At 65.7% G+C, this 55978-nt stretch carries 54 protein-coding genes and 7 pseudogenes (1 of these 61 cut by a window edge); 26 read left to right on the forward strand and 35 right to left on the reverse strand.

Annotation, left to right across the window (positions count from 1 at the left end):
• Positions 1-197, reverse strand: a 197-nt coding sequence (locus AB4Z09_RS10555; protein ID WP_442239674.1) for a hypothetical protein, incomplete at its 3' end; no start/stop codon positions are given.
• 1014 nt (positions 198-1211) lie between these two features.
• Here AB4Z09_RS10555 and AB4Z09_RS10560 point away from each other — a divergent pair.
• A complete protein-coding gene (locus AB4Z09_RS10560) occupies positions 1212-1430 on the forward strand; it encodes a hypothetical protein (RefSeq protein ID WP_442239675.1) in 219 nt (72 codons plus the stop codon).
• A 772-nt stretch (positions 1431-2202) separates the two neighbouring features.
• Here AB4Z09_RS10560 and AB4Z09_RS10565 read toward each other — a convergent pair.
• Positions 2203-2325 (reverse strand): annotated as a pseudogene (locus tag AB4Z09_RS10565) (phosphatidylserine/phosphatidylglycerophosphate/cardiolipin synthase family protein); the annotation flags it as partial.
• Positions 2326-2756: 431 nt separating this feature from the next.
• Here AB4Z09_RS10565 and AB4Z09_RS10570 point away from each other — a divergent pair.
• The gene (locus AB4Z09_RS10570; protein WP_429516235.1) at positions 2757-3647 is read left to right on the forward strand and encodes a crotonase/enoyl-CoA hydratase family protein; all 891 of its coding nucleotides are present in this window, start codon (positions 2757-2759) and stop codon (positions 3645-3647) included.
• 37 nt (positions 3648-3684) lie between these two features.
• Complete coding sequence (locus AB4Z09_RS10575; RefSeq protein ID WP_442239676.1) at positions 3685-4260, forward strand: TetR/AcrR family transcriptional regulator; 576 nt, start codon at positions 3685-3687, stop codon at positions 4258-4260.
• A 1144-nt stretch (positions 4261-5404) separates the two neighbouring features.
• Here the strand turns inward: AB4Z09_RS10575 and AB4Z09_RS10580 are convergent.
• From AB4Z09_RS10580 to AB4Z09_RS10595, 4 genes are all read right to left on the reverse strand, one after another.
• Positions 5405-7036 carry an AMP-dependent synthetase/ligase gene (locus tag AB4Z09_RS10580; RefSeq protein WP_442239677.1) on the reverse strand — a complete coding sequence of 544 codons (1632 nt, stop codon included), beginning with the start codon at positions 7034-7036 and terminating at the stop codon, positions 5405-5407.
• Positions 7037-7135: 99 nt separating this feature from the next.
• Complete coding sequence (locus tag AB4Z09_RS10585) at positions 7136-8254, reverse strand: serine hydrolase domain-containing protein (protein ID WP_442239678.1); 1119 nt, start codon at positions 8252-8254, stop codon at positions 7136-7138.
• Entirely contained in the window at positions 8251-9807 is a 1557-nt protein-coding gene (locus tag AB4Z09_RS10590) for an acyl--CoA ligase family protein (protein ID WP_429516231.1), read from the reverse strand. The genes AB4Z09_RS10585 and AB4Z09_RS10590 overlap by 4 nt, the downstream gene beginning before the upstream one ends.
• A 513-nt stretch (positions 9808-10320) precedes the next feature.
• Complete coding sequence (locus tag AB4Z09_RS10595) at positions 10321-11091, reverse strand: SDR family NAD(P)-dependent oxidoreductase (RefSeq protein ID WP_429516230.1); 771 nt, start codon at positions 11089-11091, stop codon at positions 10321-10323.
• A 371-nt stretch (positions 11092-11462) separates the two neighbouring features.
• Between AB4Z09_RS10595 and AB4Z09_RS10600 the strand changes: the two genes are divergently transcribed.
• Both AB4Z09_RS10600 and AB4Z09_RS10605 read left to right on the forward strand, forming a co-directional pair.
• Positions 11463-12770 (forward strand): IS256 family transposase, encoded by a 1308-nt coding sequence (locus AB4Z09_RS10600; protein ID WP_442239679.1) that lies wholly within the window; start codon positions 11463-11465, stop codon positions 12768-12770.
• 61 nt (positions 12771-12831) lie between these two features.
• Positions 12832-13161, forward strand: a complete 330-nt coding sequence (locus AB4Z09_RS10605) for a hypothetical protein (RefSeq protein ID WP_442239680.1) — start codon at positions 12832-12834, stop codon at positions 13159-13161.
• A gap of 121 nt (positions 13162-13282) precedes the next feature.
• Here AB4Z09_RS10605 and AB4Z09_RS10610 read toward each other — a convergent pair whose 3' ends face one another.
• A complete protein-coding gene (locus AB4Z09_RS10610; RefSeq protein ID WP_442239681.1) occupies positions 13283-13510 on the reverse strand; it encodes a hypothetical protein in 228 nt (75 codons plus the stop codon).
• Between the two features lie 87 nt (positions 13511-13597).
• On the opposite strand from AB4Z09_RS10610, the gene AB4Z09_RS10615 reads away from it, so the two are divergent.
• Positions 13598-14047, forward strand: coding sequence for an MFS transporter (locus tag AB4Z09_RS10615; RefSeq protein WP_442239737.1), 450 nt, complete (start codon positions 13598-13600; stop codon positions 14045-14047).
• 263 nt (positions 14048-14310) lie between these two features.
• A complete protein-coding gene (locus AB4Z09_RS10620) occupies positions 14311-14862 on the forward strand; it encodes a TetR/AcrR family transcriptional regulator (RefSeq protein ID WP_442239682.1) in 552 nt (183 codons plus the stop codon).
• A gap of 125 nt (positions 14863-14987) precedes the next feature.
• On the opposite strand, the gene AB4Z09_RS10625 is transcribed toward AB4Z09_RS10620, so the two are convergent.
• Both AB4Z09_RS10625 and AB4Z09_RS10630 read right to left on the reverse strand, forming a co-directional pair.
• A complete protein-coding gene (locus tag AB4Z09_RS10625) occupies positions 14988-15314 on the reverse strand; it encodes an AMP-binding enzyme (protein WP_442239683.1) in 327 nt (108 codons plus the stop codon).
• Complete coding sequence (locus AB4Z09_RS10630) at positions 15262-15453, reverse strand: AMP-binding protein (protein WP_442239738.1); 192 nt, start codon at positions 15451-15453, stop codon at positions 15262-15264. Before AB4Z09_RS10630 ends, AB4Z09_RS10625 begins: the two co-directional genes overlap by 53 nt.
• 232 nt (positions 15454-15685) lie before the next feature.
• Between AB4Z09_RS10630 and AB4Z09_RS10635 the strand changes: the two genes are divergently transcribed.
• Positions 15686-17206: a flavin-containing monooxygenase gene (locus tag AB4Z09_RS10635; protein ID WP_442239684.1), complete on the forward strand. Its 1521-nt coding sequence runs from the start codon at positions 15686-15688 to the stop codon at positions 17204-17206.
• A gap of 68 nt (positions 17207-17274) precedes the next feature.
• Here AB4Z09_RS10635 and AB4Z09_RS10640 read toward each other — a convergent pair whose 3' ends face one another.
• The 7 genes and pseudogenes from AB4Z09_RS10640 to AB4Z09_RS10670 form a co-directional block, all read right to left on the reverse strand.
• Entirely contained in the window at positions 17275-17670 is a 396-nt protein-coding gene (locus AB4Z09_RS10640) for a transposase (RefSeq protein ID WP_442239685.1), read from the reverse strand.
• A gap of 77 nt (positions 17671-17747) precedes the next feature.
• A pseudogene (locus AB4Z09_RS10645) lies at positions 17748-17888 on the reverse strand (transposase); the annotation flags it as partial.
• Positions 17833-18630, reverse strand: a complete 798-nt coding sequence (locus AB4Z09_RS10650; protein ID WP_442239686.1) for a transposase — start codon at positions 18628-18630, stop codon at positions 17833-17835. The gene AB4Z09_RS10650 and the pseudogene AB4Z09_RS10645, both read right to left, overlap by 56 nt.
• A gap of 50 nt (positions 18631-18680) precedes the next feature.
• Positions 18681-18917 (reverse strand): annotated as a pseudogene (locus AB4Z09_RS10655) (hypothetical protein); the annotation flags it as partial.
• A gap of 406 nt (positions 18918-19323) precedes the next feature.
• Entirely contained in the window at positions 19324-19515 is a 192-nt protein-coding gene (locus tag AB4Z09_RS10660; RefSeq protein WP_442239687.1) for a hypothetical protein, read from the reverse strand.
• Between the two features lie 389 nt (positions 19516-19904).
• Positions 19905-20618 (reverse strand): hemerythrin domain-containing protein, encoded by a 714-nt coding sequence (locus AB4Z09_RS10665; protein ID WP_442239688.1) that lies wholly within the window; start codon positions 20616-20618, stop codon positions 19905-19907.
• 12 nt (positions 20619-20630) lie between these two features.
• Positions 20631-21281, reverse strand: a complete 651-nt coding sequence (locus AB4Z09_RS10670) for a TetR/AcrR family transcriptional regulator (RefSeq protein WP_442239689.1) — start codon at positions 21279-21281, stop codon at positions 20631-20633.
• Between the two features lie 1300 nt (positions 21282-22581).
• On the opposite strand from AB4Z09_RS10670, the gene AB4Z09_RS10675 reads away from it, so the two are divergent.
• Entirely contained in the window at positions 22582-22791 is a 210-nt protein-coding gene (locus AB4Z09_RS10675; protein ID WP_174910373.1) for a hypothetical protein, read from the forward strand.
• A gap of 81 nt (positions 22792-22872) precedes the next feature.
• Positions 22873-23829 carry a ferritin-like domain-containing protein gene (locus AB4Z09_RS10680; RefSeq protein WP_442239690.1) on the forward strand — a complete coding sequence of 319 codons (957 nt, stop codon included), beginning with the start codon at positions 22873-22875 and terminating at the stop codon, positions 23827-23829.
• Positions 23830-23853: 24 nt separating this feature from the next.
• On the opposite strand, the gene AB4Z09_RS10685 is transcribed toward AB4Z09_RS10680, so the two are convergent.
• The 3 genes from AB4Z09_RS10685 to AB4Z09_RS10695 all read right to left on the reverse strand — a co-directional run bounded on the left by AB4Z09_RS10685 (position 23854) and on the right by AB4Z09_RS10695 (position 25870).
• Positions 23854-24093, reverse strand: a complete 240-nt coding sequence (locus tag AB4Z09_RS10685; protein WP_174910377.1) for a hypothetical protein — start codon at positions 24091-24093, stop codon at positions 23854-23856.
• A 704-nt stretch (positions 24094-24797) separates the two neighbouring features.
• A complete protein-coding gene (locus AB4Z09_RS10690; RefSeq protein ID WP_442239691.1) occupies positions 24798-25358 on the reverse strand; it encodes a TetR family transcriptional regulator in 561 nt (186 codons plus the stop codon).
• A complete protein-coding gene (locus AB4Z09_RS10695) occupies positions 25358-25870 on the reverse strand; it encodes an FBP domain-containing protein (RefSeq protein WP_442239692.1) in 513 nt (170 codons plus the stop codon). The genes AB4Z09_RS10690 and AB4Z09_RS10695 overlap by 1 nt, the downstream gene beginning before the upstream one ends.
• Positions 25871-26356: 486 nt before the next feature.
• Here AB4Z09_RS10695 and AB4Z09_RS10700 point away from each other — a divergent pair, with 486 nt between their 5' ends.
• The 3 genes from AB4Z09_RS10700 (at position 26357) to AB4Z09_RS10710 (ending at position 29000) form a co-directional block, all read left to right on the forward strand.
• Positions 26357-26734, forward strand: a complete 378-nt coding sequence (locus AB4Z09_RS10700) for a VOC family protein (RefSeq protein WP_442239693.1) — start codon at positions 26357-26359, stop codon at positions 26732-26734.
• 714 nt (positions 26735-27448) lie between these two features.
• Positions 27449-28072 (forward strand): RNA polymerase sigma factor, encoded by a 624-nt coding sequence (locus AB4Z09_RS10705; protein WP_442239694.1) that lies wholly within the window; start codon positions 27449-27451, stop codon positions 28070-28072.
• Complete coding sequence (locus AB4Z09_RS10710) at positions 28065-29000, forward strand: hypothetical protein (protein WP_442239695.1); 936 nt, start codon at positions 28065-28067, stop codon at positions 28998-29000. The genes AB4Z09_RS10705 and AB4Z09_RS10710 overlap by 8 nt, the downstream gene beginning before the upstream one ends.
• 518 nt (positions 29001-29518) lie before the next feature.
• Here AB4Z09_RS10710 and AB4Z09_RS10715 read toward each other — a convergent pair.
• The 3 genes and pseudogenes from AB4Z09_RS10715 to AB4Z09_RS10725 form a co-directional block, all read right to left on the reverse strand.
• A complete protein-coding gene (locus AB4Z09_RS10715; protein ID WP_442239696.1) occupies positions 29519-30277 on the reverse strand; it encodes a hypothetical protein in 759 nt (252 codons plus the stop codon).
• A gap of 390 nt (positions 30278-30667) precedes the next feature.
• A complete protein-coding gene (locus AB4Z09_RS10720; protein WP_174910383.1) occupies positions 30668-31288 on the reverse strand; it encodes a hypothetical protein in 621 nt (206 codons plus the stop codon).
• Positions 31289-32927: 1639 nt separating this feature from the next.
• Positions 32928-33208 (reverse strand): annotated as a pseudogene (locus AB4Z09_RS10725) (manganese catalase family protein); the annotation flags it as partial.
• Positions 33209-33392: 184 nt separating this feature from the next.
• Between AB4Z09_RS10725 and AB4Z09_RS10730 the strand changes: the two are divergent.
• Entirely contained in the window at positions 33393-34343 is a 951-nt protein-coding gene (locus AB4Z09_RS10730) for a TIGR03557 family F420-dependent LLM class oxidoreductase (RefSeq protein ID WP_442239697.1), read from the forward strand.
• Between the two features lie 36 nt (positions 34344-34379).
• Positions 34380-34844: a ChaB family protein gene (locus AB4Z09_RS10735; RefSeq protein WP_174910385.1), complete on the forward strand. Its 465-nt coding sequence runs from the start codon at positions 34380-34382 to the stop codon at positions 34842-34844.
• Between the two features lie 166 nt (positions 34845-35010).
• Here AB4Z09_RS10735 and AB4Z09_RS10740 read toward each other — a convergent pair whose 3' ends face one another.
• From AB4Z09_RS10740 to AB4Z09_RS10760, 5 genes and pseudogenes are all read right to left on the reverse strand, one after another.
• On the reverse strand, positions 35011-35742 hold the full coding sequence (locus AB4Z09_RS10740; protein ID WP_442239698.1) for a HemK2/MTQ2 family protein methyltransferase: 732 nt from the start codon (positions 35740-35742) through the stop codon (positions 35011-35013).
• Between the two features lie 4 nt (positions 35743-35746).
• Positions 35747-35992, reverse strand: coding sequence for a microaggregate-binding protein 1 (gene mbp1 / locus AB4Z09_RS10745; RefSeq protein ID WP_114723563.1), 246 nt, complete (start codon positions 35990-35992; stop codon positions 35747-35749).
• A gap of 69 nt (positions 35993-36061) precedes the next feature.
• The gene (locus AB4Z09_RS10750; protein ID WP_442239699.1) at positions 36062-36244 is read right to left on the reverse strand and encodes a hypothetical protein; all 183 of its coding nucleotides are present in this window, start codon (positions 36242-36244) and stop codon (positions 36062-36064) included.
• Positions 36241-36378 carry an NAD(P)-binding protein gene (locus tag AB4Z09_RS10755; protein WP_442239700.1) on the reverse strand — a complete coding sequence of 46 codons (138 nt, stop codon included), beginning with the start codon at positions 36376-36378 and terminating at the stop codon, positions 36241-36243. The genes AB4Z09_RS10750 and AB4Z09_RS10755 overlap by 4 nt, the downstream gene beginning before the upstream one ends.
• Before the next feature lie 4 nt (positions 36379-36382).
• A pseudogene (locus AB4Z09_RS10760) lies at positions 36383-36852 on the reverse strand (SRPBCC family protein).
• Positions 36853-37069: 217 nt separating this feature from the next.
• Between AB4Z09_RS10760 and AB4Z09_RS10765 the strand changes: the two are divergent.
• Both AB4Z09_RS10765 and AB4Z09_RS10770 read left to right on the forward strand, forming a co-directional pair.
• Complete coding sequence (locus AB4Z09_RS10765; protein WP_442239701.1) at positions 37070-37327, forward strand: DUF6098 family protein; 258 nt, start codon at positions 37070-37072, stop codon at positions 37325-37327.
• Positions 37328-37647: 320 nt separating this feature from the next.
• Positions 37648-37841, forward strand: a pseudogene (locus AB4Z09_RS10770) (transposase); the annotation flags it as partial.
• 137 nt (positions 37842-37978) lie between these two features.
• On the opposite strand, the gene AB4Z09_RS10775 reads toward AB4Z09_RS10770, so the two are convergent.
• The 3 genes from AB4Z09_RS10775 to lnt all read right to left on the reverse strand — a co-directional run bounded on the left by AB4Z09_RS10775 (position 37979) and on the right by lnt (position 42174).
• On the reverse strand, positions 37979-38359 hold the full coding sequence (locus tag AB4Z09_RS10775; RefSeq protein WP_442239702.1) for a nuclear transport factor 2 family protein: 381 nt from the start codon (positions 38357-38359) through the stop codon (positions 37979-37981).
• Positions 38360-38662: 303 nt separating this feature from the next.
• On the reverse strand, positions 38663-38818 hold the full coding sequence (locus AB4Z09_RS10780; protein WP_220181949.1) for a DUF6131 family protein: 156 nt from the start codon (positions 38816-38818) through the stop codon (positions 38663-38665).
• A gap of 1739 nt (positions 38819-40557) precedes the next feature.
• On the reverse strand, positions 40558-42174 hold the full coding sequence (lnt, locus tag AB4Z09_RS10785) for an apolipoprotein N-acyltransferase (protein WP_442239703.1): 1617 nt from the start codon (positions 42172-42174) through the stop codon (positions 40558-40560).
• A gap of 251 nt (positions 42175-42425) precedes the next feature.
• Here lnt and AB4Z09_RS10790 point away from each other — a divergent pair, with 251 nt between their 5' ends.
• Positions 42426-43211, forward strand: coding sequence for a SigB/SigF/SigG family RNA polymerase sigma factor (locus AB4Z09_RS10790; RefSeq protein ID WP_302675453.1), 786 nt, complete (start codon positions 42426-42428; stop codon positions 43209-43211).
• 9 nt (positions 43212-43220) lie between these two features.
• Here AB4Z09_RS10790 and AB4Z09_RS10795 read toward each other — a convergent pair whose 3' ends face one another.
• Positions 43221-43454, reverse strand: a complete 234-nt coding sequence (locus tag AB4Z09_RS10795; RefSeq protein ID WP_114723560.1) for a hypothetical protein — start codon at positions 43452-43454, stop codon at positions 43221-43223.
• A 254-nt stretch (positions 43455-43708) separates the two neighbouring features.
• Here AB4Z09_RS10795 and AB4Z09_RS10800 point away from each other — a divergent pair.
• Positions 43709-44639, forward strand: a pseudogene (locus AB4Z09_RS10800) (quinone oxidoreductase family protein); the annotation flags it as partial.
• A gap of 352 nt (positions 44640-44991) precedes the next feature.
• Here AB4Z09_RS10800 and AB4Z09_RS10805 read toward each other — a convergent pair.
• Positions 44992-45306 carry a DUF302 domain-containing protein gene (locus tag AB4Z09_RS10805; protein WP_442239704.1) on the reverse strand — a complete coding sequence of 105 codons (315 nt, stop codon included), beginning with the start codon at positions 45304-45306 and terminating at the stop codon, positions 44992-44994.
• 4 nt (positions 45307-45310) lie between these two features.
• Entirely contained in the window at positions 45311-45538 is a 228-nt protein-coding gene (locus AB4Z09_RS10810; protein WP_174910395.1) for a hypothetical protein, read from the reverse strand.
• Between the two features lie 431 nt (positions 45539-45969).
• Between AB4Z09_RS10810 and AB4Z09_RS10815 the strand changes: the two genes are divergently transcribed.
• The 4 genes from AB4Z09_RS10815 (at position 45970) to AB4Z09_RS10830 (ending at position 50938) form a co-directional block, all read left to right on the forward strand.
• Positions 45970-46995 carry a tyrosine-type recombinase/integrase gene (locus AB4Z09_RS10815; protein WP_254622509.1) on the forward strand — a complete coding sequence of 342 codons (1026 nt, stop codon included), beginning with the start codon at positions 45970-45972 and terminating at the stop codon, positions 46993-46995.
• A 136-nt stretch (positions 46996-47131) separates the two neighbouring features.
• On the forward strand, positions 47132-47512 hold the full coding sequence (locus tag AB4Z09_RS10820; RefSeq protein ID WP_442239705.1) for a hypothetical protein: 381 nt from the start codon (positions 47132-47134) through the stop codon (positions 47510-47512).
• A gap of 520 nt (positions 47513-48032) precedes the next feature.
• Entirely contained in the window at positions 48033-49406 is a 1374-nt protein-coding gene (locus tag AB4Z09_RS10825) for an MFS transporter (protein WP_442239706.1), read from the forward strand.
• Positions 49407-49564: 158 nt separating this feature from the next.
• Positions 49565-50938: an NAD(P)/FAD-dependent oxidoreductase gene (locus AB4Z09_RS10830; protein ID WP_429516212.1), complete on the forward strand. Its 1374-nt coding sequence runs from the start codon at positions 49565-49567 to the stop codon at positions 50936-50938.
• A 9-nt stretch (positions 50939-50947) separates the two neighbouring features.
• Here AB4Z09_RS10830 and AB4Z09_RS10835 read toward each other — a convergent pair whose 3' ends face one another.
• Together AB4Z09_RS10835 and AB4Z09_RS10840 are read right to left on the reverse strand one after the other, a co-directional pair.
• Positions 50948-51409, reverse strand: a complete 462-nt coding sequence (locus tag AB4Z09_RS10835; RefSeq protein WP_114723597.1) for a PaaI family thioesterase — start codon at positions 51407-51409, stop codon at positions 50948-50950.
• A gap of 271 nt (positions 51410-51680) precedes the next feature.
• Positions 51681-52421: a hypothetical protein gene (locus AB4Z09_RS10840; RefSeq protein WP_114723554.1), complete on the reverse strand. Its 741-nt coding sequence runs from the start codon at positions 52419-52421 to the stop codon at positions 51681-51683.
• A 184-nt stretch (positions 52422-52605) separates the two neighbouring features.
• On the opposite strand from AB4Z09_RS10840, the gene AB4Z09_RS10845 reads away from it, so the two are divergent.
• From AB4Z09_RS10845 to AB4Z09_RS10855, 3 genes are all read left to right on the forward strand, one after another.
• Positions 52606-54087 (forward strand): iron chelate uptake ABC transporter family permease subunit, encoded by a 1482-nt coding sequence (locus AB4Z09_RS10845; protein WP_442239707.1) that lies wholly within the window; start codon positions 52606-52608, stop codon positions 54085-54087.
• A gap of 104 nt (positions 54088-54191) precedes the next feature.
• Positions 54192-55190 (forward strand): FecCD family ABC transporter permease, encoded by a 999-nt coding sequence (locus AB4Z09_RS10850; protein WP_254622996.1) that lies wholly within the window; start codon positions 54192-54194, stop codon positions 55188-55190.
• Positions 55187-55978: the 5' portion of an ABC transporter ATP-binding protein gene (locus AB4Z09_RS10855; RefSeq protein WP_442239708.1), read on the forward strand. 75 nt of this gene lie beyond the right edge of the window; the window shows 792 of its 867 coding nt (coding positions 1-792); the start codon lies at positions 55187-55189; its stop codon lies beyond the right edge, outside the window. The genes AB4Z09_RS10850 and AB4Z09_RS10855 overlap by 4 nt, the downstream gene beginning before the upstream one ends.

The raw sequence follows: 55978 nt of genomic DNA on the forward strand, positions 1-55978 counted from the left end.
GTGTATGGGGAGGGGAGGTAGAGCTGGCAGCCGGCGGTGAGAACCTTCGCCATCCGTTCTGCGAGTTCGGCGTCTTCGGGGCTGATGCCCTCAGGGAGTGCCGCGCGTTGGGTACGTGACTTCGCGTTTGCAGGGAGTTCCGGGAGTTGGTCGGCGGGAACGGTGAGTGCGTATTGCTGCGAGCGCACCAGGTCCATGCCGGTCGGCGTTACTTTCCCCGGCTCGCGTTCTGGCTTCTGTACATCGACTGCTGCGGACGGTGGTGCGGGGACGACTGCCGCGATCGTGTCGCCTGGTCTTGCGGGTGACGGTGTCGCCGGAGGGGGTGTTGTGACCGTTGTGGTCTTTTCAGTCGATTGCTGTGTGGGTGTTGGTGTGTGTTGCTGTGGGCGTTGCGCCGTCGGGGACTCTGGTTGCTGGGTTGTTGTTGTCGCCGTTGTCGGCTGTGCCACGGGGGCGGCCGTCGTCGCGGTCGGGCGAGCGGAAGTGGTCGTCGCGGATTGTGTTTGGTCAGTCGTGGGTGCGGCTACAACGGTTCCTGCGCTTCCTATCGTCAAGGTTGCCGCGATTGCAAGGACTCCGATGGCGCGCCTGCTTATGGCGCGTGGACGAGTTGATGGGTGTTTCAAGTACTTTCTCCGTTCCTGAGAGTTCCCTGTGAACAAACCGATCATCCGCTTTGGGTCGGGCATTCGGCTCGTATAGGGCATCTCGTTTCAATTACGAAATACCGGGACGCGAACCTGGCGGCCGCGTCCGAGAAAGGCGCGGGCCTCGCTGCGGGGGCACTACGTCGACCCGCCGGGTGGTGACTACATCTTCGGCCGCGACGGCGAACCCTGGATCGACGAAAACGCTGCTTGACCAGCACACATGACACGTCCCACCCGAGAGAGGAGCCGACCATGACCAGCACTGTTGCCGAGATCAACGCCGCCGCGCACCCGAACGCGGCCGCCGCAGCCCGCGTGATCACCGAACAGCTCGCCAACTGCCCGTTCGGCGGCCGCCCGGGCGCGAACATCTACTTCGCGCTGCCAGGACCAGGGGCTGGGCGTCAACGCCTGGATCGACCCCGAGACCGGCGGCCTGGTCGTCGACGTCGAGTGGTTGACCTTCACCGGGGGCATCGAGATCTGTATCGACTCCGAGTCCCTGACCAGCACTGATGACACGTCCCACCCGACGCGGGTGGGGGAAGGAGCACGCCGATGAACACGAGGATGCAGACCGTGGTGATCGAGTGGACCGAGGTCTCGCACCATCGAGCGACGGTGAACGTGGCTCCCGGCCTGGGCCTGGACGGTGTGGACCTGGGGGATGCGCTCGCGGCCCTCTCGGATGTGGGGTTCACGGGTGTCGAGCGCGAGGGGATGGCGGTCCGGGCCGTCGAGCATGATGCGGCTGCCCCGAGGTTCGATCCGATCTGATGCGGGTGGGACCGGCCCGAAGTCGCCGGGCCGGTCCCGTTCGTCAGTGTCGTCGATCGCGGCGCGCCGCCCAGCTCCGCCCTACACATCCTCGCCGGGTGTGGGGGCGTTTTTGCGTGTTGACCTGCGTTGATGGCATGTCCCGTGTGGGGCCGGCTCTGCGGAGCGTCCGGGGCCGGCGTTGGTGCCGGCGCCTGGTGTGTGTGGGGGTCGGGCTTGGTGGTGTGGGTGGTTCCGGGGTGGTGTGAGGGGCGTGTGGGGGTCGCCGGAGCTTGGTTTTTGAATTGTGTTGTGGCGCAATATCTGTTGTGAATCTGGTTGGTGGGATGTGCGTTTGGGCGTGTATGCGCGTGAGGTGTTGAGTTTGGCTTGTATTTGTTTGGGGAAGTATAGATTTCGACGTTTCGAGTGCCGTGGAGGTTTTGATGAGTGGGRGTGTCGTGGGGYATGRTGGGAGCATGATTTCGGGACGGGTTGAGAGCAGCGTGACGGGTCGTGGTGCGGCGCGCGCAGCGCGTCCCCGTCTCTCGTTCCTCACGGTGGGCCCCGTAGACGCTCCGATGAATGTTGTTGTTGGAACTGCAATTTCGGTTTCGAGCGGAGCGYAGCGACGCGATCGACGGCAGCGTGACGCCACCACCATCGAGCCGCGCAGCGGCTCCCTGGCGGGGAGCGCAGCGACCCGCTCCGTCTCGGGGCGCGCAGCGCCCCGAGGAGCGCCGGGGCTCCCTGGTTGCTCGCGGCTCCGGATCTCCATCGGGCCCACGGTTGGTCATAGGTTCCAGAGCCGCAGCAGTGCGGATCGGAGACCGGGGGAGATGATTCGGTGGTCGGTGTTCAGTCGGGGGTTGGGGCGTCCGAGGTGGGCGAGTCGTGTTTCGGCTTCCGGCACCGAGCGAGTGTTTCCCCCTCGCCGGGTACCGCCCAGATCGCTCACGACCCCACCGCGCCGAAGCGTTTGGCGTTGCCCCGACCTTGCCGCCCGACCACCATCGGTGGTCGATCCCAACTGGCGGCCACTACCGAACGTACCCACGCTCGCCGAGTCCGCAACCCGGGCAAACGGCCTTACCTGCGCGTGTTCCGGTTACGGACATGGAAATACGCTTGCCGGGAAGTGGAATACACCGCGCCCCGGGTTAGGTCCGAGCGGATGGCGATGTCGTCCACGGCCGCTCTCGGTGATCTCGAACACCGAATCCGAAACCGTCCAGGCCAGCCACTCAGTCCGACGAAAGACCGAGGTCACTGGCCCTTGACAGCTAGGCTAAAGTGAATTCAGTTCAGCAGTTCAGCAGTTCAGCAGTTCGGCCTTGAGGAGGAAGAATGTTCCAGACTTTGCTCTACTCCGTTTCGGATCATGTGGCGACGATTACGTTGAATCGCCCCGAAGCGCTAAACACGATCGTTCCGCCGATGCCCGACGAGTTCCAAGCGGCTATCACCAAAGCAACACAAGATCCACAGGTGAAGGTCATCGTGCTTCGTGGATCCGGCCGATCTTTCAGTGCCGGCTACGACTTCAGCGGCGGATTTCATCACTGGGACGATCAGATCAACACCAACGGGCAGTGGGATGCGGGCAAAGACTTCGTGTTCGCGACCGCGCCGACGGAGTCGCCCACGCAGAAGTTCATGAGCATGTGGCGTTGCCCCAAGCCGGTCATCGCCCAGGTTCACGGATGGTGCGTCGGCGGCGCCAGCGAGACGGCTCTGTGCGCGGATATTGTCATCGCCTCAGAGGACGCGCGGATCGGTACGCCGTACTCGCGCATGTGGGGCTGCCACCTGTCCGGGATGTGGATCTACCGCCTCGGACTGGCCAAGGCCAAGGAGTACTCATTGCTCGGGAAGCCTGTCTCCGGCAAGGAAGCGGCCGAGATCGGATTGATCAACAAGTCCGTCCCGTTCGAGGACCTCGAGGCCGAAGTCGCGCGCACAGCAGAGAAGCTCGCCGCGATACCGGTGTCCCAGTTGTCGGCAATGAAGCTGATCGTTAACCAAGCCTACGAGAATATGGGTTTGGCGAGCACGCAGACCCTGGGGCCGATCCTCGACGGTCTGATGCGCAACACATCGGACGCGCGAGAGTTCATCGACATCGCCGAGAAGGAGGGCGTCGCCGCGGTCGTGGCGCGTCGCGACGGACCGTTCGGCGACTACAAGTCTGCTCCGCTGGATGAGCAGCCGAACCCGAACCATGTCATCGTCCCCTAGATCGCTGACGGCGCGCGGGCGAGCCACTCGGCAGCACTTGATCGACACAGCTCGTGCGGAGTTGTTGCACGGGGGCGGGACGTTGGAGGTCGCCGCGGTCGCCGAAGCTGCGGAGGTCTCCCCGGGACTGCTGTACCGCTACTTTGGCGCCAAGGACGGGCTCGTCTCGGCGGTCGTCCACGACTTCTACGACTCGTACAACGATGCGGTGCTGTCGGCCCACATGGCGCCGGAGGCGGACTGGGCGACTCGTGAGCGGATGCGTCTCGCCCGGGAGATCGACTTCCTCTGCGAGGAGCCGATGGCTCAAATCATCGTGGGGCGGCAGCTGCGGGAACCCGCAGCTGCCGCAGCGGATGCCGAGCGCCTCGCCGAGCACATCGATCTGGCGGCACGCAATGTCGCGTATGGCCAGCGCATCGGTCAGGTCCCGACGTCCATCGATGCCCGCCTGGTGGCAGCCGCCTTCATGGGTGCCTTCCGCGAGCTGATGGCCGAAGCGTTGAGCCGGGAGGTCGTCCCCAGCCGGAAGACTCTGTTGGACACGATCTGGAGCTTCGGAGGAAGTCTCGGGCTAGCGGAAGCGCCCGAGTCGCGGTCGTCTCACGAGTGATGGGCGAGGCAGGCGAGCACTCGTGGATAACACGTACGCGGCCGACCGGGCTCGACGACCGAGTCGTAATCAGGCCCGGGATTCAACGCGAATCCCGGGCCTGAAAGCATTTGAGGATTGATCCCTCCACCACAAACCCTGCGCGCTGAGCCGGTTCGCGGAGCTCAAGGCGGACCTGTGTCCGACGCCGTCCTAGCAGCACCGAACGTCACCGAACGTCACCGAAGAGTCCGATCACGGCGGCAACCTTGTGAGTATGAAGACAGTCGTCAATCCCCTGAAGCGTGCTCAACCCGCTCGTCACGATCACCGAGCTTGCCGAGTACGTCGGTGGGCCAATCGAGAAGATCTACGAGTGGCAAGCTGGCCGAGGTCCGGTGGGCGTCCGCATCGGTCGTCACGTCTGTATGAGATCTCGGTTCGCAAGGTTGACCAGTTCGTCAAGCGGCTCGCTTCGGCCAAGAGCTACAGCACGGCGAAGCAGGCACGAACAGTCCAGCCTCGCTCTCGGATTAGCTGTCAGATACGACGCGCTGCGGGAGGGTCCGGTTCGCGAAAGCGGTGCTACTGCACAAGCCGCCGTCGCAGAGAGATGGCGCTGACCTTGGCGCAGGTCCTGACGGTTCGGAGTTGGCGACGTGGGCCCGCCGGCCAGTTGGAGCACATCAATCGAGGTCATGCTCGGTACGTCCGCTCGGATTGGTGAGGTTCTGGCGATCCGACGCTCTGATGTCGACGTCACGGTCTCGCCTGCCAGGGTGCGCATCTGCGGGGCGATCGTCTCGCGGGCAGAGAAGCCGGCCCATCGGCAGCCTCACCCGAAGACACAGAAGTCGACGCGCGTGGTGTCGGTGCCTGGCTTCGTAGCCGAAGTCCCTTCGACAGCGGCTCGTAGCCGTCGACTCTATGGAGCCGGAGCATCGGGTCTTCACTCGCAAAGGCGCGCCGCTCACGACCAAAAACATTCGAAGTCGGCGTCGGGCCGTGCTCTCGGAGGCTGGGATCGAGAGGGCGACGCCGCATGCTTTCCGGCGGACGGTCACCACGGTGCTGGACCGGGCGAGCGGTCCAGCACCGTGGCCGAGTTGGGTGGCACGCCGCGAGATCGTGGAAATGAGGCGAGGGCGCTCAGCCTGCCGACAGGCTAGAGGTCGCTATACAGCGACTTGATCACGTCCGCGAACTTAGACTGGACCGTACGGCGCTTCAGCTTCAGGCTGGGAGTGAGTTCTCCGCTGTCGACGGTCCACTCCGACGGGAGTACATGGAACCGCTTGACCTGTTCGACACGCGCCAATTCCTCGTTCGCAGCGTCGACGGCTCCCTGAATTTCCTGGATCACGCGGGGATCCTGACTCAGTTCGGTGAAGGAGCTGAACTCGATGCCCGACGCCTCGGCCCACTTCTGCGCGTACTCGGGATCGAGCACTAGGAGGGCGACGATGTAGCGTTCCCGATCTCCGTAGGCCAACGCCTGACCGACCAACGGGTGCCGCGTCAACAACGCTTCGATCGCGACCGGAGCGACGTTCTTCCCGCCGGAGGTGATGATCAGCTCCTTCTTTCGGTCGATGATGTAAAGGAACCCCTCTTCGTCACACCGGCCGATGTCACCGGTGTGCATCCAGCCGTCCTCATCGGCCGCCGGTGAAACTGTGCCGTCATCCTGCAGGTATCCGGCGCAGACGATCGGTCCCCTAATCAGGACCTCGCCGTCCTCAAGCATGCGCATCTCGTTGCCCGAGATCACCTTGCCGACCGAACCGATGCGCAGTTCATCGGCCGGAGTCGTCGTGGCAATCCCGGTCGTCTCCGTCATTCCCCAGCCCTCGATAATGGATATGCCGGAATCCTTGAAGTACTGCTGAACATCGGCGACCAGCGGGGCTCCGGCACTGCAGGCCCACGTGACGCGGTCGAGTCCGACATCGGCGAGTGTGCCATTCGGGTTCGACCGCAAGCCGGCGGCAATCTTCTCCCAAACGCGAGGTACCCCAAAAAACAGCGTCGGATGCACCTGGCGAAGATGCGGGATCAGGTCGTCCAGGTTCGGGCAGAAGGTGACGTGTCCCGCCTTGACGATCGGCGTGTAGATCGAGATGATCCGCTCGGCGATGTGTGCGAGGGGGAGATAGCAGATGTTGCTGGCGTGCTGCGGAATCCCTGTTGCCTCATCGAGGCTCTCGACGTTGGAGATCACATTGCGATGGGTCAGGATGACGCCCTTGGGAACACCGGTGGTCCCTGAGGTGTAGATCAAGGTCGCCGGATCCTCGGATGTTGCAGCGCGCCACTTCGACTCGAAGGCCTCCAGATCGACGTCCTCGACGACGAGTGAATCCCAGGTCCGGAAGCGCGGTTCCTCTGCGGCCGCCGCGCCTTCGTCCAGGACCACGATGTGGCGCAGCCCCGGGAGTTGGTCGAGCAGCGGCAGCCAGCGATCGACCTGCTCCTGGCCCTCCAACACGGCCACCACGACCTTGGCGTGCTGGGCGACGAAGGCGATCTGGGACGTCGGCATCGTGCCGTAGATGGTGGTTGGAACAGCCCCGAGGTGGACAGCGGCCTGGTCGGCCAGCCATTGCTCCGGACGGTTGGACATCATCAGCGCCACGCAGTCGCCGGGGCCGACGCCCAGGTCGGTGAGGCCTTGTGAGATCTGCGCGATCCTCAGCTGGGCTTGTCGCCAGGTCAGGGTCACCCCTTCGAATGACAGCGCCGGAAGGTCGCCGAACTTCTCAACGTTGCGGTTGACATAGGCGGGAATCGTCAACATCGTTAGAGCCTTTCACTTTGCAGGGGTGGGATCGGGTCGGGTGACCATTCAAGAAGCGGACGGATTAGCGCATCCGGCGAGTACCCCGAGAGTGGGAGCTCACAGGAGCGTGTAGATCTGGGATAGGAAGAGGCGTGCCCTCTCTGAGCCGACCAGGTCGGGCGCCATCTTGTTCATTACGTAGGCCACGACCAGGTGGTTGGCAGGGTCGATGACGAGCATCGAGCCGCCCCAGCCGCCCCAGACGCCGGCTCCTTCTGGGAGGTAGTCGAAGCTTGCCTTGGTGGCGAGCGCGAGTCCGAGTCCCCACTGCAGCGGCAGCCCGAGCACGAGGTCGGGGCCGTCGGAGTGTGCCTCGAACACGCGTGTTCGTACGGCGGGCCGCACGAGGCGGTCATCGAGCAAGGCTTCTCCTACGAGGGCCACCGAGCGCGCGTTGCCGTGGCCGTTCGCGGCGCCGATGTCGGCGTCGCGCCAGGCATCGGTGAGTGTGGTTTCGGCACTCACGCGGGGAGCGGTGAACGTCTGTTTGAACAGCGGTGGTCGGTCGTGCGCCAATGGTGGTGGTGATGCGGTCGGTGGGATCAGGGTGGCGGCCCGCGAACGCAAGGCTCTCGGGAGCCCGATGTGGATGTCGGCACCGAGTGGCTGTGCGACGTAGGTGGTGACGTAGTCGCACAGTGGCATGCCCGCTGCACGACGCAGGAGTTCGGACAGGGGTGTTCCGAATGAGGTGGCGCCGTACCCGGACGCAGTACCCGGGGTCCACCTCGTTTCCTGGCTCGCGAGGCAGGATGCGGCGTAGCGGTGGTCGTAGAGGTTGTCGAGGGTGAAGGGAGGGTCCCAGGTGCAGACACCGCTGGTGTGGGAGAGGAGCTGGGCGAGGGTGACCGAGGATTTGCCGCCCGCTGCGAACTCGGGCCACGAGTTCGCCACCGGGGCGTCCAGGTCGAGCAGCCCGCGATCCACTGCGTGGAGCGCCGCCAGCGTGGAGACGACCTTCGTAATCGACCAAATGTTGACGAGTGTGTCTCGCTCCCAAGCATCGGCGGCCGCGGGCRCTCCGACGCGGCCTGCCCACAGGTCGGCCAGAACCCGTCCGGCATGCCGCACGTGGATGCTGACGCCGATCTCTTCTCCGGCGGCGAGTTGTTGGCTGAGGAGGTCTCGCAGTGGCTCGAAGGCCGGATCGGTGTGGCCGTGGACGATCTCGTTCATTGGATCCGGCGCTCGCGGCCGGCCCAGGCCTGGTCCCGCAGGACGTATTTCTGGATCTTGCCGGTCGAGGTCTTGGGAAGGTCGGTGAAGACGACGAGCTTGGGTGCCTTGTAGCGCGCGAGCCGGTCCTTGACCCACTGGGCGATCTCGTCCTCGGTCGCGGACTGCCCGGGTTTGAGGGTTACGAACGCCGCGGGCACCTCGCCCCACGTTTCGTCAGGAGTGGCGATTACCGCGACCTCCAGGACTGCGGGGTGGTCGGCGATGACTTGCTCGACCTCGACGGAGGCGATGTTCTCGCCGCCGGAGATGATGACGTCCTTGCTGCGATCGCGCAGCTCGACGTAGCCGTCAGGGTGCATGACGCCCAGGTCCCCGGTGAGGAACCAGCCGTCGCGACAGGCCTCCTCGGTGGCCTGCTCGTCTTTGAGGTAGCCGAGCATGAGGTTGTTGCCACGCAGCGCGATCTCGCCGATGGTCACGCCGTCGCGTGGCACGTCCTGGCCGTTGGGAGAGATGACGCGGGCGGTGCAGGCAATCATGTTGGCGACGCCCTGGCGTGCCTTGAGGCGGGCCTGTTCTTCGACGCTAAGGGCGTTCCATTCGGGGCGCCAGTCGCAGATCATGGCGGGTCCGTAGGTCTCGGTCAGCCCGTAGAGGTGGGTGACGTCGAAACCAAGTCGGCTCATCTCTCGCAAGATCGCGGGCGAGGGCGGGGCCCCTCCGGTGGCCATCTTGACTGAGCGGTCCAGGGCGACAGCGTCGTCGGCGTACGCGATCATCGACAGCACCGTCGGGGCTCCGCACAGGTGGGTCACGCCCTCGTCGCGAAGCAGCCGCCAGATCTCGCCCGGATCGACCTTCGGGAGACACACGTGGGTGGCTGCGGCAGCGGTGACAGCCCAGGGAAAGGTCCATCCGTTGCAGTGGAACATCGGCAGTGTCCACAGGTAGGTCGACGACGTGTTCATTCCCATGTGACCCACCATCGAGACGGCCTGCAAGAACGCGCCTCGGTGGTGGTACATGACGCCCTTGGGGCGACCGGTGGTGCCCGAGGTGTAGTTGATCGAGATGATGCTGCGCTCGTCGTGCACAGGAGTGCGGAGCGGATCGGAGCCGGTGATGAGCGCCTCGTACTGCTCGCCCGCCTCCACGAGTCGCAGTCCCGGAACGGCCGCGGACACCGTGGCAGCGAGGTCGGTGAAGGTGGGGTCGTAGATCAACACCGACGCTTCTGAGTGCTCGACGATGGTCTGCACCTCACGCGCCGAGAGCCGGGTGTTGATCGCCACGAGCGGGATCCCCGCCCACGGCACGCCGTAGTGGGCCTCCAGCAGCACGTGCGTGTTGGGAGCGATCACCGCGATCGGGCGGCCCTCTGCCAGCGGTGCAAGGCCGCCCGCTAACCGGCCGGCTCGCTCGTAGAGGTCGTCGTAGGTCCATCGCTGGTCGCCGTCGATGACGGCGATCCGGTTGCCGTGGCTGTCCTTGGCGCGCTGGAGGTAGGACAGCGGTGTCAGTGGCTCGTAGGACATGGCCGGGTCGATCATGGGTTCTCCTGCATCGTCTTGTGGTCGGATCGGAGGCTTGGCAGCCGGCGGCATAGCCTGGTCATCGCGGCGAGCCACCTGTCGCGGTCGGCGACGCGTGAGCGCCGGCGACATCGCTGGGCTCCAAGGGCTGCCCTGCAATGGCAAGGGTGTCTTCGGCGTCTTGGGTCATCTGGGTGCGGACCGTCTGGGGACACACGCAGTGCACTGCGATGCCGTCGTCGGCGTGCGTGATGGCGAGCCATTCGGCAAGGGCGCCGGTCGCCGCTCGTGAACTTCGAGCACGGCTCCTCGCACGGTGATCGGCTCGGGCAGACGCGCCATGTACCGAGAAGACCTCCTCGATGGATCGACCGGCGGCACGCCCCTGGCCACGCATCAACGCCAACGCGTCGCCGTGTCCCGCGGTGGCGACCAACCGCCGCGTGGCCCGATACCAAAGCCGATGTAGTACATGGGAGGAATGCTCCTTGCTGAGGGTTGTGCTCGGTCGTACAAAGATGCAGATGGCGCTCAGCGGAAGAGTCCGGTCAGGGCGAGCCCCGCTCCACCGTCGAGGCGAAGCGTGCGGCCCGTGACGTATCCCGCGGCGGGGGAGAGCAGGAAGAGGATTGGACCGACCACCTCGTCGAGGGTTCCGGTGCGGTGCATGGGAACGCCGGAGAGCATCCGCTCACGCGCGGTGGCCGGCATGGCGAGCACTTTCGGGGTGTCGAATAGGCCGGGTGCGACGGCGTTGACGCGGATGCCATCGCTGACCCACTCGGTCGCCAGTGTGGCCGTCAGGCCGACCAGGCCGGCCTTGGCCGCGGCGTACGACGCCTGCCCGGGCAAGCCATCGAGGCCCGCCTGGGAGGTAACGAAGGCAATGGCTGCGTTCTCGGCCTCGCGCAGGTAGGGGTAGGCCGCCTGAGCCACTCGGAACTGGCCGGTGAGGTTCACCTCGACGTCGGCCTGGAACGCTTCCCCGGGGAAAGCCGCCGCTCGGTGAATCGTGTCCACTACCCCGGCAGCGCCGACAAACGCGTCAATGCCGCCCAATCGTTCGGCGGCATCAGCGACCGCCTTGCCGACCTCATCGCCTTTAGTCAGATCGGCCTCGATGATGACCTGACCCTCCGCTGTCGTCTCAGACACGCGGTCGACGCCGACGACGTGAGCTCCAACCTCGATCAGCGCGGCGCTCAGAGCCTGGCCAAGCCCCCCAGCAGCGCCAGTGAGCAGAACCCGTGTGCCGGGACGAGGCAGAGGGGACCAGGTGCGCTCGGAAATGTTGTTCAGCAAGACGTCTCAGACCTCCGCATTGTCGGCCGGACCTAAGATCCAGCGTGTCGATCAGTTGATCGACATCACATCAAACCACCCCCCCGGAGTCGCGTCAAGAAGAAAATGTGACTGCCGCCACGACGTGGGTTGAGGTCTGGGATTGCCGAGTGGGGCGCTTGACGAAGTGATGCGCGCCATATGCTGTTCGCGTCACGCTGATGTCGATCATCAATCGACACACGCCCGCTGACCCGTGTGTACGGAGTCCCCATGGAGTAATGATCAGAACCTGTGGATCCCGGGAGGGCGCGCCCTCCCGGAAGATGATCTGCGAGGAATCCGGATTCTGATCAAGACCAGCGTTGGCGCGCTGGCGGGAAGGCACCGCCTTGCTCACGGTAGTGGACAACAACAACGACGAGTCTGGCAAGGCGGGTGGTGCTGGCCGTTCGTTGCTCGACGAGATCGTCCGCGATGGCGCCAGGCGAATGTTGGCTACGGCCCTGCAGGCCGAGGTCGCCGACTACATCGCCCGGCATGCCGGTGAGGTCGACGAGAACGGGCACCGCCTGGTCGTGCGCAACGGCTACCACGCCGAACGTGAGGTCGTGACTGCGGCAGGCGCGGTGGCGGTGAAGGCGCCGCGCGTGAACGACAGACGCACCGACCCCGAGACGGGTGAGCGCAGGCGGTTCTCCTCAGCGATCCTGCCAGCGTGGGCCCGCAGATCGACGCAGGTGTCCGAGGTGCTGCCGCTGCTGTACTTGCACGGCCTTTCGACCAGCGACTTCGGCCAGGCCTTGGAGCAGTTCCTCGGCACCGGAGCCGGCCTGTCGGCCGCGTCCATCACAAGGCTGACCGCGCAGTGGCAAGACGAAGCTGTCGCGTTCGGGAAGCGGGACCTCTCGCAGGTCGACTACGTCTACTTGTGGGTCGACGGCATCCACTTGAAAGTCCGGCTTGAGCAGGAGAAATTGTGCCTGCTCGTGATGCTCGGGGTCCGCACCGACGGCCGGAAGGAACTTGTCGCCCTGACCGACGGATTCCGGGAATCTTCCGAGTCGTGGGCGGACCTGCTGCGGGACTGCCGCCGGCGTGGGATGCGGGCACCGACGCTGGCCGTCGGCGACGGCGCGTTGGGGTTCTGGAAGGCACTGCGGGAGGTATTCCCCGATACCCGGGAGCAGCGGTGCTGGTTCCACAAGCAAGCGAATGTTCTTGCCGCGCTCCCGAAGTCCGCGCACCCGGGCGCGTTGGCGGCGATGAAGGACATCTACAACGCCGAGGACATCGACAAGGCGCAGCTGGCGATCATCGCGTTCGGACGCGACTATGGCGCGAAGTACCCGAAGGCGGTCGTGAAGATCACCGACGACGTCGACGTGCTGCTCGAGTATTTCAAGTATCCGGCCGAGCACTGGGTGCACCTGCGGACCACGAACCCGATCGAATCCACTTTCGCGACAGTGCGTTTGCGAACCAAGGTCACGAAGGGTCCTGGGTCGAGGGCGGCGGGGATGGCGATGGCCTACAAGCTGATCGAGGCCGCGCAGTCCCGGTGGCGGGCGGTCAACGCCCCGCACCTGGTGGCGTTAGTCCGGGCCGGCGCCCTGTTCCACAAGGGCAAGCTCCTCGAACGACCCGTCGACATAACCCCAGAACCGTCACCGGACACGCCCGTGTCCGAAGTTGCCTGATGACGGCGGCGCAGGACGTTAAGCCGGTTCACCACTTTCGGAACTCTGGTAAGGAGGAGTCATGGGGTTTCTATTGGGCATGGTCTGCATCGTCGCGTTCTGCGTGGTGCTCGATCAGGTCGCGGTGTGGGCGGAGAAGCGTGGTTGGATCCACTGGCGCCGGATGGGTGGAGGCAGCAGCGGGGCTGGAATGTTCAACGCCGCACAAGAACTGATCACGCCGTCCACCAGGCATATCGTCGAGGAGCAGCATCGACTGCAGACGACGCGACTCACCCACAGCGCCGACGGGTCACCGTTCTCACTCGACACCGATCGCGGGGTCATCTACCTGCACCACAGCGCGACCCATCCCGTGGATGACGCCGATCCGCGCCGCGAACAGGCTTGATCGAGGCCAGCGACGAACTCAGGGCCGCATGATCCTGATCGGTGAAGTCCGGGCGCCGAGGCCTCCTGACGATCCTTGATCCACAGGATTTGACTATTTCTCTCCCCATGCCCGCCGTACCTCACAACGCATCAACCCATCTGCCGCACAAGCTCATGGCCGCCGGCCTGCTGAGCAGTGCCTTGGAGTGGTATGACTCCTTCTCTAGGGCACCGCCGCAGCGCTCGTCTTCGGACCCGCGTTCTGTCCCGCCGCGTTCGTCAAAGCAGGTCCTGCTGTCCTTTGCCACCGTCTGGCGGGCTTCATCGCCCACCCGCTCGGCGGAGTCGTCCTTGCCGTTCTCGATCAACGCGGTTTCCTACACCGTGATGGCAGGCATCCTTTCCTACGGCACCACCGTGCTCGGCCTCCCACGTAACGCGTACTGCTGACGGTTCTGCTCGCGACGACACTGAGGATGGCAACGATGCACCTCGGCGCGGTGGCTTCGGACCGCTACGGCCGACGACCACTCGCCATTCTGGGCAACGTGCTGATGCAGGCCTGGGCGTTCCCGGTCTTCTGGATCATCAACACGGGGGACATGGTGCTGGTGGGTATCGCCACCTTTGTGGCCTACGGCTCAGCAGGCGTCTGCGACGGCCCAGCCGCAGCCTACATCGCCGAGCTCTTCCCGGCGGATGTCCGCTCTTCCGGAATGACTCTGCTCTACCAGAGCGCCTCGATTCTGATCAGTGGCAGCACTCCTTTCATCACCACGGCCCTGCTGGCGCGGACAGGAACCACGGTCTCCGTTTCGCTCTACCTAGCGGCGATGGCAGCGATCGCACTCGTCTCTGCGCTGCTGCTTCCCCGAGACCTACCGGAGGCCGGACTTGGCGGTTAGGGCGGTACTCTCATAGACCGTTGAGGACGGGCCGGCCATGAATCCGGCTCGGTCTGCACATCTCGGGGATGCAGGCCGATCCGGGACTTTCCGCGTGCCGCGCGACCAGAGCCGCCAGGCGGCCGATCGGCGCTGACGGCCCCGCGGGATAATCTGCCCAACATTGCCGCCAGCAATCGGCAGGCGATCGTGACGTGAGGAAAGGGGTTCGGGTGGCTCGCAAGCGTTCCCTGGACGAAGGGCCGGTGCTGCGAGGGCAGATCATGGCCGCATCCGCCAAGCTCTTCTACGAGCGCGGATATGCCGCCACCTCCATCCGCGACATCGCAGAGGCGGTCGATATCTCGTCCTCGACGCTGTACCACCATTTCAAGAACAAGCAAGAGGTTCTGCACGCCATCGTCACGCAGTTCATGACGGACTTCGTGGCGGCGACGGACGAGATCCTGCGCGACAAGAAGCTAGCGCCGACCGAGCGGATCCGGCGGACCGTGCGTAAGCACATCGAGTTCAGTGATGACCGGCGCCCGGAGCTTCTCGTCGGCAATCCCATTCGTAGTGCCCTGGACGCGGATCAGCAGCGGGAAGGCATCCGTCTCCAGTCCGCTTACCACGACGCGGTACGGGACACGATCAAGGAAGGCGTCAACTCTGGGGAGTTCGACGTCCCTGACGTCGCCGTCGCCACCATGGCCGTGCTCGACATGCTGAACGGCGTCCGCGAGTGGTTCACCCCGCGGGGCACGCTGACCAGGGACGCGCTCGTCGAAAGCTACGTCTGGCTCGTCCTACGGTTGTTGGGCGCGGACCGGTAGAGGGATTCGTCCAACACGTGAAGGACGCGTGGGACGTGGCCAGCGACAGGCATCTCGGTGTGATCCTCTTCGAGGCCGTGTCCATAGGCCCGCATTTACCTCAGAGCGCCCCGATGCGTGCCTGATCATGGTGCCACTGTGGGCGTTGTCTGGCTCAGCTGACGCTTCAAGATCTTGCCGCTGGCGTTCAACGGCATCTCGTCGAGGAACTGCCATTCCACTGGCACCTTGTAGTCGGCCAGACGCTGCGCGGCCCAGGTGCTCAGCGATCCCTCAGTGGGCTGCGAGCCCGGCTCAGGAACCAGCGCTACGCAGACGCGCTCGCCGAACAAGTCGTCAGGGCGACCGAATACCGCAACCATCGCGACGTCGGGGTGCACGGCGATGGCGCTCTCGACTTTAAGCGAAGTAGGTGACCGCGTACTCCCAGCAGTTCGGCAGCACGATAGCAACCCGGTCCCCCGCCTTCACGCCCTGGAGAGTGAAGGCCGTATCGCGCACTCGTTGATCGAACTGGTTATAGGTGAACGAGACGCCGGCGTCGAGGATTGCGGGGCGTGGCCCGTGAGCAGCGACCGTCACCGCAAGCATCGCGGACAAGAGCGCGTCCCGGAGGACTGCTCCACATCGCGTGGGTTGGCCGGGTTTCCCGGGACTCTCGTCGTCTACAACTCCTTGGTCGCGTCTCTATGCATTGTGTCGATCGATCGATCGCTGCAGAGGACTACAGCGATGTAGCCCCATCGCACAAGGGCAGTTGCGGGAAGCCGGTCCGACGCCGTAGCGTGTCGATCGATTGATCGACACGCTATGAGGAGCCTTCATGAATACCCACTCCGCGCCGTCCAGCGCAGCGCCAGCTCCCGAGGCCGCCGCCACAGGATCGGTCCTCATCATCGGGTCAGGCTTCAGCGGGCTCGCCATCGCCGCGAAGCTCGAGGACGCCGGAATCTCCGACTGGCTGATCCTGGAGCACGCCGACCGCGTAGGCGGCACCTGGCGCGACAACACCTACCCCGGCTGCGCTTGCGACATCCCCTCGCCGCTGTACTCTTACTCCTTCGACCAGAACCCCAACTGGTCCCACCTGTTCGCTCCCCAGCCAGAGATCCTCGAGTACCTGGAGACCTTCGCCCACCGTCGCGGTCTCACCGGAAGGATCCGATTCGGTCGACGGGTATCCGCTGCCGAATGGGACGAACGGCGACAGGCATGGACCGTGACAACTGCTAACGGCGAACGATACGAGTACACCCATCTCGTCTCTGCCGTCGGACTTCTGCACCGCCCCAAGACGCTGGCCATCCCCGGTCTTGAGAACTTCACCGGCACCGCCTTCCATTCGGCACAGTGGAACCACGACTACGACCTGACCGGCAAACGGATCGCGGTCATCGGCACCGGAGCGAGCGCCATCCAGTTCGTGCCAGCCATAGCCGACCAGGTCGCTTCCATGACCATCTTCCAGCGCTCTGCCCCCTGGATCATGCCCAAGGCTGACCGCCCCTTCGACGAGGACGAGAAGCGCAAGCTTCGCCGCTTTCCCTTTCTGAAGTGGTACCGGCGCGCAAGGTTGTACTGGCAGCACGAGGAACGAGCCGAAGGTTTCACCAACGTCGCGAGCGACAACGACAAGACCGTCGCTTATGCACGAAGGCACCTTGAGCGCCAGGTTCCCGACCCCGAGCTACGTGCGAAACTAACCCCCGACTACACCCTGGGCTGCAAGCGCCTGCTGATCTCCAGCGACTACTACCCAGCCCTGATGAAGCCGCACGTCAACGTTGTCACCGAAGGCATCCGGGAGATCACCGCAACTTCGGTGATCACCGACACGGGTGAGGTCATCGATGCCGACTGCATCATCTTCGGCACCGGATTCGACGCCCAAAATGCTCTCGCCGAGGTCGACATCATCGGCCGCACCGGCATGCTGCTCGACAAAGCGTGGGCCAACGGAATGAACGCCTACCTCGGCACAACCGTGAACGGGTTTCCCAACTTCTTCATTCTCTGCGGACCCAACACCGGCCTCGGGCACAACTCCCAAGTCTTCATGATCGAGCGACAGGTCCGGTACACGATCGCCGCCATCAAAGCAGCCCGGCGACGCGGGCCGATCGAGGTCACTGCACAGGCCCAAGAACGGTTCCGTGCATGGCTGAACGCCCAGATGTCGCACACCGTGTGGAACGCCGGCGGCTGCACGAGCTGGTACCTGGATCCCCGAACGGGTGAGAACACCCTGCTGTGGCCGTCATCGACCGTCGACTTCTGGAAGAAGACACTCCGAATCAAGTCCTCCGACTACACCTTCACGAAGTCCCGCGGCGTCTCTCGATAACGGGAGCCCGGAACTGGGATGGATGGGGAGTGCCAGATTTCCGGTGGATCCGGTTCTGGCGCATCGGTTTAGTTCTCACTCGGGGTGATCCGGCCCTCGAACGTGATGGCGAACGTGTTCAGTGCCAGCTTCCACCTCATCGCCCATCGTGCTCTTCCCGTCCCTGTCGGGTCCAGTGCCCGGGTCGCCAAATACAGGCATTTGAGGGCGGCCTGGTCGGTCGGGAAGTGCCCGCGGGCGCGGATCGCGCGCYGGTACCTCGCGTTGATCGACTCGATGGCGTTGGTGCTGCAGATGACGCGTCTGATCTCCGGGTCGTAGTCGAGGAAGGGAACGAATTCGCTCCAGGCGCTGCGCCACAGTCGGATGATCGCCGGATATCGTGGGCCCCATTTGGCGGCGAACTCGTCGAACCGCTCGCTGGCCGCGGCCTCGTTGACCGCGGTGGGGGTACCTCCCTGCACGTAGTGCTTGGGGGAGAGATCGGCCGTAGATCCCGGCTCATCTCATCCCAATGCTTGCGTGACGCGTAGCGGAAGGTGTTGCGCAGCAAATGGATCACGCAGGTCTGGACGATCGCCCGGTCCCAGACGGTGGTGATGGCCTCGGGCAGGCCCTTGAGTCCGTCACACACCACGATGCAGACATCGCCGGTGCCACGGTTCTTGATCTCGGTCAGCACGGCGAGCGAAGAATTTGGCTCCCTCGCCGCCGTCGCCGGCCCACAATCCGAGGATGTCGCGGTGCCCGTCGACGGTGACGCCGATGGCCACGTAGTCCCCCGCATGCGGGAGGTACCCCCAGGGCCGGTTGGTGACCTGCCCGTCGCGGATCTTGACGTGGATGGCATCGATGAACTTCCGCCGGATACACCGAATCCAGCGGCCGCCCCGCCCATTCCGCCATCTCGTCGAGCACCTTGGCGGAGGGGGCACCTTCCTGCACGAAGTGCTCGGGGGAATCTTGCTGATCGTGTCCTTCGACACCGAGGCGCCGTAGACGTCGTCGAAGTGGGCGGAGATCTCCCCGGTCGTCAGTCCTTTGGCGGACAGCGACAAGATGATCTCGTCGACCCCGGTCAGCCGTCGCTGTCGTTTCTTGACGATCTGTGGGTCGAACGACGAGTCGTGGTCCCGCGGCACCTGGATCTGCACCGGACCGATCTCGGTCAGGACTGTCTTCGCCCGCCGCCCGTTGCGGGAGTTCCCGCTGCCTCGGCCTTCGACCTGGTGTTTCTCGTAGCCGAGGTGCTCGTCCATCTCTGCTTCGAGTGCCGTTTCGAGGACGTTCGCCGTCAGCTGGTTGAGCAGCCCGTTCGGGCCGACCAGTTCGACACCGTCGGCCTTGGCCTGCGCCAACAGTTGCTGCGCCAACTTCTGGTGATCGATCTTCGACTGATCCATGGGATCGAGTGTTTCGGTCATGGTCTTGCCTCCCCGCCAAGCAGAGCTCGGCGTGTCGGCCAGATACCGGATCAACCGTTAATCAGACAGTCCGACAGGTCGGGCCACGCAGCCCGAATAGCACGAGCGGTCACGATGGTCTCGTATTTCGACAGAGTCAACTTGCCGAGCCTGACCTGACGTCGATGGCGGTGGGGTCTGTTCGGATTGCGATCGAAGGGCTCGTCGCGGGTTGCCCACGGACGCTGATCGAGGACGTTCTTCTGTAACAGCGCGAAGAACGATTCCATCGCGGCATTGTCGCCGCATCCTGTTGTGGGTCATGTCCCCGCTTCGGGCTTCCGTGACGTGCACGACGCCTCACCGGGAAGCGTTGTGTACGTCGAGCAGTGACAAGTCACGCTGTGGCGTCACGGCAGGCCGGCGCCGCCGCGCAGGGCGGGCGCGAGCACCTCGGCGCTGTGCAGCGGTGCGTTCCTGGTTCGAGATCCCGGATCTGGGTGCGGCAGCTGAAGCCGTCCGCGAGGACGAGGGTGTCCGGGACGGCCCGCCGAACCGCGGGCATCAGTTTGTTTTCCGCGCAGGCGATGGACACGTCGTAGTGCCCGGCTTCGAAACCGAGGCGATTGTGGTCAACGTAGCTGGCAATTGTTCGCTGGGACCCGCCACACGGCGGGGCGGGGGTTCAGGTCGGCCTGGGAGGAAGCTGGCGGTCTACTGCCCGAAGGTGAAGCGCAGGTTCGCGTTGATCAGCTCATTGACCCGCTTCCGCGTGCGGACGAGCGTCTCTTCGTCTGGGGCAGGGCCTACGGTCAGCATCCAGCGCAACGTGGTGCTGCCATGTGGCGGTTCGACGATGTCGAAGCGGACGCGGGCACCGGGCGTAGCGGCCACAGCGAGCTCCACACCACTAGATGTGGTTCGGCGGCTTCAATGGCGGTGGGGCGTTGTTCGTCCTGGTGCAGGATCAGCCACGGACGAGTCTGGTCCCGGTCGGGCTCGACAATGGCGTGATAGGCAACGTGAGGCGGGGCCGGCTGGGTTCGACGCCGACTCGCAATTTCGGGCACATCGCACCGTATCGCGGTCTTTCGGTAGGCGGAGGACTCCGGGAAGTGCCAACAGCATTGACGGTCCACAAAGCGAGTCCAGTTGGCCACTTCGCCAACCTGGTCGCGCGTCGCGCCACACTTCGGGATGTCCTCGACGCGGTCGGGGTGCTCGGGCCGAGCATGCAGCGGACTGACGCGCGGGCCGCCACGTCAACGAGCGCCCCCGCGCCCGTGCCAGTGGATTTACCGGGGACGGTCCTCCATCAGTGACAGGTTGAGCGACGGCACCGCAGCCGCTGGTCCGTCACGCCACAGCAGGGCGGCTTTACGACGGTAGCTCCGGGCAAAGCCGTGGAGGATGACGAAGCGCGGCACGGCCGGGACCAAGCGCAAGATCGCCTCGCGGTCATCCGGTTCGAGCCCGTCGATGACCCAGTGCCCTTCAGCGCCGAGTTCCGTGAAGCTCTTCGGTTTGACGAAGTGCTCGTGCTCGACGGCGAGGTACTCGGCGGTGGTTATGGTGGCGGCGACGACCGGCATCATCTCGAGTTCTTCACGCCGCAGGTGCGGCAGCAGGACGTCGCCCAATCCGGCCAGCGCGACGAGCAACTCTTCGCGTGCGGACCCGTTGTCACGGTAGGTGTGTGCGGCCTCCTCCAGGGCGGCGACCGCCGGGGCAATCCGTTTGTGGTCTGCGTCCATCTGGTCGAGCAGCGCACCCGCCGCCGGATTTCTGGACCGAATCAGCGGCCACAGTCCGACATCCTCGCCAGTGTGGTGAATGTGCAGAAATCGCATCATCCAGAGCACGTGCGCCGCGAGCTTACGGCGACGCCTCCCGTCCGGGTACGGCTGGGTCTCGAGTACCATCCGGGTTCGTTCCAGGTCCCGGCGCAGCGCGCTGTGGACGATCCCCATGCTTCGTATGTCGGCGGGCTCATGCAGGTTGGTCTCCATGGCCCTCTCCTTTCACTCTTCCAGAGCCAGGAGCCTGGTGATGGCTCCGGCAAGCCAATCCTCGTACTGCCCAGGGCTCCAACCGGCGCCGCCGGTCAGGAGCTCGTAGACCTCCACCGTGATCACGGCCCAGAGCCCATCGCTCTCGGTGGAGCTCAAGTCACGGCCCGTCATCAACGCCCCGGCTACCTGCACAGTCATGCGCTGGCGGCGCCGCTCGTCCTCCAGCCTCGACGCGAGTGCCGGCGCCACGGCCGACGCCTCACGCAACGCCCGCATCAGCCCCATGGTGCGTCCATTTATTCCGGTGACCAACGACGCGGCCGCCGCGGCACGTTCCCGGTGTGTCCCATGGGCGAGTGCGGCGAACTCCGGGCGGTCCATCAGGGCCACGGGCTGATCGTCGCCGACCACCGCCACGTCGAGGACCTGGTTCAGCAGTCCCGGCTTGGAACCGAAGTTGGCGTACACCGTCTCGAACGACACACCCGCCGCGCTTGCGATGTCGCGCATCCCGGCGGACCAACCGCGATCACTGAACAGAGCGGTGGCGGCATCGAGAATCCTGCGCCGAGTCTCCTCGGCCTGACGTCGTCGAAGCGTCGAGTCGTACTGTCTAGTCCTCGCGGAGACCGATGCAGCGCGGGGTCCGTCTGCGCTCATGTCCCTATTGTGTAACTCGCTTTCTTTCAATACAAGTGCTATCAAGCCAAATTATCGATCCCCGCCAGTCCACCGCGCCGAGCAGGCCGAGCAGCCGTTCGGATTCCACCGACGTAGTGGTGGGGGACTGGGCATCCGCGGATGCGGCTAGAGCGCCGGGGGTTTGGTTTGTTCTGGGGCTTCATCCCGACCTCGGTGCCCCTGCGACAGAGGTGATTTCGCTTTCATTCGCCGTACATCGGTCCGGGGGCACAGTTGATGACTGCGTTGCATCCGATTGAGGACCACCAGAAGCGCAAGGACGAGGGCATTAGGCGCCGTCCCCTTCTCGATCACCGGACCGTCCGGCAGTGAACCCGCACCGTTTCACCGTCCCGGAGAATCGGCGGGTAGCGGGAAAAACGTCGGGAATCGTGCTCCTTCGGGATGCTCCCGGAACGCGACCCTCAGCCCGGGTACGACGTGGTGCCATCCATGAACCCACGCGAATGACCACTGACCGCTGTCCAACGCAAGGATCGTCATCCTACGAGCTGCCGGGTCCCATGCGCTCGTTGTGTCGAGTAGAGGGCGCAGAGCGACTACGGTGCCTGTTTCTCGACGGGTCACGATGCGTGGCCTGGTGGGCTGAGGGCCGACAATTCTCACCTAGCATCCACTCCATGTGGCGGGCCATTTTCGGTAGGTCGACCCTCACGCTGGCGGCGAGCGAACGCGACGGTAGAAGTACCCGCATAGGTACCTGCATCCGATTCCGCCTCGACGGCTGCTCACGGTCGGCTGTGGCCGTGCCCCGCGACAAGAGCAGGCCGACCGCAGTCGCGCCAGCACACGCCTGGACTCGTACCACGGCAGCGAAGCGCTGCTCACCGAACGCGGTGACAGGTGGTTCGACGCCGGCCGGATACGGCGCGGTTTGGCCATCCCGCACGCCCGTTCGACAGCTCAGTACGGCGCGGACAGGGCGGCTATCGGACGCAGGGCCCGCGAACAGGGCATGCGAACAATCAAGCCCTGTCCCGTACTGTCGCTCGGCCCGCCTCTGGTTGAGTGCGATCGGCCCCGTAATCGCCGAGGGCTGTGGGCGATCGCACTCTCGCAGAACCTAGCGGCGGGCATGGGCCAGGGCGACGAGTCGTCGAGGCTGCAGCGCGTCTTGGTTGCTACCAGATTGTTGAAATCCGTTGTGGGAAAACACTTGAATGTCTCTTGACGACTCAACGGCACTGTCCGGTAACGAGCCTGTATGGGTTCGGAGAAAGCCCCGGCGAGCGCGTCGGTGCCGCCTAGGGTGGCGGGCATGGGTGTGAACCAGAAGACGATCGGGTTCGATGTCGTCGAGCGGCGGGAGGTGCCGCAGCCGGAGATCGACCGCCTTGCGCGTAGTACGTGGCGGTCGCTGACAGCCACGCGGAAGTCGTGTGAGCATCCGCGGTGGGTGAACAGCGGGCCTGTCGCTGATGCGGAGGCGTACGTCGTGCACCGGTACGAGGGGACGGTCGCGGGCTGAGCTGACCGTGACGGTTGGTGCGGTCGACCTGTGGGTAAGCGCGGCGGGGAAATGACCATCGACCCTGGAACGGAGCCTGCTATGCCCGACACATCGACCCTGATCACGCAGTTGCGCACGATTCTCGACCTGACGAACACCGAGATACAGGTGGCGGATACCCGCAGGGCGCAGGCCCGCACGGAGGCCGTGGCCACCGAGCTGGCCCGTAACGCCGACAACGCGCGCGACCGGACGGACGCGATCGAGCGGGCCCTGCGTGAGCTGGGCGGTCTCCCGGATCTGGTCGGGCCGCTCCTCGGACGCGCCGCGTCAGCGGTCAAAACGGTCACCGAACAGGCACAGCCGTTCGACGAAGCACTGCTCGGCGACCTCGCACTCGAACATCAGCTCCTCGACCGGGCCCGGTACCTGAAAGCCCTGGCCACCGCCGAACACGATCCGGGCGTCGTGCAGTTGGCGGAGCGGCTGATCATCGCGCATTCGGCGACCGCGGAGTGGTTGACGACGGTCCTCGCGGAGGAAGCACTCGGCGGCCCCGCCGCCCTGCGCAGGACACCGATGCAGGCCGCTACCGGTGCGGCGGTGCGTTTGGTGAATGCCCCGATGTCGTGGTCGGCGAAGGGATTGGACCGGGCGATGGATGCGGCCCGCTCCACCGGGCCGCGGATCGACCGGCTACTCGGCCGCGGGGCGCACGCCGGTGACGTGGCCGCGAAAACGATCACTGCCAGCAGTAACGCCGCCCTCGAACGCGCCGAACACGTCACCCGCAGCGAGGGCGCCGACACGATCGCCGATGCCCTGCACAGCGTCCGCACCACCACCGGTGCACTCACGCCCGATGAGTTGCCGATCGCGGACTACGACGAGTTGAACGTCTCGGAGGTGGTCGCCGAGGTGAAGGAGCTGACCGAGACGGCCGATGTCCGGGCGATCCTCGCGTACGAGGAGGCGCACAAGAACCGCCACGGCGTCGTCTCGGCACCTCAGACCCGTCTGGCTGATATCGCGCAGGAAGTGACCGGGATACGCTGAACCCCGCCACGTTCCGGCGTCCGCTCAGCTGCCGGAGCGGGAAAGGCATTCGGACAGTAGGGCTTTGCCTTGTTCGCCACCTTTGCGGCTTTCTGCCTGTGCTCTTGTGAAGAAGTCGGCGAGCTCGTTGTCGCCGTTGCGTTCGGCGTCCTGGACGTAGGTCTCCATCCGAAGCGCGTCCCTCAGTGACGCCTCGACGAACCAGATCAGGTTGCAGTCCTTGTCGCGTGTGCCGGTGATCGAGCCGGTGTCCTCGTTCGCCATCAGATAGTCCTCCCTCGTCTCCGGACTGGCGATGGTGCCGGCGGGATACCCAGTAGCGGCGACATCGAACCGACTCGAGGTGTCGCGGACGACGCGGCGTCAGGTGTGCGGTCGCCACAGCCACCGGGTTCCCAGACCGGTAGACGGGCCACGTGGCGGTCGGCTTCGACTACCCGCGATGGTCGACCACGTTTGATCGTGGGCGACCGTCCTGCATCCTCGAGCGTAGGCGCCGATCGCCTTGCGGTGGCCGACTGCACAGAATCCCCCCTCTGTTGCAGTCGGCGTGCACGACGGCGCCATTGTCGCGTCTGCGCGACGGTCGCACCGCCGGAGTGGCCGCGAGACAGGTGGACGATTGCGACGGCCGCGAGGGTCCCGTCGGCGTCAACGAAGGCAGTTCGGTAGGGACCCGTTTGACACGGTCGAGTTCGTTGCGCGAGCTCGCCCTGTAGGTCACCGTCGATCTGTGCACCCTCCGAGGATCGCGGCGAGCACCGCGGCCGCGAGGAGGAAGAACACGACGGGCGAGCTTTACTCGCTGCTGCTCAGGTCTGTCCACGCGAGCGCTTGCGCGATAGTCGCGATCACGTAGAGACCGATCGCCGAGCTCGTGTGGTGGACGACGTTTGGTGCTCCTTGACAGCTGGCCTCGTCGGCGCGCCTGCGCGGCCCCGGTGGATCGAGCGACATAGCCGACAGCGTCAAGCGCACTCCGCGTGGATGGCCGAGAGCATGACGGAGCGCAGGGAGATTGGCGGATCGTCGGTGATGCGGGCGATCCCGGCGAGGCCGACTGCGAGCATGAGCAGTCGGCCCGCGGCTTCCCGGGCCCGAGCCACGTCGAGGTCACGGCGAACGAGGACGGACGCAAGCACGTCCGTCAGTCGGGCGAGCGACTCGACGTAACTGTCCGCGACGGGCTTGCGTAACTGCGCGTGCGCCGCCGCCTCGGCCCATCGGGCCATTGCCTGACCGTCCTTCTCGCCCAGCAGATCTTGAAAGAAGTTCGTCAGCGCCTCGAGCGGTTCGAGACCGCTGACTTCCGCCCCGTAGGCCTCGATCTCCCTCGCGGCATACTGGCGCCACGCCTCGGCGACGAGTTCGTCGGTCGAGGTGAAGTGATGATGAATTTGCCCCGGTGATCCGCCGAGTTCCTCCGCGACCGTGCGCGCTGTCACAGCGCTGAGACCGTCCCTCGCCACGACCGTGGCGGCCGCATCGACGATGGAGCGTCGGCGCTCGGTACGTGCCAGATACGCCATCATTCGCTCCGTCGTGCAGTTCGATCGAGATCCGACACCGACCGTAGGAACGTCACTGTTCGCTCCCGCAGCCCTTGTCGGCGCCGTTCTATGGTCTCCTCGGCCGGGGGGTCGAGTGGTCCGACGATCGGCTTGCTGTGGACATTCACGCTGCAGTCGAGATCAGTGCAGACGTGGAGCCCCAGCGTACTCAGCCGCTGACGCTTGTCCCTGGACGGGCGTGGCGCGGTGAAGAGTGAAACCTCGTTGAACCGCCGAGCGAACCGGCACAGGTCGCACATCACTGCGCGAGAACCGAGGGCGGTTTGGTTCGGGTTCTGCCGAAGGATGACCCCGAAAGCCTCGTCGTCGACGTCGGCGACCAGGTAGACCCGCATCGCAGCCCGCAGGTCTCGCCAACCGAGGTAGTCGATCCGATGCCAGCGCACCTCGTCGAACCACGTCGGTAGGTGCACCTTCTTCTGCGCCGGATCCAGGTTCACGATCGCGGCACGCACTTCTGCCCGTGTCATGGGCCGCATGACAACTCACCTCGCAAAGTTGTATATCGATACAAGTTGTATCAATGTACAAGTTCGCTCTGCGGCGTTCGTTGCGCGGGCGGGGAGGACGCTGGGCGCGCTCGGCCTGGTCACTTCGACGAGCACGCCCCCCGAGGGAAACGTCTGACGCGCGAGAATCCCGTGCGTGTCGCATGTAGGTTTCCCGGTCTTCGAAGCTGATCCTCTTCATGCAGTCGACGTAATCAGTTGTGCTGGTAGCTGCCTGGCTCGGCATATTTGATTGGGTGCGTTACGACTGGAAGAGCTACTGATGGCGGGTGGTCAGGCTTCGTCAGATGACACGGGTCGCCGAAAGATCAGCAGATGGAACTGGCGATACCAGTGGCCTCGAGCGGTACGACGAATGGCCAGTCACCCACCGCTAGATCTAGTCGCCGACCGTGACGGCTATCGCGAAGTCCTGCCGGGCCGTCGGGCCCAGGCTAGCCTGAGTGGATGATCACGCATGTCGCTTCGGCGGTTATCTACGTGGCCGACCAAGACGAGGCGCTCGCCTTCTACCGCGACATTCTCGGGTTCGAGGTCGTCTCCGACGCTGACATGGGAAATGGTGCGCGTTGGGTTGAAGTGCGACCTGCAGGAGCGCAAACCACGATCGTCCTTTCGCCCGCGGACATTTTTGGGCGATCGTCTGGTGACGGGGCCTTCCTGACCTTCGCAAGTGACGATGTCGACGAAACTGCACAGCAGCTGCGTGCACGTGGGGCAACAGTGCCAGACGTGGCCAGGGAGCCCTGGGGTATCTACGCGACCGTCGCCGCTCCAGACGGCCACAAGGTCCAGTTCAATCAGCGCGTTGCCGCGAACGAGTAGAGCCTATTCCACGCTCGAGCAAGGCGTCGACATGATCGCTTGCGCATTCGGCGCAGTTGCTATCCGGGATACGCATGGCGGTCCACTATGTCGTGCACTGGCCGTAGCGCGGTATCACGCTGAAGCGAGCCCAAGCCCGAACTGCTCCGAGCGCTGTGATGGATGAGGGGCCGATCCTCACGATGTGGGATCGGTTCTCCGACCTCGGCGAGCTCGATGGCCATGTACTCGACACGTCGGGCGAAGCGGAAGAAGCGCAGTGCCCAGCGGGTGGCAGAGGCCATTCGCGATGGTCGCTTCCCGACGGTTTGCAGCGTAGCGACTGGACCTGCAAAGGAAGGCGGTGTCTCAGGGACTATCTCGCGAGAGTACACGGCCAGCCTTGCGAGAAGCACTCAGCGGTGCACCATCGATGACTGTCTCCAGCCACAACATCACCTTTCGCGTCGATGGTGATGCGCCTCATAGGGATTCACCTGACGGGACGCTCACCATTTTCGGCGTGATAGCGAGAAGGAGACCGGATCCTATCCGGGTCGTCGCAARGCAGTCCGACCGTAGCCCGGCCCGCATCAGCCCGACCCGGCCTAGGGGACGCTTGCCGTCCTTGTGTGGTCCACGAACCGTCCACAGCAACGGCACGGCCGCTGGGATTTCATCCACGCCGTCTGCTCTGACCGTGAACCGGATCCAGCGCCCGTGACAAATGAGCATGTGGACACTGATGTACTCCGCGAGGTTCCCTGCCCGCGAGACAATGAGCTGATCGCCCGGTCGCTGACGGATCCGGACGCCTTCGCGGGGATCTTCGATCGTCACTTCGGCACGATTCATCGCTATCTCGCTCGTCGGGCGGGCAGCGATGCGGCCGATGATCTCGCCTCGGACGTGTTCGTGGTCGCGTTCGGTCGTCGGGCCGGTTTCGACCTGGCCTACGAACACGCGCTGCCCTGGCTGTACGGAATTGCCGGCAACGTTCTGCACTCGAACCGTCGCCGCCTGGGCCGGGACATCGCCCTGCTCGCCCGCCATCCCAGGCCAGACAGCTCGTTGCCATTCGAGGACCGGGTCGACGCCTCGATCGACGCCCGCCGCGAGGTCCGCGCACTCGAGCGCCGGCTGCGGCGACTCTCGCAGGCAGATCTCGACACGCTGCTGCTCTACGCGTGGGGAGACCTCAGCTATCCCGAGATAGCCGAGGCGCTGCAGATCCCCACCGGAACCGTACGTTCTCGCTTGAACCGGCTCCGCCGCAAACTGCGTGAACCGGAACCCGATGAACTCACAACAACAGGGCGACAGCAGACCGAACCGGGGCAAGGAGATGRACATGGGTGACTTCACGGAAATCCGCAGTCGGCGACCCGAGCCGCAGCCTCCCGGTGACGAGGTCATCCTCCGAGCGAGACGAAACCTGATGCGCACCATAGAAATCGAGAAGTCCACGCAGCGATCGGCGTCCGAAGCCACCGGGTCATCGACGACGGTCGTGACCCTCGGTAGGTTCCGTCGCCGGCCAGGGCGGGTGACGGCGGTGGTCAGCGCCGCCTGTGTCGCCGTCTCGGTGTTCGTCTTCGCCGCAGGATACGACCACATGGGTGTACCCGAACAGAGCCAGGTCGTCACGGTGGGTGCAGCCCGCACGCTGGAGCAAACCGCGGACTTGGTCGCGGCGATGACCGAGCCGATCGAGACCGGACCGATCCGGCACCTGCAGTTCACCAACCTGACCGATGCGGATCACCCGACGTACGACACCTTCGTGCGCCCGGACGGAACCGCACTCGTCGGCAAGGTCGGCGGGGACCTCCACGAAACCTCCGGATACCTGACGAGCGCGCAGCTGGCCGGACTTCCTGCCGACCCCTACCAGCTGCGGACGCAAATGCTGAGTCTGTCGCAGCAGCTCGGACTCGGGTACGTCGACGAAGCCCCTGACCGGGCACTTTATCGGCTGGCGACCAAGCTGCTTCCGGACCCGGCAGTCACGCCCGAGGTCAAGGCCGGGATCTACCGAGTCCTCGCCGGGCTCGACCTCGAGGCGATCCGGGCACGCGACCTCGGTATCGGTACGGATCGGACCGGGCGGCCCGGCTATGTACTCGAGTTCACCTTCGAGGAGGGCTACGTCGACCGGATGGTGATCGACAGTGGGTCCGGAGCGCTGATCAGTGTCGAGACACTGGACCGCGGCGGAAGGTTCTTCGGCGGTCAGGTCAACGTCTTTGCCGAGATGGTCGACCACATGCCGCCGGCGCACCCCTGAGACGTGAGTGCGGTCGTCGATGACAATGTGCACACGCGTCAGCTGAGCTCTCATCCGGCGCCCATCTCCCAAGCCGTCCGCTTGGTCCCCAGACCCACGTCGTTGGCGAGGCGAATCGTGACGTCCTGAGCGTTGGAGGTACGGAGCGAGATCACGTTTGTTCGGACTTCTTGATCGCGAGGCGGGCGGACATGGGGGGAGTGTGACCGTGTTGAATGGAATTCGGACATCTGCTTTCGCGACGTCCGATGCGGGCAGTGAAGGCGCCGGACGCCGACTGACGCACCGGTTTTCAGGATCTGCTAGGCACCCTGCTGTGGGCTCGGAAGGTGTTCCGATAGGCATGGGGAGACACTCCGATTGCCGCGTGYAGGTGCTGTCGCAACGACGCCCCTGTGGCGAAGCCGACCTCCGCGGCGATCCGGTCGACTGGGAGGTCGCTGATCTCCAGGAGGTCGCGGGTGCGCTGCGGGGTCGACCGCCACGGACCCCGGAGCTGGACCAGACCCACCGCTTTCTCAGTCGGCGAAGTTGTCGGTGTAGCCGAGGAAGAGCGTCCGCCTGCGAGTGAGGGCGTCCTCGAGGCGAGTCCATCCGGGCGCGTCAATACTGCCGTAGATGGGCTTCAGCTCCTCGATGAGTTCATTCGCCTTCAGCAGGGACAACGGCGTATCCCGTTCGAATCCAATCCAGGACGCACCGATACCAAGTGGACGATAGCCGTAGGCGTCGGCGAGATGACGAGTGACGGTGTAGTTCTGGAACGTGTCCCAGTCGACGCTGAAGTACCCATTCGGGAAGCCGGCGATTGCCGCCAGACTGTCGCGGACCGGCACGTGGAGAACGTGGATTTCGTCGTCGAGAATGGTGGTCGGGTCGTCGTTGACGGCGGCCATCCGGTCAATCCAGTCGGGAGGGCATTCTCGAGTGCCGTGCAGTTCGTCCCAGCTCGGTATGAGTTCGCTCCTGCCGAGCTGAGCCGCCGCATGAGCGACCTGCCGGAGCTCGAAGCGCCGTTGAGCGCCTGGGTCGTTCAGAAAGTCGAGATCGTCTGTCGCAACTTCGAGTTCGTCGGCCTCGCCGGCGTGCATGCTCGTGTACGAGGCTTGGGCGAGATCGTCGAGCGTGATGAAGATTCGGGAGTCGAGATTTGCGGCTCGTTCTGCAGACACCAGCGTCAGAATGTCATCGACGTCCTGAATGTCGCTTAGTCGTGCGCGCGTCAAGACGCTGGCGCGGGGGTCCTGAGCTCCGTCGGGAATCCGGTCGATCTTCACTGACTCATGCTAGCTCTACGGCCCGTTTGCTACGGCCGCCGCGGCGAGACTGACACAGCCGGGCACTTGGATAGCCCGCAGTGGTTCACGAGGCCTGTCGGAATCAGTACTCTACAAAGCTGTCTGATCTCCTGGCGATGAATGTGACCTCCAATGATACCCACGGGGGTATATATCCGCCAACCGGCAAGGTTGGCAAAGTGGCCAGCTTGGATGACGAATGGCCACCTACGGTTGCCCTTCACAACAGAACAGACGGCGGGCCGGTGTGAATCGTCATCGGAGTTGTCATCCGCAGGTGCGCCGACCTGTGGTGTGACAACTACCGCGACGGCTTTCCCTCGCGATCGTGGTCACGATAGTTGGCAATTGTTCGTGCGAGAGCAACGGCTACACCGCGGTTGGCCAACCGATCTCCGTGATGTCGTCGGTCAGGTCGACGATGCCCGCGGACGGGTTCAGCGCGGCCACAACGTCGCCGGTCAGCGGTTCACCGTCGAAGAGGTGCCGCATCGCCTCAACTTGCTCGGTGCTCGGGGTCAGCTCGTAGTACGTGGCTGCCCAGCTGGCGTGCTCATCTGCGTCGCGGGTCAGCGCTTTTGCCAGGTCAGGAATCCGCAGTTCACCCGCGAGCAACTGCCAGATGCCCGCGTCGCACGTCGCCAACCACGAGATGTGATCCATCGAAAACGCCGGTTCGCCCCAGAAGTCCCCGAGCCCTGTGTTCGCGGGCGTATGGGCGGCCCAGCCGGCGGAAGGCGGCGGCACCGCCGGACTCTGGGGTTCGTAGGACTTGAATCCGATGACATCATCCGAGATCAGGGCAAAATACTCGGCGCCTTGGCCGTCCCGGGCCGAGGCCATCGACTGTCCGGAACCCCATTCCGAGTTGAACGAGTAGTAGCGGTACTCCCACTCCGGGCACAGGATCGCGTCGATGATCGCGAGGGCCTTGGCCCTCTGCGAAAACGCCCGGCCAACCGGAAGAGCTTCGATGGAATTGCGGTCCATGGATCGACTGTAACTGGGGCGACCGAAACCAACCGGAGCCGGCGGGCCCCACAACTCGGGGATCCCTCGGCGTGCTGTCGCGGTGGCAGGCGCCTCGTTGCAGTCGTACCGGACGCGAGACGAGCGTGCGTCGGCGCCGCAAGGAGGGCCGGATATGCAGACCTCTTGCTCCACCCCGTGGAGTGGAAGGTTCTGCAGACTAACGTCCGACAAGTATCGTGCAGGTCTACCGCTGGCTCGTTGGAACCCGTGAAGCAGAGCCACCCGACAGGCCATTGCCTCGGCTGCCCGGGCAATGGCCTGTCGGTGTGCTTCACACTTCACACGATCGTCAGGCACTTACGCCCGGCGACGATGCCTGCCGACGCCAGCTGCTGTCGTACCCGCCGCGGCCGCGACGAGCAGGGCGCTGCCGACAAGCCAACCGGATCCGTGTCCAGCGGTGTCGTTCGAGGGTCCGCCGCCGGCTTCGACGCCGCCCATGGGGGCGACAGCGACCTGCCCTCCGCCTTGCGGGGCGGGTGGCGCTTGCTCGCTGGGGCCGGGTGGGACGCTCGGTCCCGGTGCGCCGGGGCCGGGGACGCCTGGGCCGCCCGATCCGCCGGACCCCGCGAAAAGGCTTCCAAGCCCGACACTTCCGAGTACGCCACTGCCGAGTAGGAGGCTGCCGCTGTTGGAACCGGAGCTTCCGAGCAACGGCAGAATCAAGCTGCCCAGATCCGCACTTCCGTGCTCCCCGAGGCTGGCGCTGCCGGCCTCCGCGCTACCGGCACTGCCCAGACTGCCCTCGCCGCTGCCGGAGCTCTCACTACCGTGGMTACCCGAACTTCCCTCGCCGCTGCCGGAGCTCTCACTACCGTGGCTACCCGAACCGCCCTCACCGTCAGCGTTCGCCAGCGCCGGCGAACCGATCGCAAGCGCGGCAACTGCCGTCGCGGCAACCATGATGCGGGTCTTGATCTTCAGAGTGCGTATGTCTGTAGCTCTGTGCTTTGGCATCGCGATACAACCTCCTCGATTGGCCTGCGCAACAATTCGTAGAGATTCCGCCCAACCGCATGACGACAGAAAGAAGCTGCGGCGCCACCATTTCCTCACCCCAGTCAGAGACCAACTAAACCGGCGGCGCCCCATGCATATAGGCGAAAGCAACGTAACATCTCGATCAGCCGAAGGAAGGTGGAATAGGTTCAGGTGCACAACGCATCCCCGGCTGCGTCTGTACCGGAAGTTCTCATCCTGATAGGTCTTATCTGCACGTCAGCGCGCTATTGATCCCGTTGCGCGATCGGTGATTTCGCGTAGGGTCGATCGTGGTCGCCGGTTCAGATCTACCGTGAAGGTCGGGCGGCAAGTTCGGGGCAACGCCACACTCAATGCGCGGTGGGGTCGTGAGCGGTCCGGGCGGTACTGGAACGGGGATTAGCGGGGGGTGTTCGTCCGGTGCCGCCCCCGCCACGGCAGGTTCTGTCGATGCGTACCCGTCGGCAGGCCCTGCAGCGGCACGGTCCACAAGATCATTTGCCGCCCTCATTCCCGAAAAGCGGCACACGCCGAACAGGAGCAGTTCCTATGGTGAGAGAGCCGCTGGTGGAGCCCTATCGTCGACGGAGGAAGCCACACCGCTTCCGCCAAGCTGTCCGCCGCCGGTGAGACTCAGGTAGATCGGGTTGACGGCACCCTGGTGAATGGCTTGTTCCCGTCCGTCCGCGGTCGCTACGACTGGCATCCAGTCGCAGCGTTCGTTGGCCTGTTTGAGGTCGTCGTTGAGGCCGTCCAGAAGCATCGTGATCATCGAACCCACGATCTCGAGGTGGCTGAACTCCTCGATGGCGAAGTCCATGAACAGGTCGTACATCTGGGGTTCTTGCGCCGCAGGACGAAAGCCTGCGTGAAGTACTGCATCGCAGCCWTGAGTTCGGACGGGGGCGAGGTACCCGCAGAGGCGCCGGGGAATCCTCGGTAGGCACGCACTTCGGTGATCGTGACTCGAACGCAACACGGCATATGAGGTCCGTGACGACCTTCGGTCGGTTTCGGGTGGCAGCCTGCGGGGTATTCGGACAACGCACCGGGTCGCGCGTGCAGGATGGACGGAGGCGTTGTGAGGGTCGGGTTCAAGCTGTTCGCAGAGGCGTACTCACCGATCGAAGTGGTTCGGCAGGCGGTCCGGGCCGAGGAGGCGGGTTTCGACTTCGTCGAGATCAGTGACCACTTCCATCCGTGGCTGCACGATCAGAACCACTCGGGCTTCGCGTGGTCGATTTTGGGATCGATCGCCGCGAAGACGTCGATCCTCGAACTGGCCACCGGTGTGACATGTCCTTTCGTGCGTTACCATCCGGCGATCGTGGCCCAGGCGGCGGCAACGACAGCGTTACTGTCCGACGGCAGGTTCGTGCTGGGTCTGGGAAGCGGGGAACGACTGAACGAACATGTCGTCGCGCGCGGCTGGCCGTCGGCATCGACCCGCTCGGCGATGCTGCGCGAGTCGATCGAGATCATTCGGTTGTTGTGGAGCGGCGGCTACCGCAGCTACCGCGGTCGACATCTCGAGCTCGAGGATGCGCGCGTGTTCGATCTGCCGGAGCGACTTCCACCGATCATCGTGGCGGGTTCCGGCGGACCGGCGGCAAAGATCGCGGCCGAGATGGGCGACGGATTGTTCGCGACGGAGGCCGACCGGGATCTGATCGCCCAATACGAGAAGGCGGGCGGATCAGGGCCGAGGTACGCCGAGGTCTCGTTGTCGTGGGCGCCAACGGAGGAAGCCGCCCTGCAGTCCGCTCACAAGCTGTTTCGGTTCTCGGCCGCGGGGTGGAAGGTTCAGGCCGAGCTGCCGAACCCGGTCAATTTCGAGGCTGCCGCGTCCGTCGTCCGCGAATCCGACATAGCCGAGAGCTTCGGCTATGGGCCCGATCCGGAACCGCACTTGGAGAGGATCCGAGCGTACGCCGACGCCGGCTTCGATCATCTTGCCCTCGTCAACGCGGGGCCTGATGTCGACGGATTCTTCGACTTCTACGTTCGAGAGCTTGCATCGGCTCTGAAATAGGTCACTCGGTTCGAAGGAGAAGAGGAGGTGCCGGTGATGCCCAAGACGACCAGATCTGGGCAGCCGAAGAAGCTGGAGTTGCCGGAAACGCTCCGGCGCTCATCGGCTAAGGCGCAACGTACCTTCGCCAAGGCTCACGATGCTGCAGCGGAGGAGTACGGCGAGGGGGAGCGAGCACACAGGGTTGCGTACGCGGCCCTCAAGCACAGCTTCGAAAAAGTCGGCGACCATTGGGAACCCAAGGCCGAGAAGGGGCCGTTGGACGAGCGAGCCCGCAGCGGGGGCCCGCGAGCGACCGGTCGAAAGGCCGAGGGCGTCGACGCCAATGCGAGCAGACGGCACCTCTACGACATTGCCCGGCGTCTAGGCATTCACGGCAGATCGACGATGCGTAAAGAGGAGTTGGTCCACGCGATCGAGAAGGCGAACCGACGACGAACTGCCGCCGGCGGGGCTGAAAGAGGCACTGCGACCTCTCGCTCGATGCGAGTTAGTGAGTAGTCGGGGCCTGACACGGTGGACGTGGGTGCCTCCCGCGTGCCTGGTGGAGAGGGAAGCAACCGGGGCAGTAGGAACGAGGGGCAAGATCAGGTGAACCTACAACGGAAGAAGATCGTATTCAACGTCGTCGAGCGACGAGGGGCAGACCAGTCGGCAGTCGCACGAGTCAGTGTGCGGCCGACCTGCTGTTGACTGCGCGAAAAACGACGAGCTTCTCGAAATCCTCGTCAGGTCGCAGTAGCCCCCGCTGTCGTAGCAGGGATGCCCGCGCGGTGAGTACCGGGCCGAAGGGTATGTGCTCGGTCGATACGACGTCCGTCGAAAGTCCTTGGCGCCGCAGCTCGGTCCATGTGGCGTCGATATCACTCAGGCCTGACTGCAGGAGCAGGAGGACTCCACCAGGAGAGAGGATGCGGGCGGCCTCGCGGCAGATGCGATCCAGATACGCTCGGCCGTCCCGCCCGGCATCCCAGCAACGAGCCAGGCCGCCGACAGGCAGAACGTCGTCGGCCGCAGGAACATAGGGCGGATTGCTGACGACGAGATCGAAATCGTTCGCGCCGAACGGAATCGTAAGATCGCCATGCACCACGCGTACCCGTACGCCGTTCAACCTGGCGTTGAGCCGAATGTTCAGCAAAGCCCGTCTGTCGACGTCCACCGCGGTCACTTTGCGAGATCCGGCCAACGCAGCCGAAACCGAGAGATATCCCGTACCCGCGCCGATGTCGAGAACGCGGGTACCGGGTTCGAGCGATTCCACGAGCAGCGTGCGTGCGAGGAGATGCGTGTCCGACTGCGGCGGATAGACGCCGGGCAGTCGCCAGAACCTGCGGGGAGTCGGCTTTCGCGGACGAATCGGTTCACCCGTTCCACACAGCGTCGTGTCCGACGTCATCGCATTACTTGTCCTGCTCGGTACGCTGGCGTGCCTCGTTCGCGGACGCCTTGCCGCGCGCCTTTTCTGCCGCGGCCTCCTTTTCTGCCGCTTCGCGCTGCGCGGCGGCCTTGTCCTGCTGTGCTTTACCCTCGCGCACGAGATCGTCCTGACCCGTCACGGCGCCCGCCGCTTCCTTGGCCTTTCCCTTCACCCCCTCGACGGTGCCTTTGACTGCCTCTGCAGGCCCAGACTTGTCCTTGTCCGTCATGACATGATCTCCATTCCGTGGATACGGTCTACGCAGCCAATACCCGGTCGCGTCCGCTGGCAAACATTGTCAGTGACCGACGGCGGGAGCGTTCGCGTCCTCGGCATCCAGCGGATGCGTCACCGCGATCGGCGCCCGACTCCAGGACAATCCGTGCTTTTCCAGCTCGAGCGAGGGGAATGCGAGCGACACCGCGGTGAGAGGATAGAAGGCGCTGAACCGGTCGTAGCGGTACTCGGGATGGAGGTTCACCCGACCGAACGGCACCTCCCGGTGTCGGCCCGGTCGAGAACCAGCACGTCCCATCCTCGGTCGGCGAGGGTGATCGCCCCGACCAGTCCGTTGGGCCCCGCACCGATGACGATCGCGTCCGCTCGCTCGCTCATCCGATCACCCGAGTCTCGGCGCGGTCGAGCCGTCGCGCGAATCGGAAGGAGTCTCCGCGAGCAGCGCCAGCCGCCGGATGCACTCCCGATTGCGGGGCACCGCGGCCAGTTCGACGACGCGCTGTGGAAAGCACGACATGGGAGGCGAGGCGAGATGCTCGCCCATCGCGATCACACGGCCGACCCCGTCGGGACGTACCTGAATCTCGATCCGAGCTCGACCGAAGCCCTTCGCGCGGGCGTTGAGCCTGAGTGCTTTCCCTGGATTGCCTCGAATACCTCGGTGTGGTCGATCAGGAACGGCCACAAACCGACCGAATGATGGATCCGTGCGCCGGGTGCGGGCCATTCGGGGTCCACGGCGCGCATTCCGGACGCCCCGACCACCCAGCCCGGATACCGCCATCCGTCGGCAAGCACCTCCCACACCCTTTGAGGAGAAGCTTTGGTTTCCCAATGGGCCTCGAATCTCATGTCTGTCTCATCGCACCTGCGCCTCCGAAGCGAATGCAACTGACGGTGTATTCCCGAGGCTCCTGGAAGTTAAACGTGGGTCGGCACCGGGGCGCCTTGCGGACTGCCGGGTCTGGGGTTCCAACGGGATGGATGGTTGGGCGCGCCCCGGCCCGGGTCCACGGACTGTGGTCGTCATCGTTGGAAACGCGGGGAATGCTCGAGGGGTTTGTGCGAGATGTGTTCGGAGGGTGGCGTCGTGACCGGCGCGGTTTCGAATCGGCAGCCATCGGGGGCGCCGCTCGTCGCGATTACGACACTGGCCGAACTGGTCGCTCTGACGGCGTCGACCCACGGCATCTTTCTACGCTATTCGAGCGGGCCAGAACGCGATGCTGCCGACTGCCGAAGCCTCGACCTCGAATCGGGGATAGACACGCCGGGCTTGGCTGTGACGCCGCTTTCACCTGAACCGTGGTGGCCCGGGTCTGCCTAGGGATGGAAAGCACGTCGCCTCCACCGCTGTTGCGGTCTTAGTAACACACTCACGGCGCGCAGCAGACTCACGATGAAAAGAGCGCAGAATCGGACTGCTTTCCCTGGTTGCTGACCGGCACCGTCATCGGTCACAGCCTGGATTTGGAACCGCTTGTCACGCGTCTCAGCCCCGCTGTTCCGTTCGCGTCGCCAGGTGTGTAATCCGCACAGACGGAATCGGCAGCCGACCCGCGTGGTGTCCAACAGCGGTAGCTGGACAAGCAGTCGAGGGGAGGGTAATTGCCAACTATGGTGACAGCCTGCAAGAGGATGCTCCCCATGCCGAAGCCGTTCCCCGAGGAACTCCGCCGAGACGTCATCGCGGTCGCCGCCCGCAAGCGCTAGGCCCTCTGCGCCAGATCTCCAAGGACTTTGGAATCACCGAAGGATGCCTGCACCGCTGGCTGAAGATCGCCGATCGAGAGGACGCGATCAGCACCGGCGGGAAGTCCACCAACTCAGACGAGTCCGCAGAGCTTCCACCGGCTACGACTCCTCGCTAAATAGGAGACCTACCTTAGTCCGGGGCCTCGTTCGTGGTCACGGCCGGATGGCTGGTGTCCCGCTGACGGAGATGAGATGGGCGACTGCTTCGACCTGCTTGCCCTCCTCACTGGTAGTGGTCGGCGTCCGGAACGGATGTCTGCTGGTAGAACGTGAGTCGCCACTGGCCGTCGCGACGGGTGTAGACGCTGGACATCAGAGCGTGGAACGCCGGCGCGCCCTCGCCGCGGGAGGCCCGGCCGGTGTAGACCAGGATCGCGGTGTCCTCGCCGACCTCGATGAGGCGGTCCTCGCTGATCTCGTAGTCCCGCCACGGCGGGGCGTCGTCGAGCGAGGCGATCACCGCGTCGCGATCCAGCACGAAGCCGTGCGAGAGAACCATGACCGCATCCGCTGTCATGAGCCGGCCGTAGAAGTCAGCCCCCGTTCCCTGGCACAAAGATGCCCATCCTGCATGCTCCAGCCTCAGAATCTCTGCGCCGTCCATACGTCGACCCTAGCCAGCCCGAACCATGATGTCGTCGGCATTCGCACCGAGTGCCTCCTCACGTGCGGTCGAAGGACGGCTTCCGGCGGACAAGAAACAGTCGGTTCCGCTTGTGCCTCTATGTCATTGCCGTGGGAAGCGACGGCTCTATCAACGACCACTGCTCATCCGTCAAGTATTCGGTGCGCGACACAATGAAGAGTGTCGCCGATCAACCGCCCACATTGGGAGACACTCCCTAGGCCGGCTCTGTCCGTCGGAGGCGGGACCGACCTTTGATCTTCTTGCCGAATCTCGGCAGCGCTAGTACCAGTAGCGGCGGCCTCCGACTGCACGGCCTGTCGCGCCGAGTAGTGCGAGAATTACTCCGATTACCACGACCACGATGCCGATGGTCCAAATAATGGAGATTCCCGTCAGGAATCCGACGAGAAGCAAGATCAGCCCGAGCACAATCACCGCTACGCCTCACCCTCATTCAGATGACCATGGGGCGGCGGACCGTCCCGCGGTCAAACGAGCCCTCTGCTCATCACGGACATTCCCCGTTCGGGTGTTTCCCAAACCTCGCGGCGGCGGGGTTCGGGAGGCCACCGAAGGGGTACTTGCCGAGCGGACGGATGTGCGTCCGCCTGCTCCCAAATCAGATCCTGACGCCCTGGACAACGGGGCAGCCCACCGCCGAATCTAGTGCGAGGAAGCAAGATCGACGGCGATGTCGTCGGCGGCGGGCAAGATGGCCGACCAGACAGCCTGCGGTTCGCGGAGATCGCAGCCTCTCAGAGCCCTGCAGTAGACCGTGATTGTTCCGTCGGCGCCAACTTCGCCCACCGGAAATGGCAGTGTCGGCCATGGTCGCGAGAAGGGCCACTCCCATTCCCAACCCATCACCGACTCTACTTGCAACACAGTCGAATACACACCACCTTCCCGACCTGTCGGTCGCGCGGTCACGAGTTTCAATGCTGCACGTGCCTCATCCTCATTGCCGCCGCAGCATCTCAATCGGGGTCGTCCCGACAAAAGATCCCGGTCGATGTGAAGATGCGGGCGGTGTTGTCCGGGGGAGATGCGCGGCGCCGAGGCCTCCCGCCGGCACGGGGTGTCGGATATGTCGGTGTCGAAGCGGAAGCAGCATTTCCTCGACGCCGGTCGGCAGCTTCTCGAGGCCGACGGTGCGGGCGAATCCTGCCTGCACCATCCCGGGCTTCACACCCTGCCACGTACTTGACGTAAGACAACCTCGCGCGTCAGGAGACGCCGGCCACACGGCATCCTTGGCGTGCCGACACTCATGCCGCGACCCGCGGGGAGATCATGATCGGACACACGGACTCCAAAACATATTCGTCACGTGACTAAATGACACCCGCGACGGCAAAGCGGGAGGAGCAGCCGGGCGAGTGCCACTCGACGCGAGTAGGTGCGAGAACCAGCATCAGCCGATGCGGTAGCGCGCGAAGGGTGAAGCGCGGTAGCAGCGGCGACGGTCGGACGATCCACAGTCCATGAAAGCCCGCAAGCGCTAACCGATCTGATCATTTGCCAACAGCGGTGACGAAAATGCCAACTAGGCGTTCGTGGACGGCTCTGGCCGATCTGCGCTGGCTGGTCCGTGGCATACCGCCCGTCACGTCCAACCCGGTCTAGCGGAACTGCGAGAGATGCCAACTATCTGACGATTTGCCAAGTTCGATGACGATTCACAGCCGGGGCGAACATTCGGCGTTATCGCAGGTCGTCGTTTCACCGATAATCCACATTATGTCAAGTAATCGAGATCGGGCGGTTCCCCGAGGAGACAGGACCGAACACTGCGCCACGGAGCCGGCTGCAGGTCCGACACCCCGCTGCGGCCGCGCGACCCGTGACATCGACGACCGACGCACCCGCCGCGGGCCACATCGACTCAGGTGCGATCAGGCTCGATGTCTCCGTTTCTGCCCGCAGCTCGGACCTGCCATCCGGGCCCCGGCGAGTTCACGGAGTCGATCTCATCGACTCGCGCAGCTGAGACGAACTCCGAGTATCAGATGCCGGTCGACACCGCGTCATGTAGCGTGCCGGGTACGCGGCCGGCATCAGACAAAACGCCGTCGCGTACTGCACTCGACGACGGATGCGGCGCAGGATCCCGAACCGGAACATCGATCGGACCCGGGCCTCCCCGCCGGTCACCGCCCCCACCCACACCACTGTCATGGATAATGGCGAATATCCATGCGCGCGTGCGGGTTTCGCTCGCCTCCCCTGCGTTGTCGTGAATCGCCGCGCTGGTTGGCAACTGGACCACCCCGCCGCCGGACGACCGCCGCTGCCACGTAGCCCACCACGACCGCGGTACAGACGCCCGGGACGTAGTTGCCGAGCCGGTCATAGAGCGTGTCCTCTGTCCGAACGGGCACTTCGACGAGCAGAACGCCGTGCTCGTCGGCGGGCATCGACCCGAGCCGGCGTCCTCGCGCGTCGAATGCGGCCGACTCCCCCGTCAATGCGGCCGCCGCGACCGGGCGGCCACTCTCCGCGGCCCGCAGCGCACCGAACGACGCGAGCTGCGCGGGCGCCCAACTGCCCTGAAAGGTGGCCGTGGAGGATTGGTACACCAGCATGTCCGCCCCCGCCCGCGCCTGCGCGCGGGCCATGTCCGGGAAGGTCTCCTCGAAGGAGATCAGCGGCCCGACCCGGAAACCGCCGGCGTTCATCACGACCAACCTGTCACCGGGCTGCCGGTTCTGCCCCGCCGCGGCGGTGATCCGGTTGAGCCAGCCGAGCTGGTCGCGGAACGGGATGTATTCACCGAACGGGACCAGCCGGATCTTCCGATAGGTATCGCGGATTCCGCTGTGGTCGATCAGGACAGACGCCTTCGAGATCGCGCCGGACTCGCCGACCGGCGCGTCGACGTTGACCAGTAGGTCCGCCCCCGCGGCCGCGGACAACGCGCCCAGCCGAACGAGCAGCGCTTGGTCGGCGGCCGGATTGGTATCGACGCTGCTCTCACCCCACACCACGAGGTCGACCGGCGCGCCGATCCCTCGGGTCAGGTCTTCCTCGAAAGAGAGCAGGTCGCCGTGCACGATCCCCGGCTGCACAAGCGCGACGACCGCGACGTCGGCTGGCGGCTCCGCTGGTCGGCACGCGGACCAGAGTGGACCCGAGGCGACCGCCACCGCCACCGCCACCGCTCCGACGGCCCGGGCTGCCACGCCGCCGACCACGCACAGGGCGACCCCAATGTTCGATGCCACGATCGCGAAGCTGACCAGCCACACCCCGCCGAGCGCGGCGAGCCCGAGCACACCTGGGTGCTGCCACTGGGTGGCACCGAGCAACGACCACGGCCCACCGAGCCACTGCCACGACCGGACCACCTCGACCAGCACCCACCCTGCAGGCACGACGACTGCGGCCGCCACCGCCCCGCGGCCGGTGACCGGCTCCCGCAACGCATCCCACACCAGCACGCCCCACCCGGTCCACAGCAGCGCGAGCACACCCACAGCCAGCGGGAAGAACCAGACAAGGTTCGGCGCCACCCAGTACTGCGTACCCGCGAGGAATCCGACGCCGGCCAGCCAGCCGCGCAGTCCGGCCTCGCGCGCGGTCGCCGCGGCGCGCACCAGCAGCACCACCGGCACCAGCGACACCCACGCGAGCACGCCGAGGTTCGGCTCGGGGAACGCCAACAGCGGCAGCGCCCCCGCGGCCGCCACCCCGGCCCGCGGCACCCACCGCGAACGCGTCGCACCGACTGTCCATCCCGGTACGCGGCTCCCGTGACCGGGTGGTTTCCCGGAGGACGCTCCGCTGGACACGTGTCGATTCTAGAGTTCGGGCCTGACCTGAGCAGGTCCTCCGTTCGATCCGGGCAGAGGTAGTCGATCGAGTTGGCGGAGGTCAACGGGCCTCCCGCAGTGACCACGCACCGTCATACGATGGACGCATCCGATGTCCGGCCGAACGGAGGACGCGTGAGGGACGACGACGCACCTCGACACGATGCGCGGCGGACGAACCGTGCGGGACCACCGTTCCACTCCCCCCGACGATCTCCCGGGTCGATTGCGTGAATCCTGCAGTCGAGCGCACCGACGAATACCGTGACGTGGGTCCGGTCTTCGAGTCGATGGCGTCGCTCGACCGCAGGGACCCGCGCTACCGCGTGCTCCGCGACTCCGTGATCACGCGGTGCCTCCCCCTCGCCGATCACATCGCTCGCAGGTTCGACGGCCGTGGGGAGTTCCACGACGACCTCGTTCAGGTGGCGCGTGTCGGGCTCGTCAATGCGGTCAACCGATATGACTCCCGCGTGGGGTCCGACTTCGTCGCGTTCGCGGTCCCGACCATGATGGGCGAGGTGCGGCGACACTTCCGGGACACCGGGTGGGCCGTGCGGGTGCCCCGCCGGGTCAAGGAACTGCATCTCGAGCTCGGTCGCGCGGTGTCGGTCCTGTCGCAGCGTCTCGGTCGGCCGCCGACGCACCACGAGCTCGCGGCGGAGCTGCGGATCGGTGAGGACGCGGTCGCGGACGGACTGCTGGCCGGCAACGCGTACCAGACCGTGTCGGTGGATGCCGGGACCGTGGGGCGCCGCCACGACCATCCGCTGGCCGAGACCCTCGGTGCCGACGATCGGCGTCTCGAGGCGGTCGAGAATCACGAGACGCTCCGGCCGATACTGGCGGCGTTGCCCGATCGCGAGCGCCGGATCCTGTTGTTGCGGTTCTTCGCGAACCTCACCCAGAGCCGGATCGCCGAAGAGATCGGGGTATCCCAGATGCACGTGTCAAGGCTGCTGGCCCGGTCGCTCGCGACGCTCCGCTGCCAACTCGAGGACCAGATCGAAAGCTGACGCTGCAGGTCACACCCGATCGACGAGCCGTTCGTGGCCGGCAAGCCGCGCGCAGTTCGCGCAGCAGAAGATCCGACTCTCGTCCTCGACGCCATGGCCGAGTATCCGGCATCCGCAGTGTCCGCACACCGGCGCCATCGCGTGTGCGGCGCATTCGAAGCTGTCGAACACGCCACGACGGTCCCCCATGATCACGGTGAATGCCTTGTCGTAGTCGTTGCCACACGTTTCGCAGTTAGGCATCGTCGTCCTCCTCCTGATGGCGTCGGTCGTGGTGCCGGCCGACGACGGTCTGATACCCCGTGGGAGACGGCTCTACACCTGACGGCTGTCGACCGATTCGCCGACGGGACCGGGTGCGGGATCGGAGTAACGTGTTCAGCGGTGACACCCTGCTTCTGCTCGGGCAGTGCGTCGTTGACGAGCGAGCCGGCGCCGCAGCCGCCAACTCTCGTGTGGGCCGTCACCGCATCAGACGGCATCATTCTCGATGACGATCCTACGTCGAGAGGCCACAGCCATCACCGGGGCCGGAAGAGGTGTTGATCAAGGCCGAAGCGATCGGCGTCAACTTTTCTCGACACCTACTTCCGCTCCGGCCTGTACCCGCACGAGCTGCCGTTCGCCGTCGGCAGCGAGGTGGGCGGTACCGTCGCCGCGGTCGGCGCCGGCAACTCGGCGTTTCTGGTCGGCGACCGGGTGGTCAGCGCGGACGCAGTGGGCGCGTATGCCGACTACTGCGTGGCACCAGCGGGTCTGTTGGCGCGGGTGCCGGAGGGAGTCGCCCCCGACATCGCCGCATCGGCGCTGCTGAAGGGCTTGACCGCGCATTATCTGGTCAAGTCGGTCTACCCGGTCCGGCGCGGCGACACCGTGCTGGTGCATGCCGGCGCCGGCGGTGTCGGGCTGATTCTGACGCAGTTGGCCACCAGCCTGGGCGCCCGAGTGATCACGACAGTGTCGACGCCGGAGAAGGCCGAGCTGTCCCGCGGTGCCGGTGCGGTGGAGGTACTCGATTACCCCGACGACCCACACGAACTCGCTGCGACCGTCCGTGCACTCACCGAAGGCAACGGCGCCGCCGCAGTGTACGACGGCGTCGGCAAGTCGACCTTCGACGCCAGCCTGGCCAGCCTGGCGGTCCGGGGCACGCTGGCGCTGTTCGGTGCGTCCAGTGGGCCGGTTCCTCCGGTCGATCCCCAACGCCTCAATGCTGCCGGATCGGTGTACCTGACCCGACCCTCGCGAGGGCACTTCAACCGGACACACGACGAGTTCGTCTGGCGAGCCGGTGAGGTTCTCGATGCGATCGCGGCCGGGTCCGTCGTGGTCACTGTCGGCGAACGCTACCGACTGAGGGCCGCCGCTCAGGCCCATCGCGATCTCGAAGGCCGCAGGACCCGGGGTTCGACGGTCTTGACGCCGTAGCGTCACGGATCTGCCTTGAAAGCACGATGTCCCGCTGCGCAGGCGTGCACAGCGGGACATCGTGGAAGTTAGAGGCCAGGCACACGTCGGGGGGTGCGCCTGGCCCTCAATAAAGTATCGAGACAGTTCCGTCAGGGAAAGCTGCATCGGGGTGAAATCGGGGGTGAAGCGGTCGTCACGCGCGCCTCACCCCGAACTTCCGAGCACATCCGCCAGGCGAACGGCGTCGAACTCGCGCGTTCGACGTGCTGCGGAATCCCAGCAGGTCGGGCGCGGACCAGGACATAGTCTGCGTCCGGGGCGTGCCGCGGCGAGGGGACCCGTCCGGGCGGCCGGTGGTGATCCGGGTTCGTTACGGCTGCTTCGGTGGCAGATCAACGGGTTGGAGCGCGGGTGGAACATCGAGCCCGAGATGCGCGAGCAGGACGGCGAGTTTGGCGTCGAGGTCGTGGCCGGTCGCTGTGATGCGGGGGTCACTGAAGCTGCCGAACTGGGTGCTGGGTTGGTCGACCGCAAACCATGCCTGGCTCGAGCTGTCCTGCCAGAGCACAGTGCGCAGCGGGGCGTAGAGCATGGCCGCCGGGTTGTGGCGGAACATCCGTTCGGCGATGGTGTGGTTGCCCATCAGGTAGGCGACGCAGGGTGCGGTGTCCCCGGCGAGCCGCATCACCTCATCGGCCTGGTTCTTCGGTCAGGAACCCGAACGGAGCGGCGGCGCCGATGAAATCGAGCATCTCGGCCCACGGCGCTCTCCGGGCGACGAAGTCGGCGACCTGATCGAAGTCCAAGGCCGGGACCGCCCGTTCATATCGGGCCCGGAAGTCGTCCAACGAGGTCGTGACCGGTAGCTGCAGACGGTTGACAGCGACCGGTGTGACGATCGGGACTCGAACGGCCATGACGTGTCTCCTGGCGAGGTCTTTCCGCAGCGGGTGGTCGACGGACGAGCGCAGTGAGGTGGTGGCAACCATCAGGTGCCAGGATCTGTGCTGTTCCTGACACGAGAACCTCCTCGTCGTCGAGACGTACCGGACTGGTCCGCCGGCGTCCTGGTCGAGCCACAGGCACGTATGAGGTCACGCACCCGACGGTGCCGGCACGGCTTCTGCCTCTCAACGCACGATCACTGGTACTTCACCCTCCGGACGGCAACTGCCGTCCGGGCGGTCGGATCCCTCCACACTAACCGCGGAGGTTGTAGTCGAGCAGCCGCCGAGGACATCGATCGGGTCCGGGCCGGCAGCCGATACACTTGTCGGGCGCGGTTCGAACACACTTTCGCCGCGCGTCCGACAGTCGAAGTCCCGGAAGGACATTGGAGCAGGCCCACGTGAGTGACGATCGACAGCTTCTCGAGTCCTGGTTCGGCGAGTTCCTGTTGCACCGCAGCACCGCGAAGCCGTCACCGCACACGCTCAAGGCGTACCGCCAGGACTTCACGGCCATCGCCGGGCACCTCGCCGAGCAGTCCGGGCTCGCCGCATCGGTGCTTCCGGTGGAGGTGATCACCAAGCAGTCGATGCAGCAGGCGTTCGCGGCGTTCGCGGCATCGCACGAGGTGGCGTCGATCCGTCGGTGCTGGTCCACTTGGAACACGCTGTGCGACTTCCTGTTCTCGATCGACGCGATCGTCGCGAACCCCATGTCGGCGGTGCTGCGCCCCAAGGCGCCGAAGCGGCTGCCCAAGGCGCTTCCTGCTGATGCCGTCACCCGGCTGATCGCGACGTTGCAGGAGGACGACACCGACGGGGTCCGACCGTGGGGTGAGCGCGATTTCGCGATCATCCTGATGGCGCTGCTGACCGGGATGCGGTCGTCGGAGCTGATCGCGGTCGACATCGGCGACGTACGCGGCGCCACCGATCCGTCGAACGGCGGCGCACGGGTGATCCTGGTGCGCGGGAAGGGCAGCAAGGAGCGGGTGGCGACCGCGGAGCCGGCGTTGGTGGCCGCGTTGACCGGCTATCTGGAGTCCCGCATCGAACGATTCCCCGGCACCGCGAAGCAGCGGGTGGCGGCCGACGCCACGCCGTGGCAGCACTTCCGCAGCGCCGACCCGCTGTTCGTGGGGGCCGACGGCGCGCGGATCACCCGCGGAACGCTGCAGTACCGGGTGCTCCGGGCGTACCGCCGGGCCGGGATCAACGGCGAGCGCGCCAAGGGAGCGCTGACCCACCAGTTCCGGCACACCTTCGCCACGAACATGGCCGACGAGAACGTCAGCATCTTCACCCTCATGCGGATGCTCGGTCACGAGTCGATGAACACCACGCAGGTGTACACCGAAGGCGCCGGAACGGGCGTGCGTGAGGCCGCTGCCCGCAATCCGCTGTATCGGATGCTCGACGGCGGCTGACGAACCCGCTCGTCGTTTCCGGACATTTCATCCCGGAATACGTATACCGGAACGCCACTCGGGACGTACGGTGGTCGGCGGCGGTCGATGCGCATACCGCTGTCCTGTTCGACCTCTCCGGTGTGCCCTCTCCGGTGTGTCCCCTGAGCAGAAGGTGAATTCGTCGATGTACGCCGACGTCGGCCCGGCCGCCACGCCCCGTCACCTGCGACTCGTGGCGCCGCTGCCCGCGTCGGCCGCCGACTCCCCCGACTTCGCTGCCGACCGTGATCACAATCGGCACGCGTCGATATGGCCGGACTTCGTCAGTGTCCCGATCGTGCCGCCGACGGAGCTCGGTGCGACGTGGTGCGTGGACGACGACACCTACGTCGAGGCGCACGGTCGGCGGATACTGCTCCGCTGTGTCGACGTCGACGGCGTGGAAACCACTGTCCACCTGCAGGACGGCGTGATCGACGAGTTGGTGGCGGCGATCGTGTCGGCTCAGATGCACCACTGCCCGGCGCACGACTGACCCCGTACTCACACGTACAGCACCGGTTTCCCCGTTCCGCTGCCAAAGCTTTCGGGACCTGCGACACTGGTCAACGGTTTGTTCCGGCGGTTCGACGCACCCGGTTGCGCGTCGCGGAGCACGGACCACATTGCCGATCCCGTCGTGGTCTCATCCAACGGGATGGCTCGGGCAGCGGGGCCCTCGGGTGCCGACGCCCTGATCAGCGGTTTCCCCCGTTCCCCCAGTTCGCCGCTGTAACGGCGGTCACCACCAGGTCCCACTGAGTGCGCAGACCTCCGATGCCGGGAAAGTGAGTTGGCACACTCTGTGACCAACGGAACAGAAGCGACGCTCACCCATAGCGGCTTGCCCGTGGACGCGACGACCTCGCAGTTCTTCGAATTCCCGCAGCACAGCCCGTAATTCGGGCCAGTCAAGAGTCTGGACATCAACTTCAGTGACAGCTACTGCAGACACTCGTGCCACGTCGGCGGCGCCCGCACCGCGCGGACGGTATGCCCGGCAGCGCCCTGCATGGGTGATCATCACCGTTCTCGTTCTGGTCGAGATCATCAGCGCGTTCGAGACGTCAATGGTGTACGCCGCCATCCCCACGTTCATCAAGGAGTTCAACAGCGACGCCGCCACGGTCGGCTGGGCTGTCACGGCGTTCCTGTTGGTGGCAGCCGCATCGGCCGCGGTGTGCGGCCGCCTCGGCGACATGTACGGACGCGAGCGTGTGCTGGTCGTCCTGCTCGGTGCTGCCGCCCTCGGTTCGTTCATCAGTGCGATCGGTGACAGCATCGGCAGCATCATCGTCGGCCGCGCCATCCAGGGTGTCGCCGGCGCGATCCTCCCGCTGTGCATCGGCCTGGCCCGCGAGCACCTCCCGGCCGCGAAGGTCCCCGTCGCCATTGCAGTCATCTCCGGCTCGGCCGTCGCGGCCGGTTCGGCGTCGTTGCTGGTCGCCGGCGTGATGCTCGACCACGCGAGCTGGCACATGATCTTCGTCGTCGCGGCGGTCTATGCGGTGATGGCGCTGCTGCTGGTGCTGTTCGTTCTGCCGTGGCGCCCGCCCACCGGGACCACACAGAAGGTCGACTACCTCGGCACCCTCGCATTCGCCCCGGCGATCGCGGCCGTCCTGCTGGGCATCAACAAGTCGGGAGCGTGGGGCTGGACCGACGCGAAGACCCTCGGCCTGGTGGTCGGCGGTCTCGTCGTCCTCGCCTTGTGGGTGCTGTGGGAGCTGCGGGTGAAGGACCCGATCGTGAACGTGCGCCTGTTCACCGACCGCAAGGTGGCGCTGACGATGTGCGCGACCCTGGCGATCGCAGTCGGCCCGATGGGCATCAGCACCATGATCATCCCGATGATCCTGCAGTCCCCGACCACCGCACCGTTCGGTCTGGGCATCTCCGCCACCAACGCCGGCTGGCTGTCGTTCATCGGTTCGATGTTCGGTTTCGTGTGCACACCGCTCAGCGGCCGCATCACGCGGACCGTCGGATCGCGGGTGTCGATGCTGCTCGGTACGACGCTGTTCACGATCAGCAGCGCGATGCTCATCGTCTTCCACGACTCGGTCGCCGGCATGGTCGCGATGATCATCACCGTGTCGATCGGCACCGCCTTCGCGTACACGGCACTGCCGAACCTGATCGTCGAGGCGGTCCCGGAGGGCAACACCAGCGAGGCGACCGGCACGAACTCGGTGCTGCGCACCGGCGGTCAGGGCATCGGCACCTCGATCGCGACGATGCTGCTCGCGTCGTCGGCCGCCGCCGCCGGTGGCGTCGCACCGACCGTCAGCGGCCTCAACACGGTCGCGACGATGATGGTCGTCCTCGGGCTCATCACGATCGGCTTCACGCTGCTGATCCGCCGCGGAAGCGTGTACGACCGCAAGTGACGGTCGCACTGTGACGTCCGGCTGTGGGCGGTGGGGTTCATCCCCACCGCCCACAGCCGTCTGGGGGTGTTCCGACGCCCGAGTTGGCGGGACGGGTGACCACCAGGCGGTTACGGTGACTAGGTCAGCACGTTTCGACGAGCCTCGAGGAGCGCGGAATGAGCATCGCCTCGACACAACCCCGCCGCCATCGCGTCGTGGTCATCGGATCCGGCTTCGGCGGATTGTTCGGCACGCAGGCCCTCAAGCGCGCCGACGTCGACATCACCCTCATCGCGAGGACCACCCATCACCTGTTCCAGCCGCTGCTGTACCAGGTGGCGACCGGCATCCTCTCGGTCGGCGACATCGCACCGGCGACACGGATGGTGCTACGCAAGCAGAAGAACGCCGAGGTCCTGCTCGGCGATGTCGAGACGATCGACCTGAAGGCCGGGACGGTCACCTCGCGGCTGCTGGACCGGACGACGGTCACCGAGTTCGATTCGCTCATCGTGGCCGCGGGTGCCGGGCAGTCGTATTTCGGCAACGATCATTTCGCCGAGTTCGCGCCCGGCATGAAGACGATCGACGACGCGCTCGAGCTGCGGGGCCGCATCCTGGGGGCGTTCGAGCAGGCCGAGTTGTCCGACGATCCCGAGGAACGCGCCCGTCTGCTCACGTTCGTGGTGGTCGGCGCCGGACCGACGGGCGTCGAACTGGCCGGCCAGATCGCCGAACTCGCCCATCGCACGCTGCAGGGCGCATTCCGTCGGATCAACCCGAGCGATTCCCGGGTCATCCTCCTCGACGGCGCCCCCGCCGTGCTGCCGGTGTACGGCGGGAAGCTGAGCCGCAAGGCCGCCGAACGGCTCGAGAAGCTCGGCGTGGAGATCCAGTTGAACGCGATGGTCACCGACGTCGACGTAGACGGGCTGGTCGTGCGGCACAAGGACGGCACCGACACCCGGATCGAGTCGCAGTGCAAGGTGTGGTCCGCCGGCGTGCAGGCCAGTCCGCTGGGCAAGCAGCTCGGTGAGCAGTCCGGAGCGGAGGTGGACCGGGCCGGCCGCGTGCACGTGAATCCGGATCTGACGTTGCCGGGCTATCCGAACGTGTTCGTCATCGGCGACATGATGGCGCTGGACAAGTTGCCCGGGCTGGCGCAGGTCGCGATGCAGGGCGGGAAGTACGCCGCCAAGGAGATTCGGGCGGGACTCGACGACGCCCGGTCCGAGGATCGGCAGCCGTTCAAGTACTTCGACAAGGGCTCGATGGCGACGATTTCCCGGTTCAGTGCGGTCGCGCAGGTCGGCAAGCTCGAGATCAGCGGCTTCATCGGCTGGGTCGCCTGGCTGGTGATCCACCTGATGTACCTGATCGGGTTCCGTAGTCGCCTGTCGACGGTGATCTCGTGGACGGTCTCGTTCCTCGGCCGCGGGCGTGCGCAGATGGCGTCCACCGAGCAGCAGGTGTTCGCGCGCAACGCGATCGACCTGCTGCAGGAGCAGAGTCGAGCGCGTCGCGCCGCCGAATCACGTGAGGTCGGTTGACCGACCCCGCTACTTGTTGCCGAGCGCGGACGTCTCGGTGATGTTCTGCAGTCGGACCTGCCCGCGAGCGACGAGGCGCTGCTGCTCGTCCGTCACGGTCACGAGCCACAACTGCTGGGTGCGGCCCCGATGCACCGGGGTGCCCTCCGCGAACAGCACTCCGTCGCGGGCGGCGCGCAGGAAGTCGGTGTTGTTGTTGACGCCGACGACGTGACCGCGGTCGCCGAGCCAGATGCTGGCGGCGATGCTCGCCACCGATTCGATCACCGCGCAGTGCACGCCGCCGTGCATGATGCCCCACGGCTGGTACAGCGCGGGCGTCACCTTCCACTGCGCACGAACGCGGTCCGCGGTCAGTTCGGTGAACTCGAGGCCGAGCGCCTCGCCGAAGCCCTTGTTGAGGAATGCGTTGACCTCGGCGGGATCCGCCCCGTCCCCCAGCACGAATGCGTGCTCTGCCTCACTCGCCATGATCTGCTCCATCGATTCTGGTGGGGTGACCGAGCCCCGAGGTGCCCGACCGACCCGCCTGCCGAATATGTACCTCGTCATAGTGATCCACCGCCGTCGGCGGCACGCACTCGACCCGCCGGAAAGACGAACCGGCGGGTTCCGCGCCATATGCGCGGAACCCGCCGTGGAGGGGACCGGGAGTCACTGCAGCCCTCAGGACTCCGGCACGGTCCAGCAGTACTGATGAATCGAGAATAGGGAAGGCTGCCCTAATTCGTCAACCCCTTCGTCAGCAGGCGTGCGCCAGCATGGCCCGCGTGCGCACCGGAACACCCGCAGCCTCGAACGCGTCCAGCAGGCCCTGACCGCGCCGGGACGCGACAGACTGCGACGAACCCGCCAGGATCGGCACCCGCGTCGTCACGCCCAGGACCGCGTCGGCGACCAGGCTGCCGAGTCGCAGCTGGTCGACGGACGCGAATCCGTCCAGTGCGCACCGAATCGCCGACAGCGACGTGACGCAGCGGTGCGCAGTCCACACCAGTAGGGCTCGCTCACACGGCAGGGTGACGACGTCGCGCGAGCCGGCCAGACCGTCGTCGGGCAACACACGCAGCGTGTCGTCCACGACGCCCGCCCAGTCGATGCCGCTGTCGCTGTCCATGTGGATCCAGAGGTTGTCCACGCCGGGGTCCCACGCTCGCCCCTCCAGCACCACGAGCGCCGCGACCCGGCCGACCACCGCGTGCACGAGCGCCGACGCCACCTGTATCGCGGCCGCGTCCGGGGAGTGCAGATCGTCGAGCATGCGCTCGTACATCTGACCCACTCGATGACCCTGCAGTTCGGCCGGCTCCCCGCCTCCGGTGCACGACGCGATCGGCCACCACCGCCGCTTGCCCTGATGCGCCATCGTCGCGACCGCGTAGACCCGCGGGTAGTCCGGCGAGACGTCGCGGAGTCGCGAACACGAGTCCGCCAGTGCCGTTGCCTCGGACACGGTGAACTGGAATTGCGCGGTCGCGGACATCGAGCCTCCATCAAGCGTTCGGTTAGTTCCGTCGAGTAGTTCTTCGGCAAGCGTAGGCTAGCCTAACCATGATCGAACCGGGGGGTCTATTCGAGCCGCGGAGCGGATACCTCCCTCGCACGTTCGGTTAGGCTTCCGTAACCTGACGCTCGACAGCGTTACCTCCCCAAGGAGCACCCCAGCCGTGACGACGACCCGCCTCCCGGATATGAACCCGGATGCGTCGAGGCACACCAAACCGCAGTCGGATTTCGGGAAACAGGTTGTCCCGCAAGGCCCGGCGCCGACAGCCCTGCGCCTGCTGGCGAATCTCGTCGACCTCGGCGTCGTCGCCGCACCCCTCGTCCTCGGGTGGTACCTCGTCGATTCGCTGCGTGACGCCAACGGCGGCGGCGAGGCCGACCGCGTCGTATTCGGCGGAGCCGCGCTGCTGATAGCAATCGGAWTGTTCGTCTGGAATCGCGGATTCCGTGAAGGGAACACGGGCACCACCGTCGGCAAGGGCTGGTGCGGGCTGGTGACCTGGGACGCCGAGACCGGTGCGCCTATCGGCGTCCGGCGTGCGGTGCGGCGGGTACCCGGGATCGTCTCCGGTGCCGAGGTGGTCCGCGAGGCCACCGCGCGCGCGGACGGCTTCACCCCGATCACCCCCGACACGTCCCTCGCCGCCGTGCGCCGGCGTCGGATCCTGGGCCTGCTCGCCCTCGCAGTCCTGTTGGCGCTCGTTCTGTTCGCGAGCATCGCCGTCGGCGCCCGTCCGCTGTCGTTCGCCGAGATCTTCCACGCACTGTTCTCCTCGACCGGCGGCGAGACCGACATCATCGTGCGCACCCTCCGGATCCCACGCACCCTCCTCGGTCTGGTCGTCGGCATCGCCCTCGGCGTGGCCGGCGCACTGATCCAGGGACACACCCGAAATCCGCTCGCCGACGCCGGCCTGCTCGGCCTCAACGCCGGCGCCGCGTTCCTCGTGGTGATCGCGATCTACACCCTCGGCCTCACGTCACCGGGCCAGTACCTGTGGTTCGCGTTCGCGGGCTCGGCCCTCGCCAGCGTCGTCGTCTTCGGGCTGTCCTCGATCGGCAACGGGAAGGCGAGCCCGCTGAGCCTGGCGCTCGCGGGCGCGGCCGTCGCCTTCTTCCTCCAGGCCATGACGAACGCGGTCGTGATCCTCGACCAGACCAGCCTCGACGGCTACCGGTTCTGGGTCGTCGGATCGGTCGCCGGCCGCGGCTACGACATCCTGTGGCAGGTGCTGCCGTTCCTGATCCTCGGGCTGGTCATCGCGATCGCCAGTACCCCGAGCCTCAACGTGATCAGCCTCGGTGAAGACGTCGCCCGGTCGCTCGGCACCAACGTCGCGGTCTCGCGGACGATCGGCATCGTCGCGATCACGCTGCTCACCGGCGCCGCGACCGCCGCGTGCGGACCGATCGCGTTCATCGGACTGGTCGTACCGCACGTCGCCCGCGCGATCACCGGCCCCGACTACCGCTGGCTCGTCCCCTACGCCGGACTGCTCGGCGGCCTGATGTTGGTCATGTCCGACGTCATCGGCCGAGTCGTGGTCCGTCCCGGCGAACTGCAGGTCGGCATCGTGCTGGCCGTCGTCGGTGCCCCGTTCTTCATCGCGCTCGTTCGGCGCAGGAAGCTGGCCAGCCTGTGAGCGTCCTGAATACTCTCCCCGACGCCGCCGACGGCATCCCCGCGGCGGTACCGTCCCGGCCGGCGTTCCGGCTCGGCCCGATCTCGCTGGTGCTGCGGCCCTACATGATCGTCGTCAACGTGGTGCTCGCGGTCGCGCTGTTCCTGCTGGTGTGCGTCGGCATCGGCCGCGGAGACTTCCCGCTGTCCGTCCCGGAGGTCACCAACGTCCTGTTCGGCGGCGGCAGCAAGGTGCAGCGGTTCATCGTGATGGACCTGCGTCTGCCCCGCGCGCTGACCGCGGTGCTCATCGGTGTCGCGCTCGGCATCTCCGGTGCGATCACCCAGTCCATCGCGCGCAACTCGCTGGCCAGCCCCGACATCCTCGGCATCACGTCGGGCGCGAGCGCGGCGGCGGTCGCGTTGATCGTCCTCGGCGGCGGCGGCGGCTCCTTCGTCGGCCTGTTCGCCACGCTGGGCATCCCGCTGGCCGCGCTCGTCGGCGGCCTGCTCACCGCCACCGTCATCTACCTCCTGGCCTGGCGGCAGGGTGTCGAGGGCTACCGGCTGATCCTCATCGGCATCGGCATCAACGCGATGCTGATCGCGGTCACCGGGTGGCTGCTGATCTCCGCCGACATCAACGACGTCTCCCGCGCCAAGGTGTGGCTCAACGGGTCGCTGAACGGCGCCGGGTGGGGTCAGGTGTGGCCGGTGGCGATCGCGCTCGCCGTGATCGGCGGCTGGGCGATCATCGCGGCGTTCACCCTCGGCGCGCTGCGCCTGGGCGACGACAACGCCCGGTCCCTCGGCGTCCGGCAGCAGTCCGAGCAGGCGAAGCTGCTGTTCGCGTCGGTGATCCTGGCCGCGATCGCCACCGCCGCGGCCGGTCCCGTCGGATTCGTCGCACTCGCGGCGCCCCAGGTCGCGATGCGCCTGGTCCGCTCCGCCGGGCCGCCGATCCTCGCGTCCGCGCTCACCGGGGCCGTGCTGGTCGTGGGCAGCGACATCATCGCCCGCACCGTCCTCCCCGTGGAACTGCCCGTCGGCATCGTCACCTCGGCGCTCGGCGGCCCGTTCCTCCTGTACCTCCTCGTCCGCAACAACCGGAAGGTCTCGGCATGACCCAGCACTCCCTTGTCACCGAGCCGGCACTGTCCTCCCCCGCGCCGCGACTGGTCGCCGAGAGCCTCACTCTCGGCTACGGCGACCGCATGATCGTCGAGGGCCTCGACGTCGAGATCCCCACCGGCGTGATCACCACCGTGATCGGCCCCAACGGGTGCGGCAAGTCGACGATGCTGCGGGCGCTGGGCCGGCTGCTCAAGCCGCGCGCGGGCACCGTCCTGCTCGACGGCAAGGCCATCACGACGATGCGCACCAAGGATGTCGCCCGAACGCTCGGCATGCTGCCGCAGGCGCCCGTCGCCCCCGAGGGCCTGACGGTGGCCGACCTGGTCGCCCGCGGTCGGCATCCGCACCAGTCGTGGATCCGCCAGTGGTCGTCCGACGACGAGACCGAGGTGGCGCACGCGCTCGCGCTGACCGGGGTCGCCGACCTCGCCGATCGCCCTGTCGACCAACTCTCGGGTGGGCAGCGCCAGCGGGCGTGGATCTCGATGGCGCTCGCGCAGGGCACCGACATCCTGCTGCTCGACGAGCCGACCACCTACCTCGACCTGTCGCACTCGGTGGAGGTCCTCGACCTGGTGGACCGGATGCACGAGGAGCTGGGCCGCACCGTGATCATGGTGCTGCACGACCTCAACCTCGCGGTCCGCTACAGCGACCACCTGATCGTCATGTCGGAGGGCCGGATCGTCGCTTCCGGTGCGCCGCAGGACGTGATCTCGGCGGAGCTGCTCCTGGAGGTGTTCGGGCTCGAGGCGGCGGTCATCGACGATCCCGTCTCC

Source organism: Rhodococcus sp. TAF43, assembly GCF_052113525.1.
GTDB lineage: Bacteria > Actinomycetota > Actinomycetes > Mycobacteriales > Mycobacteriaceae > Prescottella.

Excerpts from the sequence above, each read along its gene's own strand:
- AB4Z09_RS10560 (WP_442239675.1), top strand. The coding sequence starts at position 1,212 with ATGAACACGAGGATGCAGACCGTGGTGATCGAGTGGACCGAGGTCTCG.
- AB4Z09_RS10570 (WP_429516235.1), top strand. The coding sequence starts at position 2,757 with ATGTTCCAGACTTTGCTCTACTCCGTTTCGGATCATGTGGCGACGATT.
- AB4Z09_RS10580 (WP_442239677.1), bottom strand. The coding sequence starts at position 7,036 with ATGTTGACGATTCCCGCCTATGTCAACCGCAACGTTGAGAAGTTCGGC.
- AB4Z09_RS10590 (WP_429516231.1), bottom strand. The coding sequence starts at position 9,807 with ATGATCGACCCGGCCATGTCCTACGAGCCACTGACACCGCTGTCCTAC.
- AB4Z09_RS10605 (WP_442239680.1), top strand. The coding sequence starts at position 12,832 with ATGGGGTTTCTATTGGGCATGGTCTGCATCGTCGCGTTCTGCGTGGTG.
- AB4Z09_RS10620 (WP_442239682.1), top strand. The coding sequence starts at position 14,311 with ATGGCCGCATCCGCCAAGCTCTTCTACGAGCGCGGATATGCCGCCACC.
- AB4Z09_RS10630 (WP_442239738.1), bottom strand. The coding sequence starts at position 15,453 with ATGCTTGCGGTGACGGTCGCTGCTCACGGGCCACGCCCCGCAATCCTC.
- AB4Z09_RS10635 (WP_442239684.1), top strand. The coding sequence starts at position 15,686 with ATGAATACCCACTCCGCGCCGTCCAGCGCAGCGCCAGCTCCCGAGGCC.
- AB4Z09_RS10650 (WP_442239686.1), bottom strand. The coding sequence starts at position 18,630 with ATGACCGAAACACTCGATCCCATGGATCAGTCGAAGATCGATCACCAG.
- AB4Z09_RS10665 (WP_442239688.1), bottom strand. The coding sequence starts at position 20,618 with ATGGAGACCAACCTGCATGAGCCCGCCGACATACGAAGCATGGGGATC.
- AB4Z09_RS10670 (WP_442239689.1), bottom strand. The coding sequence starts at position 21,281 with ATGAGCGCAGACGGACCCCGCGCTGCATCGGTCTCCGCGAGGACTAGA.
- AB4Z09_RS10675 (WP_174910373.1), top strand. The coding sequence starts at position 22,582 with ATGGGTGTGAACCAGAAGACGATCGGGTTCGATGTCGTCGAGCGGCGG.
- AB4Z09_RS10680 (WP_442239690.1), top strand. The coding sequence starts at position 22,873 with ATGCCCGACACATCGACCCTGATCACGCAGTTGCGCACGATTCTCGAC.
- AB4Z09_RS10685 (WP_174910377.1), bottom strand. The coding sequence starts at position 24,093 with ATGGCGAACGAGGACACCGGCTCGATCACCGGCACACGCGACAAGGAC.
- AB4Z09_RS10690 (WP_442239691.1), bottom strand. The coding sequence starts at position 25,358 with ATGGCGTATCTGGCACGTACCGAGCGCCGACGCTCCATCGTCGATGCG.
- AB4Z09_RS10695 (WP_442239692.1), bottom strand. The coding sequence starts at position 25,870 with ATGACACGGGCAGAAGTGCGTGCCGCGATCGTGAACCTGGATCCGGCG.
- AB4Z09_RS10700 (WP_442239693.1), top strand. The coding sequence starts at position 26,357 with ATGATCACGCATGTCGCTTCGGCGGTTATCTACGTGGCCGACCAAGAC.
- AB4Z09_RS10710 (WP_442239695.1), top strand. The coding sequence starts at position 28,065 with ATGGGTGACTTCACGGAAATCCGCAGTCGGCGACCCGAGCCGCAGCCT.
- AB4Z09_RS10720 (WP_174910383.1), bottom strand. The coding sequence starts at position 31,288 with ATGGACCGCAATTCCATCGAAGCTCTTCCGGTTGGCCGGGCGTTTTCG.
- AB4Z09_RS10735 (WP_174910385.1), top strand. The coding sequence starts at position 34,380 with ATGCCCAAGACGACCAGATCTGGGCAGCCGAAGAAGCTGGAGTTGCCG.
- AB4Z09_RS10740 (WP_442239698.1), bottom strand. The coding sequence starts at position 35,742 with ATGACGTCGGACACGACGCTGTGTGGAACGGGTGAACCGATTCGTCCG.
- mbp1 (WP_114723563.1), bottom strand. The coding sequence starts at position 35,992 with ATGACGGACAAGGACAAGTCTGGGCCTGCAGAGGCAGTCAAAGGCACC.
- AB4Z09_RS10755 (WP_442239700.1), bottom strand. The coding sequence starts at position 36,378 with ATGAGCGAGCGAGCGGACGCGATCGTCATCGGTGCGGGGCCCAACGGA.
- AB4Z09_RS10765 (WP_442239701.1), top strand. The coding sequence starts at position 37,070 with ATGTGTTCGGAGGGTGGCGTCGTGACCGGCGCGGTTTCGAATCGGCAG.
- AB4Z09_RS10775 (WP_442239702.1), bottom strand. The coding sequence starts at position 38,359 with ATGGACGGCGCAGAGATTCTGAGGCTGGAGCATGCAGGATGGGCATCT.
- AB4Z09_RS10795 (WP_114723560.1), bottom strand. The coding sequence starts at position 43,454 with ATGCCTAACTGCGAAACGTGTGGCAACGACTACGACAAGGCATTCACC.
- AB4Z09_RS10805 (WP_442239704.1), bottom strand. The coding sequence starts at position 45,306 with ATGCGGCTCGCCGGGGACACCGCACCCTGCGTCGCCTACCTGATGGGC.
- AB4Z09_RS10810 (WP_174910395.1), bottom strand. The coding sequence starts at position 45,538 with ATGGCCGTTCGAGTCCCGATCGTCACACCGGTCGCTGTCAACCGTCTG.
- AB4Z09_RS10830 (WP_429516212.1), top strand. The coding sequence starts at position 49,565 with ATGAGCATCGCCTCGACACAACCCCGCCGCCATCGCGTCGTGGTCATC.
- AB4Z09_RS10835 (WP_114723597.1), bottom strand. The coding sequence starts at position 51,409 with ATGGCGAGTGAGGCAGAGCACGCATTCGTGCTGGGGGACGGGGCGGAT.
- AB4Z09_RS10840 (WP_114723554.1), bottom strand. The coding sequence starts at position 52,421 with ATGTCCGCGACCGCGCAATTCCAGTTCACCGTGTCCGAGGCAACGGCA.
- AB4Z09_RS10850 (WP_254622996.1), top strand. The coding sequence starts at position 54,192 with ATGATCGTCGTCAACGTGGTGCTCGCGGTCGCGCTGTTCCTGCTGGTG.